Genomic DNA, 57,671 nt, shown 5'->3' with positions numbered 1-57,671 from the left:
CCACACTGGCTGACCTCCGACGAGCAGCGGGCCTGGCGGAGCTTCATCCGCATGCACCAGCGACTCACCGCCACGGTCATCCGCGACCTGCAGGCGCACGCCAAGCTGTCCGGCGCCGATTTCGAGATCCTGGTCGCCCTCACCGACGTGCCGGAGAGCAAGCTGCGGTTCCAGGATCTCGCCAAGGCCATCGACTGGGAGCAGAGCCGCCTCTCCCACCAGATCGCCCGCATGATCAAACGTGGCCTGGTCTGCCGCGAGGAGTGCTCCGAGGACGGGCGCGCCGCGTACGTCTGCCTCACCCCGGCCGGGCACGACGCCATCCGGACCGCGGCGCCGCACCACGTGCGTACGATCCGCAATCTGGTGATCGACGCCCTCGGCCCGGAGGATCTCGCCACCCTGGGCCGCATCTCCGGCCGCATCCTGGAGCAGCTGGACCGCACGGAGGGCTGACCCTCCCGGCAGCGCCGGTATGACCGCCGTGCGGCCGCGCCGCCGTCGCCGCTCTCCTCAAGTCTCCGGTCAGCCCTTCGACGCGCCGCCCGTGAGTCCCTTGACGAACTGCTTCTGCAGCAGCAGGAAGAAGATCAGGACGGGCAGCGTGGCGAGGAACATCAGGGCGAACACACTGCCGAAGTCGGCCTGGTACTGGCCGATGGACCGGTAGATGCCGGTCGTCACCGTGGTGCCCTGGCCCGGGCCGAGGATGACCAGCGGATCGAGGAAGTCGTTCCAGATCCACACCCCGAGGAAGATCAGCACGCTCGCGGTCGCCGGCCGCAGCAGCGGGAAGACGATCCGCCAGAAGATCTGGAACCGGTTGGCGCCGTCCATCGCGGCCGACTCCTCGAGCTCCACCGGCACCGAGCGGATGAACCCGGTGAACACGAACACCCCGAACGGGATGTAGTAGCCGACGTTGAACAGGATCAGCCCCTGCAACGTGGTCATCAACCCGGTCGCCTGCAGCACCCGGACCACCGGCATGAGGATCGCCTGCGCCGGGATCATCAGGCCGCAGAGCAGCAGCAGGGTGACGATCTGCACCCACCGGCCGTGGGAGCGGGCCAGGTAGTGGCCGAGCATCGCCGACAGCACGGTCAGCACCACGATCGACAGGCCGGTGACCACCACGCTGTTGGTGAGGCTCACCCAGTACAGCCGGTCCGGCCGGGTCAGCACCGCGATGATGTTGTGCAGGGTGGGCGGCCAGGGGAACGCCGCCGGCTCCTTGGTGATCAGGTCGCCGCGCTTGAAGACGTTGGCCAGCGCCACGTACAGCGGAAGGAAGAAGATCGCGGCGACGAAGGTCGCCATCAGCGCCCGGACCGGGCTGCCGTGCCGCCTCACAGCTCCACCTCCCGCCGGCGCAGCAGCCGCAGGGCGACCGCGGAGGCGGTCGCGATGATCGTCAGCATGATGACCGCCTGGGCGGAGGCGATGCCGCCGCGGTTCTCCTCGAACGCCGTGCGTAGTACGACGAAGGCGATCGTGGCGGTGGTGCCCTCGCCGGGCCCGCCGCGGGTGATGACCTGCACGTGGTCGAATATCTTGAAGGCCGAGATCATCAGAACCACCGTGTTGATGGTCAGCGCCGGGGCGAGCAGCGGCCAGGAGACGTGCCAGAACCGGCGGGCCGGCCCGGCGCCGTCCATCTCGGCCGCCTCCAACTGCTCGGTCGGTACGCCCTGCAGGCCGGCCAGCCAGACGACCACGCAGAAACCGAGCATCTGCCAGGACAGGATCGCGCCGAGCGAGTACAACGCGTAGTCCGGATCGGACAGCCAGCCCGGCGGATGGGCGACGCCCAGCGCCCGCAGCGCCTGGTTGATCGGGCCGTCGTTGTCGAGCAGCCTGGTCCAGATGACGCTGACCACCACCGAGCTGAGCACCATCGGCAGGAAGAAGACGCTGCGCAGCGCGTTGTAGAGCCACCCGCGCCGGTCGAGCAGGACGGCGATGGCCAGTCCCAGCACGTTCGGCGTGACCACCACGATCACGGTGAGGATCGTGGTGACCTTGAGCGAGGTCAGGAACGTCGGGTCGGTCAGCAGCATCCGGTAGTTGTGCAGGCCGACGTACTTGGTGGGCGGGTTGAACGGGTTGTAGTTGGTCAGGCTGTAGCCGAAGCTGATCAGGATCGGCGCGAGCACGAAGCAGGTGTAGACGGCGAGGCCGGGGCCGCCGAACCCGAGGAAGTGCCGGATCCGGGGCCAGGCCGGGCGGCGCCGCCGGGACGAGCTGCGCGCCCGCCCGGTGGCCACCGCCGTGCCGATCAGCCCTTCGCCCATTCGCTGTCCAGGAACGAGCAGACGGCGTCGGCGTTCTTCTTGCCGGTGATCAGGTCGACCACCGACGAGTCGATCTTGGCGCCCATGCCGGGCAGGGGCGCGTCGTCGCCGGCCTCGAAGTTGAACGCCGGGACGACGGTCTGGTCCTGGGCCGCCTTGGCGTACAGGTCGTAGCCCGCCTTGTAGGCCGGGCCCACGGTCGCGGGCGGGGTGTAGCCCTTGATCGCGGGGATCAGGCCGTCGGTGACGGCCGAGTTGTCCAGGTTGGTCTTGTCGAGCTGGAACGCCAGGGCGAACGTACGGGCCGCGTCGAGGTTCTTGGCCTTGGCGTTGACCAGCAGGCCGCCGCCGGTGAAGGCCGGCACGGTGCGGTTGTCGGCGTCGCCGGGCCAGTTGAACTGCCCGACCGCGAACTTCGGCTTGTCGGCGCCGTCGAGCGAGCCGGCCAGCCAGTTGCCCATCGCGTACATCGCGCCCTTGCCGTCCAGGAAGGCCTGCTGGGCGCCCGCGTAGTCGCGGGAGACCCCGGCCTTGTCGAGATAGCCCTTGGCCGCGAGGTCGGCGATCTTGCCGAGCGCCTTCTTCGGGTCGGGGTCGCAGAACTTGACCGTGCCGGCCCGGCGCTGGTGCATCCAGTCCGGGTTCTTCGCGTAGACGTCGGTGCCCCAGACCCCGGCCACCAGCGGCCCGATCGAGTCGTGCACGCCGCCGGTCACGAACGGCGTGATGTTCTTCGCCTTGAGCTTCGCGGCGTCGTCCATCATCTGCTGGTACGTGGCCGGGGGCGCGGTGATCCCGGCCTTGGTGAACAGATCCTTGTTGTAGTACGTGATCGGGATGGTCTGGGTGTTGGCCGGCAGCTGGTAGACCTTGCCGTTGACCGCGCCGTTGTGCGGGTACTGGAAGCTCGCCAGCTCCTGGTCGGTCCAGGCGTAGAGGTCGCCGGCCTCCGCGAAGCCGGCCGGCGACACGGCGATCATCACGTCCGGGAACTGGCCGGATTGGAGCAGTTGCTTCGCGTACGCCGTGCGATCCTGGGTCGGTGAGGTCAGCCGCTTGACCGAGATGTCCGGGTGCTGGTCGGTCACCCGCTTGATCGCGGCATCCCAGTACTGCGGGGTGAGGTTGGGGGTCTCGAACGTCAGGAAGGTGATCTGCTTGCCCGACGCCGAGCCGGTGGAGTCGTCTTTAACGGTACAGGCGCTGAGCGCGGCGGCCGTGGCAAGCGCCGCCGCACCGAGCACCGCGAACGTCCTTCTCATGGCGGCACCCTTCGTTGCCGAAATTAGAAGGAAAATTAATAGGATGTCTCGGCCGCTGTCAATGCCGTTCCGGCCTCGGTGCGGCGGAAAGTCCGATGATTCATCAGATGTATGGCCGGGCCGTCCGCCCTCTATCCTTGGCGTCATGGCGCTGACCGACGAGGCGATCAAACGCATCAAGGACATGATCGTCACGGGCGAGCTGCGCCCGGGCGACCGTCTGCCCAAGGAGGCCGACCTCGCCGACCGGCTGGGCCTGTCCCGCAGCTCGCTGCGCGAGGCGGTGCGGGCGTTGTCGCTGATCCGGGTGCTCGACGTGCGGCAGGGCGACGGCACGTACGTGACCAGCCTGCGGCCCGAGACCCTGCTCGACACGGTGGGCTTCGTCCTCGATTTCCACGGCGACGACAGCGTGCTGTACGTGCTCGAGGTGCGCCGCATCCTGGAGCCGGCGGCCACCGCGATGGCCGCCCGGATGATGAGCGACCGGGAGATCGAGTCGCTCGGCTCGCTGGTCTCGGTGACCGGCGACGTGTCCGCCTCCGGCGACATCGACGGCCTCAACGAGCTGCTCGCCGCCGACCTCGAGTTCCACCGGCGGATAGCGCTGGGCTCGGGCAACCCGGTCCTGGCCTCGCTGATCGACAGCCTCTCCGCCCCGACGCTGCGCAGCCGGGTCTGGCGCGGGCTGACCCAGGAGAACGCCGTCGCCCGCACGATCGAGCAGCACCAGGCGATCCACCAGGCGCTGATCGCCCGCGAGCCGGACGTGGCCCGGGCGTGGGCCACCGTGCACATCGCCGGCGTCGAGGAGTGGTTGCGCCGGTCCATCGGCACCGCGGGCGCCTGACATCCGATCTCAGCGCCCGTTTGCGGCGCCTTTGGGCTTGACCGATACCTCCGTACACGGTAATCATCTGATGTCTATCAGGAAACCTTGTTGATTGATCTCCCGTACGGAGGGAGCGACAACCATGACACCTGGACCGTACGGCCGGAGCACGCCCCGCTGGCGCCTGGCCTGCACCGCCCTCGCCGTCCTCGCCCTCGCCATGGCGGCGAGCATCGCCGCCACCCCCGCCCGCGCGGAGGTCCTCAACCCGCGGCAGCAGTGGATGCGCGACTCCACGGCCGGGCTGTTCCTGCACTGGGGCATGTTCACCGCGCCCGCCCACCTCGACTGCGCCCAGTGGGAGCACGACGTCACCGCCGGCGGCTGGACCCCCGACTACTGGGTCGACGAGGCCCGCAAGCTCGGCGCGTCCTACGTGGTGCTGACGACCTTCCACAGCCGGCTCGGCTATGCGCGGCCGTGGCCCTCCAAGATCCCCGGCAGCTGCGCCACCCAGCGTGACTTCCTGGGCGAACTGATCAAGGCAGGGCAGGCCAAGGGCGTACGGGTGCTGCTCTACATGACCGACGACCCGCAGTGGCACAACGAGATGGGCAAGGAGATGCTCGACTCGGCGGCCTACTCGGCGTACAAGGGCCAGCCGGTCGACCTCACCACCCGGCAGGGCTTCGGGATGTACAGCTACGACCTGTTCTTCGAGGTGATGAAGAACTACCCCGACCTGGCCGGGTTCTGGATCGACAACGACAACGAGTACTGGGAGAGCCACCACCTCTACGAGCAGATCCGCCAGATCCGGCCGTCCTGGCTGTTGAGCAACAACAACGAGGACACGCCGATCATGGACACGGTCAGCAACGAGCAGAAGGTCGGCATGACCCCGGCGTACGACTATCCGCAGGCCGCCTGGACGCCGATGCCGCGGCTGACCGAGGCCGACTACAAGCTGCCCACCACCGGCCAGTGGTGGTACGACGGCGCCGACCACGCGGTGGACTACCGGCTGAGCACCGGCCGGTACGTCGCCAACGCCGGCTCGTCGATGAAGTCGCTGATGGCCGAGACGGCGATGGTCAACGGCAAGTTCCCGCCGAGCCAGGAGCAGTTCAACAACTTCATGGCGCAGTGGCTGCCGCCGATCCGCTCGACGCTGCAGGGCACCGAGGGCGGCGGCTACATGTACGGCGGCATGCAACCCGGCTTCTGGAACGACGGCGCCCACGGGGTGATCACCGTCGAGCCCGGCGCCCGGACCCAGTACGTCCACGTGCTCACCCGGCCGACCAACGACATGATCCGGCTGCGCGACAACGGCTACCGGGTCACCTCGGTGACCGACGCCCGCACCGGCGAGCGGATGCGGTTCAACCAGTCCGGCGGCCGGTTGACGATCCTCGGCATCACCGCCTGGGACACGTACGACACGGTGTTCCGGGTACGCACCACCGGGCAGCTGTTCCGGTACGACCGCGGCGTGCTGAGCGCCTCGGACAGCTCCCTGGTGGACGGCGACTTCCAGACCTACTGGGACAACGGCGGCCAGCTTCCCGCCTCGGTCACGCTCGACCTGGGCCGGCGCCGCCCGGCGACCTACCTGGCGGTGAATCAGCGGGAGTGGTCCCCGACGTACGCCCGGGAATCGTTCGGCCGCCCGGAGGACTCGGCCCGCATCCGCGACTACCGCGTCTACGTCAGCAACGACGGCGTGCACTGGGGCGCCCCGGTACGCAGCGCCGCCCTGCCCAGCGCCCGCGGCGTCCAGTTCATCGACCTCGGCGAGCAGCGCGCCCGGTACATCAAACTCCAGGTCCTCAACACCTGGGCCGGCGCGCAGGCGCCGACCTTCTACCGCCAGCTCAAGATCGACGAGATCGGCGTCGGGTACGGCTACCCCGGCGGCGGCACGCCGATGCCCGGCGAGGCCGAGTCCCGGCAGAACGCCCGCACCGGGCACACCTACGTCGCGCCCTGCCCGGCCTGCTCCGGCGGGCTGCGGATCGCCGGCCTCGGCGGCGGCATCCGCAACGCGGTCGCCTTCCACGACGTCACCGTGCCGCAGGCCGGTGACTACCGGCTGCGGATCGACTACACCCCGGCCACCCGGGACGACTCCCTGTCGGTGAGCGTGAACGGCGCCCCGGCCGTCGAGATACCCGTCCCGGCCGGGAACCCGGACGTGCCGGCCACCGCGTCGCTCGCCGTGCCGCTGGCCGCCGGCGCCAACACGATCACGGTGTTCAGCACCTCGGCCCGCGGGCCCGGCCTGGACCGCATCTCGGTCGGTCCGTTGCCACCGGCCGGCTACGTACCCGCGACCACGATGACGGTGACGCCCAGCGGCGTGCAGTGGGTCGGCCCCGGCCAGCAGTCCCTGGCCGTGTCGGCCACGCTGCGCCTGGACGCCGACGACCCGGTCGACCACGTCACGCTGGCGCCGGTCGTACCCGCCGGCTGGACCATCGAGGGCCCGCCGGCACAGGCGTCCGCCATGCGCCTCGGCCAGGAACTGACCGGTTCCTGGACGATCACCTCGCCGGCCGGCCAGGACGCCGGCTCGGTCCGGATCCCGATCACGGCCTCCGGCCAGCTGCTCGGCCGACCGGTCCAGGTCACCAAGCAGTTGGAGGTACGCACGCGCCCGGCTGACCGGGTGTTCATGCGGGAGGCCGAGGACTCACGGAACGCGATCGGCAGCGCCGGCATCACCAGTTGCTCGGCCTGCTCGGGCGCCCAGAAGGTCCGCAACATCGGCGGCAGCCCGGACGCCCAGGTCCTCTTCCCGGACGTAACCGTCCCAGCGGCCGGCAACTACACCCTCTACATCGACTACACGGTCAACGGCGACCGCTCGTACTTCGTGTCCGTCAACGGCGGCCCACCGGCCGAGGTCAAGGTCAGCGGCGCCGGCAACGCCACGGTCCAGACCGCGACCCTACGCGTCCCCCTGCACGACGGCGCCAACACCATCCGCATCTACAACGACACGGAGTCCGCGCCCGACCTCGACCGGGTGTCCCTGGGCTCATAACCAGAGGTGGCAGGTTCCCGTCCTGCCCCGCCATTCAGATGAGGCCCTGACCAGCCGCAACGCCGGTCAGGGCCGCATCTACATCGACGAGCGTTGAATGAATAGTCCCCCAAACCACCCGCAAAACGCCGGACGGCCACACCCCCATGACCCTGGCGTTCGAACAGGCCGTCGAGGCGCAGGAACACGCGATCACCCCCCGCGAAGGCGCCACGTTCGTCCGGGCCTGCCCCGGCGCCGGGAAACCCACGTGATCGTCCCTCGGCACCTGCGCGGACCCGCTGTCACGGTCATAGCCGCGCGGTCCTCGGATGTCGCCCGGCTTCGCGGCGGCGAGGGCCGGAGCGCTCGATGATCGGCGGTGCCGCGCCGATCTATCCTGGACAGGACCTTGTCGATCGTCGACTCCTAGAGGTGCTCGGTCCATGCGCGGCACCAACTCCGGTGACATCCACAACGAGGCTTCGCACGTGTCGGCCTCGGTCTTCATCCAGGCCCGAGACATCTACGGCGACCTCGTCCTCGCCCCTCGGACGCTGCCGGCAGTGACGCCACAGCAGGTGCCACCGGGAGTGCCGAACTTCGTGGATCGGCGCCGTGAGCGGCGTTCGCTGGACGCTCTTCTCCGGGCTGACGCGGCCCGGGTGGCCCTTCTCACCGGGCCGGGCGGGGTCGGGAAGACCGCGCTCGCCATCGCCTGGGCGGCCCTGCGCCAGGACGCGTTCCCGGACGGTCAGTTGTACCTGAATCTGCGTGGCTTCGATCGGCACGCCCGGCCGCTCACGCCGAGTGACGCTCTGCTGACGCTGCTCAACGGCCTCGGTCTGCACGGCGACTCGATACCGCCGACATTGGAGAGCCGCATCGGCCTTTTCCGGACGCTCGTGTCGCATCGCGAGATCTTGATCGTGCTGGACAATCTTCGCGCAGCCGACCAGGTGCAGTCGCTCCTGCCCAGCGGGCCGGGCTGCCGAACGTTGCTCACCAGCCGGCACGGGCTGGTCGGGCTCGGCACGGCGGTCGCGATCCGGCGGGTCGACGTGCCGCCACTCGACCGCCGGAGCAGTCGATCGCTGCTGGCCAAGACGGTGGGCAAGCGGCTGCGGCCGGCGGACGAGCAAGCGGCTCAGGCGATCATCACGCACTGCGCGGGCCTGCCGTTGGCGGTGGCAATCATCGGGGCCCGGGCCAGGACGCAACCGGTGCTCGGCCTGCCCGGGCTGGCGTCGGAGATCGCGGATCGCGCGGCCGTGCTGCAGGCATTGGATCTCGGCGAGGCGGACCTCAGCGTCCGGGTGGTGTTCCAGACGTCGTACCGGGGGTTGACGCCCGAGGCGGCGCGGCTGTTCCGGCTCATCGGCCTCCATGTCGGTGCCGAGTTCAGCGCCGGGGCGGCCGGCGCGCTGGCCGGGCTCAGTCCGCACGCCGTGCGGCCGGTGCTGGCCGAACTGGTCGACGCCAGTCTGGTCGACAGCCCGCAGAGCGGCCGGTATCGGTGCCACGACCTGCTCCAGATCTTCGCGCTCGAACGGGCCGACGATGAGGAATCGGTGGCCGAACGGGCCGCGGCCACCGGCCGGATGCTCGACTTCTACCTCTTCATGGCGTTCCGGGCCGCATGCCTGCTCGATCCGCAACGGGAGCCGATCGACGTCGCCGTCCCGGCGGCTTCGTGGATCGCCGGCCTGCCGGCCTCCCCCGCCGAGGCGACGCGGTGGTTCGACGAGAATTGGAGCAGCGTGCTGACCTGCGTCACCTTGGCCGCCGATCGAAACCGCCTCGAGCACGTGTGGAAGCTCGCCTGGTCGCTCGCGGACTATCTGGACCGCGCCGGCCATGCGCAGCAATGGGTCTCCGTGCAGGAGGCCGCCTTGTCGGCTACCGAGAAGCTCGGTGACCTTTCAGCGCAAGCCGGCATCCACCGGCAGTTGGCCTGGGCATATCTATCAATCGCCGATTTCGCAGCGGCCGTCCGCCATGCCAGGCAGGCGGTCTCCATCAGCACTGCCCTCGCCGACCGGCGCGCGGAGGGGCACGGCAGGCACGTCCTAGGCTGGTCCCTGAGCGAGAGCGGCGAGTACGGCGAGGCGATGCGTGAGGGGCAGGCCGCGCTGGCGATCTACGAAGAGCTCGGCGTCGAGGCCGCCGGCGCCGACGCGCTGAACAATCTCGCCTGGTACCAGCTCCGGACCGGGGCCGTCGGACCGGCGGCCGAGAACGCGGAGCTTGCGTTGCGGCGGTATCTGGGGCTCGGCAACTCCTACGGCGAGGCCCTGGCCCTCGACACGCTGGCGGGCGCCGAGACCGCCGGTGCTCGGCTGGAGAGTGCGATCCGGCGGTACCAGCGGGCGTTGTCGATCCATCGGGACCGTGGCGATCACTACTACCAGGCGCGCGTCCTCACGCATCTGTCCGAGGCCTACCGGGCCGCGCTCATGTTCTCCGACCAGGTGGACTGCCTGCGGAAAGCCGCGGAGATCCTCCGCGAGCTGCGGCATCCCGAACTGGCGGATGTGGAATCGATGATCCGGGCGACGGTTGACGCCGAGTAGGGAGTGGTCATGACGGAGATCTTTCCGGTGCGGTCCGCCGAGGATTCGATCATCGACGTGGTGTTCCTGCACGGGCTGGACGGCGACGCACGCACGTCCTGGTCCGGCGGCGACGACCAATTGTTCTGGCCTCAGTGGCTGGCGGAGGACGTCGAGCACGCCGGTGTCTGGACCATCGATTATGACGCCTGGTCGAGCCGATTATTGTCGGGCCCGCCGGTTCAGCCTTCAACCGCCGCGCACGCCAGACGGGCGGCTCTTGTCCTCCGTGTTCGTCCGGCCCGCGATCCGAACCGAGGACCGGGGCCGGCGGCTGGGGATGCTGGATCCGTAACGGGTGTCGCTGCGGCGGCGATGGACGCGGTCGTCACGCGGCGCACCGAGGCCAGCGGCGGCCCCGGGTGCCGGGAGGGGGAGACGGGGCGGCCCGAGCCGGGCCGGCGGGGCTGTTGGGGCTTCACACCCGAAACAGTGCGGCCTACAAGGGTCTCTACGCGCTCTTGATGAAGCGTGGCGGCCGCGACTTCCGGACTAGCGAGACGATTGACGCGAAGGCATACACGGCCGACTCTATCGACATCCGCCACATCTTCCCGCAGAAGTGGTGCTCAACGAATGGCATCAACAGCGCGTTCGCCAACTGCATCGTCAACAAGACCGCGATCGATGGGCTGACCTGGGGATACATCGGTGCGAGCGCGCCGAGGAAGTACCTGGCCGCGGTCGAACCGGAGTTCCGGTAAGTGCGCAGGACCTAGACGCGATAGTCACGAGCCACGACATCGAGCCGGGTCTCGCCGCCTTCCTCGCCTTCTCGAGACCACTGTCGCATCCCGGTCAGGCGACCACGGCCATCACGGCGGTGGGCGTCGGCGGCGGACTGCTGATGGCAGCCACCACGTCGGCGATCGCCGGGCTCGGTCCGCGGCGTCTGGTGGGATCCGGAAGACTCGGCTGAGACCGCTGGCGGTGCGCTGCTGCGCTATGACCTCAACGCCGCAATCGGCCTCGCCGGCGTGTTCTGTGGTTGGTCGGATACCTGCTCACGTAGAGCGGGCCGACCGCGAGGTGGTCTCGCCAAGAGCCTGCGGAGCCTCAGCGGCCAGCAGCCGACGACGTCGCCCACGGCACCGGCCAGCCGGATATCGCCTTCCGCGTCGGTCGCGTCCCAGGGCAGCTGCCACGGCCCGACCATCGTTGGTATCCCGCGATCGCCGGCCCTGCCCCAGGTTTCGGCCGGGAAAGGTGGCGTCATCGCCGGAAACATTTCTGAAAACAGGTGCCCGAGTCCTCTCGAATGGCGCTTTTCGGGGGTCGGCTAAAGCGTCGGCGGTCGATCGTCCGTTCGGCCCATAGCCGGAGATCAACGCGGATTTCGTTTCGTGGCAAGGCTTTTCGACCGTGGCCTAGCTGCGAGTTTGCCGCTCAAGTACCGGCATGTCCCGGTTTGGTGTTGCGGGCGGGTTTCGGCTTCGAGAACGTTTCCGTGTGCATTGCAAAATTGCCGACTGTGGGCTTGAGGGGGCTTGGCGAACGGTGGTTAGTTTTGGCGAACGGCCGATCCCCGGGGAAGAGGTATACGACATTGGCTGCCGCCGTCATGATATTCGTCTCGGTGGTTCTCTCGGCATTCGCCGCGGTCACGCTGTGGTGGACCATGCACGCGTGGCGCACGCCCGAGACGCTGGCCGCCACGAGGTTCGCGCCGCCGGACGGGGAACAGCACCTGACCTTCTCGCTGCTGGTGCCGGCCCGGCACGAGCAGGCCGTGCTGGAGCACACCGTGCAGCGACTGCTCCGGTCCACCCACGAGGCCTTCGAGATCATCATCATCGTGGGCCACGACGACCCCGAGACGGCCGAGGTGGCCGGCCGGGTGGCCCGCACGGCGCCGGCGCGGATCCTGGTCGTCACCGACCACAACGAGGTGAAGAACAAGCCCCGGGCGCTCAACACCGCTCTGCCGTACGCGCGCGGCACCGTCGTCGGCGTGTTCGACGCCGAGGACCAGGTGCACCCCGAGCTGCTGGAGCACGTGGACCACGCGTTCCGCTCGACCGGCGCCGACGTGGTCCAGGGCGGCGTCCAGCTGATCAACTTCCACTCGAGCTGGTACAGCCTGCACAACTGCCTGGAGTACTTCTTCTGGTTCCGCAGCCGGCTGCATCTGCACGCCAAGAAGGGCTTCATCCCGCTCGGCGGCAACACGGTCTTCGTCCGTACCGACGTGTTGCGGCGGGCGAACGGCTGGGACGGCACCTGCCTGGCCGAGGATTGCGACCTGGGCGTACGCCTGTCCAGCCGGGGGGCCAAGGTGGTCGTGGCGTACGACTCGACGATCGTCACCCGGGAGGAGACGCCGGGCTCGCTGGCCGCGTTGCTCAAGCAGCGCACCCGGTGGAACCAGGGCTTCCTCCAGGTGCTGCGCAAGGGCGAGTGGCGGCGGCTGCCCGCGCTGCGCCAGCGCCTGCTGGCCCGGTACACGCTCACCGGCCCGTTCGTGCAGGCGTTCTCCGGTGTGGTCATCCCGGTCGGGGTGGCGGTCGCGCTCTGGGCGCGGCTGCCGGTGTTCGTCGCCCTGCTCACCTTCCTGCCGGTGCTGCCGATGGCGGCCACGCTCATGTTCCAGGTGGTGGGTCTGCGCGACTTCGGCAAGGAGTACGACCTGAGGATCAAGTGGCACCACTACGTGCGCCTGGTCGCCGGGGCCTTCCCGTACGCGGTGGTCCTGGCGGTGGCGGCGCTGCGAGCGGTGTGGCGCGAGTACACCGGCCGCCGCGACTGGGAGCTGACCGCGCACCTGGGCGCGCACCTCGAGGGGAGCCCGGCGTGACCGCGGTCGAGCTCGCCGAGCCGGTCTCCGTCGTCCCGGCCGCGGTCGACGACGTACGCCCGAGGAAGCTGACGAGAAACGCCGACCTGGTGATCGCCCTGGGTCTCACCGCGGTGATCGTCGCGCTGCTGGCCTGGAACATCGCCGGTTTCCCGTCGGCCAGCGACGACGAGGGCACCTACCTCGCGCAGGCCTGGGCGGTGCAGCACGGCCGCGGGCTGGCGCACTACACCTACTGGTACGACCACCCGCCGCTGGCCTGGATTCAGCTGGCCGGACTCTCCTGGCTCCCGGCGCTGCTCGCCCCCAAGCTGATCGCGGTGGCGGCCGGCCGGATCGCGATGCTGCCGGTCCAGGCGGCCGGCCTGCTGCTGGTCTACCTGGTGAGCCGGCGCATCGGCCTGCCGCGCTGGGCGGCCTCGCTCGCCCTGGTCACGTACGGCCTGTCGCCGCTCTACCTGACCATGGGCCGGCAGATCTATCTCGACTGGTTCGCCGTCGTCTGGATCCTCGGGGCTCTCGCCCTGGCCCTGTCGCCGCGCAAGCACCTGTGGCACTTCGCGGCCGCCGGCGCGGCCACCGCGGTGGCGATCCTGTCGAAGGAGACGATCGCGGTCATCCTGCCGGCCGTGCTCGTGGCCATGTGGCAGAGCTCGGCCCGCAGCTCGACCCGGCCGTGGGCGTTCGGCGCCTTCGTCAGCGGCCTCGTGCTGGTCGGCTGCTTCTACCCGCTCTACGCGGTGCTGCGCGGCGAGTTGTTCCCCGGCCCGGGGCACGTCTCGCTGATCGGCGCCTGGGAGTTCCAGCTCGGCTCCCGCGCGGGTTCGGGCAGCGTGTTCTCGTCCGGTTCGGGCGCGTCGTCGCTGCTGCACTCGTGGCTCTACTACGACGCGGTGATCCTGATCGCCGGGGCCGCGGCCTGCTTCGCCGGTCTCGCGCTGCGCCGGGTGCGGCCGGTCGCCCTGGCGGGCGCCATCCTCGTCGTGGTCGCGCTGCGACCGGGCGGCTACCTCCCGGCCATGTACGTGGTCCAGGTCCTGCCGTTCTTCGCGATGGCGATCGCCGGCATCGCCGCCTGGGCGGTGACCGTCCTGCGCCCGGGGCGCGTCTGGTGGCGGCGGGCGGTGCTCGGCACGGTGATCCTGCTGTGCGTCGGGGCGGTGGCCCCGCGCTGGTACGTGGGTGACCGCCGGGCGCTGACCGCGGACGACAACGCGCCGTATGCGCGGGCCGCCGACTACCTCCGCGGGCAGCTGCCGGGGCGGGAGGGCGCCACCGTCGTGGTCGACGACGTGCTCTGGCTCGACTGCGTGAACGCCGGCTACCCACCCGACAAGGTCATCTGGTTCTACAAGATCGACCTCGACTCGGCGGTCGCGAAGCGCCTGCCCGACGGCTGGCGGGACGTCGACTACGTCGTGTCGACGCCGGCCATGCGCCAGGACCCGAACAGCCTCCCCACCGTGCGGACGCTGCTCACGAATTCGACCGTGATCGCCTCGTTCGGCCCGCAAGGCGGCCAGATCGAGATCCGCCGGGTGGACAAGGAGACGAAATGACCACCATCACCACCGAACCGGAGACCCAACCAGCGAAGGTACGCGCGACGATGCGCGGGACCATCGGCGAACTGCCCGTGCGGACCGCGCTGCGGCAGACCGTCGTGGTGCCGACCTTCAACGAGCGGGACAACATCGTGACCCTGCTCGACCGGCTCGCCGCGGCCCTGCCCGCCGACGAGACCGAGATCGTCTTCGTGGACGACAGCACCGACGACACCCCCGAGGTCATCGCGGAGGCGGCGGGTAACTGCCCGATCGCGGTCACCGTGCACCACCGCGAGAACGGCGCCGGCGGCCTGGGCGGGGCGGTCGTCGAGGGCATGCGGCTGGCCCGCGGTGAGTGGATCGTCGTCATGGACGCGGACCTGCAGCATCCGCCCGAGATCGTGCCCGACCTGATCGGTGTGGGCACCCGCGACGGCGCCGATCTGGTCATCGGCAGCCGGTACGCGGGCGGCGGCAACCGCGACGGCCTGTCCGGCGGATACCGGCGGATGGTCTCCGGCGGCTCGACGCTGGTCACCAAGGTGCTGTTCCGGAACTCGCTGGTGCGGGTGAGCGACCCGATGAGCGGCCTGTTCGCGATCCGCACCAGCTCGCTCGAGGTCGAGGAACTGCGCCCGCTCGGCTACAAGATCCTGCTGGAGCTGGTGGTACGCAACCGGCCGGGCCGGATCGTCGAGGTGCCGTACTCGTTCCGCCCGCGGCACGCCGGCGAGTCGAAGTCGTCGATGGCCGAGGGCGTCCGCTTCCTGAAGCACCTCGGCCTGCTGCGCTTCGGCGACCAGCGGTCCCGGATGCTGCTGTTCGGGCTCATCGGCGTCTCCGGGCTGCTGCCCAACCAGGCCAGCCTCTGGGCGCTGAACCAGCTGGCCGGCCTGCACTACCTGCCGGCGGCCGTGCTCGCGAACCTGGTGGCGGTCGGGTGGAACTTCGCCCTCACCGACACGCTGCTCTACCGCTCGCGCCGGTCGAGCCGGAGCTTCCGGGGCCGGATCAGCCGGTTCTTCCTGCTCGGCAACGCCGACCTGCTGCTGCGCATCCCGCTGCTGGCGCTGCTCGTCGGCAGTGCGCACCTCGGGGTGCTCGGGGCGAACCTGCTGACGCTGGTGGTCTCCTTCGTGGCCCGGTTCCTCATCTCCGACAAGGTCATCTACCGGGCCCGGGGTCTGCGGCCGGTGACCGCGTGACGGGCGGCGGCTCGGCGCTCACGCCGTACGCAAGACCTTGGTTGAGTCGCACGGACCGCAAGCGCCTCGCCCAGGCCCTCATTCTCGCGCTGATCGCGGTGCTCGCCGCGGCCGTCCCGACAGGTGCGGCTCAGGCGAGCGCCAACCTGGTCGCCAACCCGGGCCTCGAGGGGCTGGATTCGACCGGGTTCCCGGTGTGCTGGGAGAGGTCCGGCTGGGGTGACCAGAGCTTCACCTTCGGCCTGACCAGCCCCGGCCACACCGGCGCCGAGGCCATGCAGATCACGCTCGCGACCTCGCCGAACGGCGACCGCAAGGCGATGATGCTGGAGAACCCGTCGTGCGCGCCGAATGTCACGCCGGGCCACCAGTACGACCTGTCGGCCTGGTACAAGACGACCACCGCGAACACGGTCATGACCATGTTCCGGCACGACGTCGCGCAGGGCTGGGTGTACTGGACCGATCTCGCCACGCTGCCGGTCACCTCGGCCTGGGCGCAGAAGACCGTCCGTACGCCGCAGGTGCCACCGAACACCGACCAGATCGTCTGGGGGGTCACCATCTACGGCGTCGGCACCCTGCAGACCGACGACTACGCCATGAACGACGTCACGGCGCCGGCGCCCGACGCGTCGTGCAGCGCCGGCGACGCCTGCACCAAGGGCGTCTGGCAGGTGCTGCCGTTCAACTCGCCGGTCCGCGGGATCCACACGGTCGTGCTCAAGAACGGCAACGTGCTGCTGGTCGCCGGGTCCGGCAACGACCCCAACGCGTTCGCGGCCGGGACGTTCACCACGGCCGTGTACCAGCCGGCGACCGGGACGTTCATCAACGTGCCGACGCCCGCCGACCTGTTCTGCTCCGGCCACGTCCAGCTGCCCGACGGCCGGGTGCTGATCATGGGTGGCAACAAGGCCTACCCGGCCGCCGACGGCAGCCACGGGTACGAGGGGTTGAAGAGCTCATACATCTTCGACCCGGCCACCAACTCGTACTCCCGGGTCAACGACATGTCCGCCGGGGCCTGGTACCCGTCGGCGACGGCTCTCGGCAACGGCGATGTGCTCTCGCTGGGCGGCCTCGGCGAGGACTCCTCCGGCACGGTGGCCACCCAGTACTTCAAGACCAGCCAGACGCGGTGGCTCGGCCTCAACGAGGCGAACCAGAGTTGGAGCTTCTGGGGCCTGTACCCGTCGATGATCCTCATGCAGGACGGGCGGTTGTTCTACACGGGCAGCCATGTCTTCGGCAACGGCCTGTCCGGCACCGGGTCGTCGATCTACAACTACACCGCGAACACGATCACGCCGGTCGCCGGCCTGCAGAACAAGGACCAGCGGGACCAGTCGATGAGCGTGCTGCTGCCGCCGGCACAGGACCAGAAGGTCATCACGCTCGGCGGCGGCAATATCGAGAGCAACCCCGACGCCAACCGGCTCACCGACCTCATCGACCTGAAGCAGGCCACCCCGGCCTACACCGCCGGGCCGCTGCTGCCGACCGGAACGCTGACCGGCGGCGTCGCGGAAACCACCACCCAGGGCAAGATGTACGTCTCGGCGGTCCTCCTGCCCGACGGCAAGGTCTTCGAGACCGGCGGCGGACTGCACAACCGCGCCGATCCGGTGTACGAGGCGTCCATGTACAACCCCGCCACCAACACGTTCACGGCGGGCATGGCCACCGACCCGGTGCCGCGCACGTACCACTCGTCGGCGTTCCTGCTGCCCGACGGCCGGGTCATGGCGGTCGGCAACAACCCGGGCGACGGATCCTTCGACATGCGCCTGTCGATCTACTCGCCGCCGTACCTCTTCCAGGGCGCCCGGCCGCAGGTCCTGAGCGTGGCTTCGAATCAATGGGCGTACGGATCCACCAACACGATCACGGTCGACGGCTCGATCCTCAAGGCCGAGCTGATCCGCCCCGAGGCCGTCACCCACTCCAGCGACCCGAACCAGCGGTACGTCGACCTGCCGATGTCGGTGAACGGCAACACGATCGGCCTCAACCTGACCAGCAACCCGAACATCGCGCCGACCGGCTGGTACATGCTCTTCGTGGTCGGCACGGACGGGGTCCCGTCGGTCGCGCAGTGGGTCCACGTCGGATGACGGTCCGGCGCGGATTGACCCTGGCCGCGGTGGCCGCCCTGGTGGCGGCCGCCGCGGCGGTCCTGGTGACGCTCGGCCGGGCCGGATTGGCGTCGGGCGGCACGCCGGCGCCGGCGGCCCTTCCGATCGTCACGCGTGCGACCTCGCCGCTTTCCCCGCCCGCATCGGTGCCGACTCCGATCTCGGCACCGGTCTCGACTCCGGTCTCGACTCCGATCTCGCCGGTGGGGGCCTCGCCGGGGGCGGAAACGGCGGACGTCGTGCCCGCCGCCTCGCCCGCGCCCTTCGTCCAGCACTTCGCCGACGGGCCCACCGCGAGCCCGCTGCCGAGGCAGCAGTCCCCGACGACCCCGCTCAAGATCTCGGCCTTCGTCGACGGATGCGACCACAACTACGGGACCCGCACCCAGTGCGTGCCGCTGGTCTTCCCCGACGGCATCACCGGTGTCGCGGGCAAATGCGCCTGGCTGGCGGCGCACGGCTTCACCCACCTGATGGTGGCCGGCAAGGACACCCAGGGTCTCGACGCCGACGGCGACCGTACGGCGTGCGATTGAGCCCATCGGCACCGCGGCCCGACCGGACCCGGTGCGTGCCTCTCCCGGCGGGAGAGGCACGCTCCCCCTGACCGCGGCTCAGGCGCCGCGGTAGGCCTGGTAGTTCCGGATGAACAGGTGGGTGTCGAGGATGTCGGACGAGGCGCTCTCGATCGAGCGGTAGATGCCCCACTTGGGCCGTACGTAGTCGCCCTGGTCGGGGATGTTCAGGCCGGACTTGGTCTTGTCGACGACGACCGCGGCGCCGGAACCGGTGCCGTTGCGGACCAGGAAGCGGCCGGTGCCGCTCGGCCCGATCTTGAAGGTCAGCTCGACGGTGATCCACTTTTCGCGCAGCGGGGACAGGTCGGTGGCGCCGACGACGGGGACGCCGCTGGTGCTGTCCGCCTGCAGCTGCAACGTCTCCTTGCTGCCGCTGCGGTGCAGCGAGACCGTCATCCACGGGCCGCCGTTCGTGGCCGGCGTCTTCAGCTGGAAGATGTGCGTGAACTTGCTGGTCCCGTGCAGCGTGGCCGGCATGAACATCTCGTACGTGATCCGCCAGGTCTCGCCGTTGTGCATCTTCAGCTTGCTGCCGCCGGACACCATGCCGCGGACCTCGGTGCGCTGGCGGTCGCCGCCGCCGGTGGTGTCCCGGTCGTCGCGGTAGATGTCGAAGCGGTAGTGGTCGCCCTCGACGTAGACGTACTTGCGGTTCGGGTGCGCGTGCACCCGGTCGGCCTCGACGCCCTCGAAGGCCTTGAGCCCGTCGGTGCCGGGGCTCGGGTGCCAGAGCAGCTTCGGCGCGGCCGCCGCGACCGCCGTCGGGGTCTCGCCGGCGAGCGCCCAGCGGGTGGCGGCCGCGAGGCTTCCGCCCACGGCGGCGAGGGTCACGGTGCCGAGCACGGCCCGGCGCCCGAGCCGGTGGGGATGCGGATCGGTGGACATGATGGTCTCCCTTCTCAGCGGCTGGGGGATGCCGCTGACAGGCATGACACACCATCGACGGGTATCAGTCAATAAAGTTAACTTAGAAATATTCATCTGATCTATCCGTAACATCTTTCATCGATTCGGACCGATGTGTACGCTCCCTGGGCAAGAAGGCTTCTTAATAGATCCGATCTATCGGCAAAGAGAGGTCAGCAATGCTCAGGAAGACAAGAGTCGGATGGCTGGCCGCCCTGGCGGCGCTGGCCACCGGCGCCGCGCTCGGGGTGGCGGCCGCGAGCGCCTCGGCGGCGGGCACGTTCAACATCCGCGACTACGGCGCTACCGGCAACGGCTCCAGCAACGACAGCGGCGCGATCCAGAAGGCGATCGACGCGGCGTCGGCGGCCGGGGGCGGCACGGTGCGGGTGCCGTCCGGCACGTATAAGTCCGCGAACACCATCCACCTGAAGAGCCACATCACCGTGCAGCTGGACTCGGGCGCCACGATCACCGGCGCCTCCGGGAGCGGCTACGACGCGCCGGAGTCCAACCCGAACGACAAGTACCAGGACTTCGGGCACAGCCACTTCCACGACGCGATGTTCTACGGCGACAAGCTGACCGACATCGGCTTCACCGGCTCTGGCACGATCGACGGCAGCGGTCACCTGATCACCGGCAACCCCGGCTCCGGCCAGGCCGACAAGATCCTGTCGCTGACCCGGTGCACCGGGCTCCGGCTCGACGGCATCCGGCTCCGCCGCGGCGGGCACTTCGCGATCCTGACCAACAACTGCAACAACATCACCTCCGACGGGCTGCGGATCGACACGTCGAGCGACCGCGACGGCTGGAACGTGATCAGCGCGTCGAACGTGACGATCACCAACGCCACCATCGCCGCCAACGACGACGCGCTGGTCTTCAAGAGCGACTACGCGCTGGGCGCGAAGCTGCCCAACGGGCATGTCACCGTCACCGGCTCGCGCCTGTCCGCGGTCTGCTGCAACGCGCTGATGTTCGGCTCGGAGACCTGCGGCGACTTCACCGACTACCAGTTCTCGGGCATCACCATCACCGGGGCGAACAAGTCCGGCCTGGGCATGGTGTCGATGGACGGCGCGAACATCTCCGACGTGCACTACCGGGACATCACGATGACCGGCGTCCGCTCGCCGATCATGCAGAAGATCGGCACCCGGAAACGCTGCGGCAACAGTCCGGGCGTCGGGCACATCAGCAACATCACGTACGACAACGTCACCGCCACCGGCGCGAGCCCGTCCTTCAGCCCGACCATGTGGGGCGAGTCCGGCGGCAACCGGATCAGCGACGTGCACTTCACCGGCGTCCACCTGACCGTGCCCGGCGGCAACGGGACCATGTCGACCGGCGTGCCCAGCAACACCGCGACCGACTACAACCCGAACAGCATCGGGACCCGGCCCGCGTACGGCTGGTATCTGCACAACGCCAACAACGTCACCTTCACCGACAGCTCGGTGGCCTTCGCCTCGAACGACGGCCGCCCGGCGGTCATCGCCAACAGCGGCAGCAACATCACCTTCGACCACTTCACCGCCCAGCGCGGCAGCAACAGCCCGTTCGACCTGGGCTTCCAGTCGATCAGCGGCTACTGCGTGACCAACAGCGGCAGCCCGCGGATCAGCGCCACCGGCTCCACCCAGTCCTGCGGCACCACTCCCCCGCCCGACACGGTGACCGTCACCGCCGAGGCGGAGAGCGGCACGGTCACCGCTCCGATGCAGGTCCAGGCCGACACCGCCGCCTCCGGCGGCCAGTACATCACCGTCGCGTCCGGCAACAACAGCAACGCCTCGGCGCCGTCGTACGGCTCGTCGGCGATCCCGTTCACGGTTCCGTCGGCCGGCACCTACAAGCTGTGGGGCCGGGTCATCGCACCGACCAACAAGGACGACTCGTTCTGGGTCCGCGTGGACGGCGGCCCCTGGGTCGACTGGAACGACATCACGCCGGGCGCCGCCTGGCACTGGGCCACCATCACCGACGACACCAAGAGCAACGCGCCGGTGCTGGCCGACCTGACCGCCGGGGCTCACACGATCACCGTCGCGTACCGCGAGGACGGCGCCAAGCTGGACCAGGTCCTGATCACGAACGACCTCACGGCCGTTCCGGCGGCAACCGGGAGCCGGCCATGAGACGAGCGGCGATCGCCGCGGTAGTGCTGCTGTCCGGGCTGGCCGTCCCGGTGCACGCCGCGGCGGCGGCCGGCTCGACGTACCAGGCGGAGGACGCCACGATCTTCCACGGCACCGTCGCCAACGACCACGCCGGCTTCACCGGGTCGGGGTTCGTCGACGGCGCCAACGAGACCGGCAGCTACGTCGAGTGGACCGTCAGCACGGCCAGCGCCGGGCCGGTCACGCTGGCCTTCCGGTACGCGAACGGCACCACCGCCGAACGGCCGGCCGCGGTGACCGTCGACGGCGCCGCCGCCGGCACCCCGATCTTCGCGCCGAGCGGCGGCTGGACCTCCTGGGGCACCGCCGCCGTCGACGTGACGCTCGCCGCCGGCACCCACCACATCCGGGTCACCAGCGCGAACACGGGCGGACCGCCGAACCTCGACGCGCTGACCGTGGCCGCGCCGACCGACTGGTCGACCGAGATGGTGCGCTCCACGATGGCCCGCTTCACGCCGTCGAGCATCGGCGGCTGGAGCTACCCGGTCGGGCTCTACCTGCTCGGGCAGTACCAGCTGTACAAGCGCACCGGCAATGCCGCCTACCTCACGTACATCAAGAATTGGGTCGATCGGTTCGTCGACAGCAGCGGGAGCATCGGCCAGAGCTTCAACAACCTCGACAGCATGCTCGCGGGGCGGTTGCTGCTCGTCATGTACGCCGAGACCGGCCAGGCGAAGTACAAGACGGCCGCCACGAAGATCCGCAACCGGTTCAACACCTACCCGCGGACCAGCGACGGCGGTTTCTGGCACTCCACCTCCGACAGCCGCGCGTGGCAGCTCTGGTCGGACGGCACGTTCATGGCGCTGCCGTTCCTCGCCGAGTACGGCAAGGTCGTCGGGGACAGCACGTACGCGTGGGACGAGGCGACCAAGCAACTGGTCGTCTACGCCAGCCACCTGCAGCAGCCGAACGGGCTGATGAAGCACGCGTACGACGAGAAGCGCGCCCAGAGCTGGGCCGACCCGACCACCGGGCTGGCGCCGGAGTACTGGTGCCGGGCGATCGGCTGGTTCGGCATGGCGGCCGAGCAGGTGCTCGACGTCATCCCGGCCAACCACCCGCGCCGGGCCGCCGTCATCGGGATCGTCCAGAACCTGGTGCGGGGCGAGGCGGCGTACCAGGACCCGCGCACCGGCCGGTGGTTCCAGGTGGTCGACAAGGGCAGCCGCTCGGACAACTGGACCGAGACGTCCTGCTCGAGCATGTTCACCTACACCATCGACGTCGCGGTCGCCCGGGGGTACGTGGCCGGCACCTACCAGGCCAACGCCGACCGGGGGTACCGGGGCGTCCTCGACGAGCTGTCGACGGGCGCGGACGGGCGGACCAACCTCGCGAACATCTCGATCGGCACGAACGTCGGCTCGTACAGCTACTACGTGGGCCGTACCCGGGCGACCAACGACTTCCACGGTCTCGGCGCCTTCCTCCTGATGAACGAGCAGCTCAGCTCCGCACCTCGAACACCACCGCCTGCGCCGGGTCCAGCAACGGAGCGGTGAGCCCGGCGCTCGCCAGCACCGCACCGGAGACCTGGACCGGCCGCGCCAGCCACGGCGCGCGCCGGTCCAGGCCCGGGCGGGGCAGCGCCAGCTCGGGGCAGGCCGTGACGGTGTAGACGGCGGCCGGGTCGAGACCGGGCAACCGCAGCCGCGGCGGCGCGCCGGCCACACTCACGCCCAGCTGCGCGAGGGCGAACACACCCTGCCGCCGGTCGGGCGCCACCACCCCGTGCAGCCAGGCCTGCGGATCGGGGTGGTCCGCGGTCACCCGGCGGCCGGTGTGCAGCAGCGGCCGGAGCCGCTTGTACAGCCCGATCCATGCGGCCAGCTCCCGCAGCTCGGCCGGGGAGCAGGTGGTGATGTCCCACTCGATCCCGGCGTGCGCGAACAGCGCGGTGGCCAGCCGGAACGGCAGGTCGGCCGAGCGGCCGGTGATGTGCGCGCGGGCCGCCCCGACGTGGCTGCCGATCAGCTCGGGCGGCAGCAGCAGCCCGGTCCAGCGCTGGATGGCCTGCCGCTGCAGCGGGTCGTTGGTGTCCGAGGCCCAGACCCGGTCGGTGCGCTCCAGGATGCCGTAGTCGATCCGGCCGCCCCCGCCCGCACACGACTCGATCTCCAGCCCCGGGTGCCGCGCCCGCAGCTCGTCCAGCAGCCGGTAGGTGGCCAGGGTCTGCTCGTGCACGCCGGCGCGCCCGTCGTGGATCGGCTCCAGCAGGTCCCGGTTGTGATCCCACTTGAGGTAGTCCAGGTCGTACTCGGCGACCAGCCGGTCCAGGTGGGCCAGCAGATACGCGTACGCCTCCGGGTTGGCCACGTCCAGCACCAGCTGGTTCCGCTCCAGCGCGGGCAGCCGGCCCGGGGCGGCCAGGATCCAGTCGGGGTGCTCGCGGGCCAGGTCGGAATCCGGGTTCACCATCTCCGGCTCGACCCACAGCCCCATCGCCATGCCGAGGCTACGGACCTGCTTGACCAGCGGGTGCAGGCCGTCCGGCCAGACCTCGCGGTCGACGGTCCAGTCGCCGAGGCCGCTGGTGTCGTCCCGCCGGCCGCGGAACCAGCCGTCGTCGAGGACGAACAGCTCGGCCCCGATCCCGGCGGCCCGCTCGGCGAGCCCGCTCAGCTTGGCGAGGTCGTGGTCGAAGTAGACGGCCTCCCAGGTGTTCAGGATGACCCGGCGCGGCGTCCGCGGGTGGCCGGCCCGGGCGCGCATCCGCTCGTGCAGGCGCGCGGCCAGCCCGTCGAGCCCCTCCCCCGACCAGGCGAAAAAGACCCAGGGGCTGCGGTACGCCGCACCCGGCGCCAGCTCGACCTCGCCCGGCCCGAGCAGCTCGCCACCGGCCAGGACCGGCGCCGCCTCGGGCAGGCTCTCCAGCCAGTGCGCGTGGTCGCCGCTCCAGCCGGTGTGCACCGCCCACACCTCGCCGCTCCGGAAGCCGAACCCCGCGCTGCCGGCGATGAGCAGCCCGGTCGCGTCGTGCCCGGTCTTGCCGCGGCGGGACTCGCGCAGCGTCAGGCCGTGGCGCAGCGGGCCGCGCTGCGGGCTGCGCTCGGCGGCCCAGCGGCCGGTGAAATCGAGCACCTCGGCGACCGGGCCGTCGACCGGCAGCTGGCAGGAGACGGCCTCCAGCGTGTACGCGCCCGGGCCGTCGTTGCGGACCTCCGTGGCCATCCGGACCACGCCGGACGGCTCCATCACGATCTCCAGGATCACCGCCACCCCGGCCGCCGCGTCGCGGGCCGTGATCCGCACGCCGCCCTCGGCCGGCGCCACCTCCTCGGTCTCCAGGCGCAGGTAGGGCCAGGCGCCGGCGCGGTGCCCGAGCACCGCCGGCCGCCCGTGCCAGCCCTCGGCCTGGGCCGGCAGGACGGTGCACCGGGCGCGCGCCTCGAGCGACGGGGCGACCGCCTCGGCCAGGCCGGTCAGCGGCCCCGGGTCGGCGCCCCAGTGCACGACGCGCGGCAGTCCCGGGCCGTCCGTGTCCAGGATCAGCGCGGTTCCCGCGGCGGACAGAGAGAGCATCGGCGAATCTCCTATCTTGCCGGCGGCGCGGTCGAGCGCCGGACGACCAGTTCGGTGGGCAGGCGGACGGGCGCCGGCGCGTGGCCGCCGTCGAGGCACTCGAGCAGCGCCTTGACCGCGCCGCCGCCCATCGCCTCGGTGTCCTGCCGGACGGTGGTCAGCGACGGCAGGGCGTAGGCGGCCAGGTCGATGTCGTCGAACCCGGTGACCGAGACGTCCTCCGGGACGCGCAGGCCGTGCTCGTGCAGCGCGCGGAGCACGCCGATGGCCATCATGTCGCTCTCCGCGACGACGGCGGTGAGGTCCGGCCGGGCGGCGAGCAGCTCGTTGGCCGCGTGGTACGCCCCCTCGGTGGACCAGTCCGACCGCCGGTACAGCCCCGGGTCCTCGGGGATCGCGGCGGCGGCGAGCGCGGCGCGGATGCCGCGGAGCCGCTCGCCGCCGGACGGGTCGGTCTCGGTGCCGGTGATCCGGGCGATCCGCCGGTGCCCGAGCTCGATCAGGTGCCGGGTCACCGCCTGGGCACCCTCCCGGTTCTCCGAGGCGACCCAGGTGGCGCACGGCCCGGTGGCGACCGCGTCGACGAACACCGACGGGAGCCCGGCCTCCAGCAACGCCTGGATCCGCCGGTCGCCGGGCGGGCAGGCGACCATGATCGTGCCGGCCACCCGGCGCGCCCGCAGGCCGCGCACATAGCTGCCGCTCGTCTCCGGATCGGGCGGCCGGGCCGGCAACAGCAGGTCGTAGCCCGCCGCGGCGGCGCCGGCCTCGATGCTGCGCAGCACGTTCAGGTAGAAGTAGTGCTTCGGCTTGGTCAGCTGGGAGAGTGCCCACGTGTCGTCGGCGAAGAAGCCGACCGCGATCGTGCGCGACGGGCCGCCGGAGAGTGACTGCGCGGCCACGTCGGGCACGTAGCCCAGGGTGGCCGCCGCCGCCTCGACCCGGCGCCGGGTCTCCGCGCTGACCCGCGCGTTGCCGGAGAGGGTGCGCGACACCGTGGCGCGGGAGACGCCGGCCAGGCGTGCGACCTCAGCGCTCGTTGCCACCTGCCGACCTCTCGTTGTGAACGCGCGTACAGGAATCATGGCGGTCGGCCCACCGGCGCGTCAAGCAGCGAATTTGTCCCAATAGAAAAGATAGTTGCCAATCTATTGACCCAGCTCCGAGCCCGGGAGTACGTTCGCCATCGCCTCCCATGAACACGCGTTCACGGCAAGGAGAAGGCCATGAAACGTCCACAATGGATCATCGCGGCGACGGCGGCACTCATGGTGGTCGCCGCCGCCCCGAGCCCCGCGACCGCCTCCGACAACGGGCTGTCGATCCGGCCGGCGATGGGCTGGAGCAGCTGGAGCTTCGTCCGGCGCTCCCCCACCGAGGCCGCCATCAAGGCGCAGGCCGACGCGCTGAAGAACAGCGGTCTCGCCGGCCACGGCTTCATGTATGTCAACCTCGACGACTTCTGGATGAAGTGCGACAGCAACGGCCCGGTCGTCGACGGCAACGGCCGCTGGGTGGTCGACACCGCCAAGTTCCCCAGCGGCATCAAGGCGCTCGCCGACTACGTGCACAACGACGGCCTGAAGTTCGGCTTCTACGTCACGCCCGGCATCGCGAAGAACGCGGTCACCAAGAACACGCCGATCGCGGGCACCTCGCACCACGCCGCCGACATCGCCGACACCTCGGTGACCGAGAAGAACTACAACTGCAAGCACATGTACGGGATCGACTACAGCAAGGCGGGCGCGCAGGAGTTCGTCAACTCGTGGGCCGCCCAGTTCGCCTCCTGGGGCGTCGACTACCTCAAGATCGACGGCGTCGGCACCCAGGACGTCCCGGACATCAAGGCCTGGGCGAGCGCGCTGCGCGCCACCGGCCGGCCGATCAACTTCGCGCTCTCCAACAACCTCAACATCTCCGGCGCGGCCACCTGGAAGCAGTACGCGAACAGTTGGCGCACCCAGGGCGACGTCGAGTGCTACTGCGGACCCGGGCCGAACGGCAGCGGCTACCCGATCACCGACTGGTCGCACGTCAGCGCGCGGTTCGGCACGGCCGCCTCGTGGCAGCAGTGGGCCGGCCCGGGCGGCTGGAACGATCTCGACTCCCTGGAGATCGGCAACGGCGACCAGATCGGGCTGACCGCCGACCAGCGCCGCAGCCACTTCACGCTGTGGTCGATGGCCGCCTCACCGCTGCTGCTCGGCACCGACCTGACCCACCTGAACAGCACCGACAAGGCGATGCTGACCAACGACCGGCTGATCGCCGTGGACCAGGACGGCGTGGCCGCCAAGCGGATCGTCAACAGCGGGAGCAAGCAGGTCTTCAGCAAGCGCGAGGCGAACGGCTCGTACGTGGTCGCGCTCTTCAACACCGCGACCAGCGGCTCGGCCACCGTCTCGGTGACCTGGTCGCAGGTCGGCTTCACCGGATCCGCCGACGTCACCGACCTGTGGTCCGGATCCGACCGCGGCACGATCAGCGACTCCTACAGCGCCACCCTGCGGCCCGGCGAGACCCGCCTGATCCGCGCCGTGCCGGCTTCCTGATCTTTGCGAAAGGGGTACCACCGTGTCCTTCCTCGAATTCCTCCCCCGCATCCGAAGGCGGCGCGCCGCCGCGCTGGCGGCGGTCCTCGCCCTGGTCGCGACCACGCTCGTGGCTTTCGGCGCCGACCGCCCGGCCCGCGCCGACCTGACCAATCCCCGGCAGGACTTCCTGCGCGCCGCAACGGCCGGCGTGTTCCTGCACTGGGGCATGCTCACCTCGCCCGGCTACACCAGCTGCTCGGCCTGGGAGAAGGCGATCACCGACGGCGGCTGGAGCGCGAACTACTGGGTCACCGAGGCGCAGAAGCTGCACGCCAGCTACCTCACCCTGGCCACCTTCCACAGCAAGCTCGGCTACGGCCGGGCCTGGCCGTCGAGCATCCCCGGCACGTGCAGCACCAAGCGCGACTTCCTCGGTGAGCTGATCACCGCGGCGCACGCGGCCGGGCTGCGGGTGATCCTCTACATGACCAACGACGCCCAGTGGCACGACTACAAGAACCACGAGTGGATGGACTCGTCGGCGTACTCGTCCTACAAGGGGCACACCGTCGACCTGGACAGCCAGGACGGCTTCGGCGAGTACAGCTACGACAACTTCTTCGACGTGATGAAGAGCCACCCCACGCTCGACGGGTTCTGGATCGACAACGACAACCAGTACTGGCTCGACCACAACCTCTACCAGCAGATCTACCAGCTGCACCCGAACATGACGATCAGCAACAACAACGAAGACACGCCGATCATGGACATGATCAGCAACGAGCAGAAGACCGGGATGACGCCGGCGTACGACATGCCGCAGGCCTACTACACGGCCCAGCCGCGGCTGACCGAGGCCGACTACAAGCTGCCCTCGTCCGGCGCGTGGTGGTACGACGGGTCCAACTCGTCCGTCGACTACGCCCTGAACATCGGCCGGTACATCGCCAACGCCGGCTCCTCGGTGAAATCGCTGATGGCCGAGACCGCCCAGGTCAACGGCAAGTTCCCGAGCAACCAGACCAAGTTCAACACGTTCATGGCGTCGTACCTCCCGCCGATCTGGGAGTCCATCGGCGGCGACGAGGGCGGCGGGTTCATGTACGGCGGCATGCCGGGCGGCAACTTCGGCAACGGCGCCTACGGATACACCACGATCAACAAGACCAACCCCGATTTGCAGTACGTGCATGTCGTCACCAAGCCCACGTCCGGCAGCTCGGTGAAGCTGCGCGACAGCGGCTACGTCGTCTCCTCGGTGACCGACCTCCGCACCGGCGCGGCGATCTCGTTCAGCCAGAGCAAGGGGTTCCTGACGATCAGCGGCGTCTCCGCCTGGGACCAGTACGACACCGTCTTCAAGGTGACCATGTCCGGGCGTACCGGCATCACCACCGGCGTGAAGGCGAGCGCCACCGCCTCGGCGAGCGGGCACGCGGCGGCCAACCTGGTCGACGGCTCGTACCTGAACTACTGGGACAGCAAGAAGACCACCCCGGTGTCGATCACCCTCGACCAGGGGTCGGCGCGCAACGCCGCCTACCTCGCCATCAACCAGCGCGAGGACACCATCACCCAGACCAGCGGCTCGTCGGCCCGGATCCACAACTACAAGATCCTGACGAGCAGCGACAACAGCACGTACACCACCGTCAAGTCGGGCACGCTGCCCAACGCGCGCGGCGCCCAGTTCATCGACATCGGCAAGTCGACGCGGTACATCCGGCTCGAGGTGGACAGCGTCTACGCGTCGTCGAAGCAGCTGCGCATCGACGAATTGTGGCTCGGCTCCAGCTACCCGTCCGGCTCGAGTGTGGCGGTGGCCCGATGAGCGCCCTGAAGCTCAGAGCCGCGCTCGCCGGCGCCACCGCGCTCGTGGTCGTCGCGCTCGGCGGCGCCGTCGCCCGGGCCGCGGCTGCCGACACGCTGCTGTCGCTGAACAAGCCGGCGACCGCGTCCTCGTCGGGCGGCTGCTGCGCGGCCGCGAACGTGGACGACGGCGACACCTCGACCCGGTGGGCCAGCGCCGCGAACATCGACCCGTCCTGGATCTACCTCGACCTGGGCGCGACCTACGCCGTGCACCGGGTCCAGCTGACCTGGGACGCGTCCTGCGCCACCGCCTACCAGGTGCAGACCTCGCCCGACCACGTCACCTGGACCACCATCTCGAGCACGACCACGGGCAAGGGCGGCGTGGAGAACCTCACCGGTCTCTCCGGCACCGGCCGGTACGTGCGGATGAACGGCACGAAGAGGTGCCGCTCGGACTCGTCGCACGGTTACTCGCTGCAGGAATTCGCCGTCTACGGCACCGGCGGGGACACCACACCGCCCGGCGTGCCCGGCACCCCGACGCTCGTCGGCGACACCTCGGCCAGCGTCACCATCGCCTGGACCGCGGCCACCGACAACGTGGGCGTGACCGGCTACGACATCTACCACGACGGTCAGCTGTGCGCGAGCGTCGGCGCGAGCACCCTCACCGCCACCTGCAGCGGCCTGAGTCCCAAGACGACGTACGGCTTCTACGTCAACGCCCGCGACGCCGCGGGCAACGTCTCCCAGCCGAGCGGCACGCTGTCGGTCACCACCCCGGGCTCCACCGACAACACGCCGCCCAGCGTGCCGGCCGACCTGCACACCACCAAGGTCACCAGCACCAGCATCGCGCTCGCCTGGACCGCGTCGACCGACGACACCGGCGTCACCGGGTACACCGTCTACGACGTGTCGTCCTCGCCGCGTACCAAGATCGGTGCGTCCAGTGGCAACACGCCCACCGCATCGCTCGGCGCGCTCACCCCCGGCCACAAGTACAAGCTGGTCGTCACCGCCTCGGACGCCAACAAGAACGAGAGCGACCCCAGCGCCGAACTGGACGTGACCACCCCGACCGGCGGCTGCACCCAGCCGATCTGCACGGTCACCCAGGTGGGCACGGACGACGACGTGGTGTGGGGCCTGGTGACGCTGCCCGACGGCACGATCCTGTTCAACGAGCGGGACTCGCACGCGATCGTCCACCTCGACCCCGCGACCGGGGCCAAGAAGACGATCGGCACGGTGCCGAACGTGCAGAGCACCGACGGCGAGGGCGGCCTGACCGGGCTGGAGATCAACCCGGCGAGCTACGCCAGCGACCACTGGCTCTACATCATGCACACCTCGCCGAGCGACAACCGGATCGTCCGGATCAAGTACGACCCGGCCGCCGACAAGCTCACCACCAGCACCGAGCAGGTGCTGCTGACCGGGATCGCGCGCAACAAGTACCACAACGGCGGCCGCCTGCGGTTCAGCCCCGACGGCAAGTACCTCTTCGCCGGTACGGGCGACGCGCAGAACGGCGACAACGCGCAGAACACCGCCAGCCTCAACGGCAAGGTGCTGCGGATCAACCCGGACGGCAGCATCCCGTCGGACAACCCGTTCCACAACGCGGTCTGGAGCTACGGGCACCGCAACGTGCAGGGCCTGGCGTTCGACTCCCAGGGCCGGCTGTGGGAGCAGGAGTTCGGCAACAGCATCATGGACGAGACCAACCTGATCGTGAAGGGCGGCAACTACGGCTGGCCGTCCTGCGAGGGCACCTCGGGGACCTGCGGGACCAGCGGCTTCCTCGCGCCCAAGCACACCTACCCGGTGGCGCAGGGCTCGTGCAGCGGCATCGCGATCATCCGGGACGTCCTCTACGTCGCGTGCCAGCGCGGCACCCGGCTCTACCGCGAGGTGATCAGCGGCAGCAGCCTGACCAACGTGCAGACCTTCTTCGACGGCACGTACGGCCGGCTGCGCACCCCCGAGCCGGCGCCGGACGGTGGCATGTGGCTGGCCACCTCCAACGACGGCGACAAGGACAGCACCCCGCACAACAGCAACAACGTCATCCTGCACGTGAGCCTGGGCTCGTAAATCCGGGTTCCTGAACCCGGGCTCGTGACCACCGCACCGGCCGGGAGCGTCCTGCCGCTCCCGGCCGGCCGGCGGTCGTCATTCGGTGCGTAGCGCCACCGCGGTTCTGGTGCGGGCGGCCCAGCCGGCCGGAAGCAGGGCGCCGGCCGCCGCGAGGACCAGGCCGGCCAGCGCGAGGACGGCGAGCAGGGCCGGGGCGTACACGTCAATTGTTGTTTGCGGAAGGCGAATGCCGGCGCCGTGGGCCATCGCGGGGAGGGCCCAGCGGTGCAGCAGGTATCCGGCCGGGACGCCCACCGCGCCGCCGATCAGGCCAGGCAGGCCGACCGACGCGACGACCATCGCCGCGGTCTGCTTCGGCGTCATCCCCACCGATTTGTGGACGCCGATGTCGTGCACCCGGTCGCGCGACTCGAGCACGACCGCGTTCAGCACGCCGAGCCCGGCCACCGACACCAGCAACCCGGTGAGCAGGGCGGTGAGCGAGTCGAGCACGAGCAGCGTCCCGTCCACGCCCTCGGTCCTGGTGGCCTCGGCGTACACATTCTTGCTTCGCAACGCCTCGATGTAGGCGGTACGGTCGGTCCCCGGCTGGAGCTTGACGTACCACTCGAGGAACGGTTGCGCCCCGGCGGCGGAGAGGCTCGCGACGTCGGTGTAGAGGTGGTTGTTGGCGCTGCCGTCGAACACCTCGCCGACCAGGGTGAGCGGCCGGTGGCCGGCGCCGGTGACCGTGTCGCCGAGGTGCATGCCGGTCGCGGTGAGGAAGCCGGTCGAGACGACCGCCTCGCCCGGCGCGGTGTACCAGCGGCCGGCGAGCATCGCGTATCCGGCCCAGCGCGCGTCCCCGGAGGTGACCGTGCCCTGGGCGGCATCGCGCAGCCCGGTGACGGTGATGTCGGCGGGTCCCCGGCCGTAGAACTGGCCGGTTCCCGGCGTGGCCGCGATGACGGCCCGGGGGTCGTCGGCGCCGGGCCGGTCGGGCGCGACGAGCACGTCGGCGGAGGTGTCGGGCGCGTCGTGGGCGGCCTGCACCTGGCGCAGCGAGAGGGTCAGGCCGATGGCGAAGGTCGCCGCCGCCGCGCCGAGCCCGATCGTGACCAGCATGGCCAGCAGCCGGGCCGGCCGGGTGAACGGCTGGGCCAGGCCGAGGCTGAGCGGCCTCGGCAGCCGGGTGCGGGCGGCGAGGCGGGCGGCGACCCGGCCCCGGCCGTTGTGCGGGGTACGGCCGACGGCGAGCGCGTCGACCGTGCGCAGCTTGGCCGCCCGGTACGCCGCCGGCGCCGCGGTCGCGCCGATGACCAGCACCGCGGCGACGATCGCGATGGCGTCCACCCAGGGCGTGACCGACAGCGGGACGGTGCCGAACAGGTCGGCGACGTCGGCGGTCAACGGCACCGCGAGCAGGTCGCCGACGACGATGCCGAGGACCGCGCCGATCAGGCCGGGGATCAGCGCCTGGGCCAGGCACGCCCGGACCACCTGCGACGGGGTCAGCCCGAGCGCCTTCAGCACGCCGATGCGGCGGGTGGCCGAGGCGATCGTGCCGGCCGTGACGTTGCCGATGACCAGGGCGGCCAGGGCGAGGCCGAGCAGCCCGAACGAGCTCAGCAGCGGCACGTACAGCTGGGTGCGGTGCGCGGCGTCGTTGCGGACGTCCAGCCAGGACTGCGCCTGCGCGGCCGGGCCGAGCGCGGTCCTGTGTGCGGTCATCGCGGTCGCGCTGCTCGCGTCGGCGTACCGGTAGAGCATCTGCCAGCCGGTCTGGCCGAGCGCGGCGGCCTCGTCGGGGGTCACCCAGCCCTGCGCGGTGCGGCTGATCGACCGGGCCTCGCCGACGACCTTGAGCGTGGAGCCGTTCGTCAGGTGCAGGACGATTCCGGGCGGGATCATCAGGTTGGTGCGGGCCACCACGATCTCGCCGGTGGTCCGCGCCCAGCGGCCGGCCAGCAGGGTGACCTTGTCGATCGGGTCGGCGCCCGGGTCCGCCCGGCCGACCACGGTCAGCGGCGGGATGGGCGGGTTCTCCGGGTCCTGCTTCGGGGTGGCGGTGGCCACCGGGAACGGACCAATGGACTCCTTGGCCTGCGCCGCGGTGGCCGCGGCCTGCGCCTTGGTGGTCTTCGCCGAGTCGAAGAGCGCGGTCAGGTGGGCGCCGTGCTGCCGGGCGAAGGCGTTGTCGAACGGCGCCGACGAGGCGGCCAGCAGCAGGCCGGCGAGCACGGTCGCGGTCACCGCCATCGTGGTCGCCGCGACGATCACGATCGTCGAGACGCGGCGCCGCTGCGCCCCGCGCACCACGGTCCGGATGGCACTCATGCTGTGCCCTCCTTTGGCATGCCCTTCTGGCCCTCGCCTGCGGCCTGGCCGCGCAACTCGCGGAAGTGTCGCTCGGTGCAGGCGGTCATGCCGTCACCTGTCCGTCCACCAGGCGTACGGTGCGGGTCGCGACGGTGGTTGCCAGGGCCTCGTCGTGGGTGACCAGGACGATGGTCTGGCCGTCGGCGTGCAGGTCGACCAGCAGCTTGCGGACCTCCGCGCCGGACGCGGTGTCGAGCGCGCCGGTCGGCTCGTCCGCCAGCAGCAGCGGCGGCCGGTTCATCAGCGCCCGCGCGACCGCGACCCGCTGCCGTTCGCCGCCGGAAAGCCGCCCGGGATAGGCGTCGGCGTGCCGGTCGATGCCGAGCGTCTCGAGCAGTTCGCGGGCGCGCTGCCGGGACCGGGCGGCGGGGGCGCCGGCGATCTGCGCGGGCAGCAGCACGTTGTCGGCGACGGTCAGGTCGTCGAGCAGGTTGAAGAACTGGAAGACCAGGCCGATCGTGGCCCGGCGGTAGCGGGCCGCGGCGGCCTCGCCCAGCCGGTCCACCCGGGTGCCGCCGACCGTGACGGTGCCCTCGGTCGGGCGGTCCAGGCCGGCGATCAGGTTGAGCAGCGTCGACTTGCCGCTGCCGGACGGGCCGAGCAGCGCCAGGCACTCCCCCTCGGCGACGTGCAGGCTCAGGTGGTCGAGGGCGGCCTGGTCGCCCTCGTAACGACGGCTCACATCTACGACATCAATCATGGTTGCGGACGCTAGGGACGCCCGGGCACCTCGGTCGTCGGCCGGAAGAGCGCATTCCCGGGCCGGGGTCATCCTTGCGGCGTAGTCGGGAGATGGATGCGTACGCTTCGGCCGCCCGGACACAATGGGCCGGTGACCGCCGATCCACCGCCCTCCCGGTGGCGCCGCTTCCGCGCGCTGCCGCCGGTCGCGTGGGCGCTGCGCCGCTCCGGCCCGCCGCCGCGGCCGACCCGCCGCAACTGGGCCTTCGACGCGCTGCTCGTCGCGGTGTTCGTCGTGGCGGCGCTCGGCGGCACCGGCCTCGCCGGGCACCTCTTCGAGACCACCACCAGCGACAGCACGGTGGTGCACGCGGTGCCGGTACCCGAGGTGGGCGGGCCCGACATCCCGCCGCTGCCCCGCCCCGCCCCGGAGCCGTATTACGGCGAGCCGCACGATTCGCAGGGCCCGGGCTGGGTCGCCATCGCCGCGATCCTCCCGCTGCTGGCGCGCCGCCGGTACCCCTTGGCGACCCTCATGGTGATCCTCGGGATCACCGTGTTGTCGCTGCACGGCAACTCGCCGGGCACCGACATCCTGCGCGTCTCGTTCTACGCCTGCGTGATCGCCGGCTACACCGCCGCCGCGTACAGTCCCTACCGGGTCCTCGCCCTGGCCGCGCTGCCGCTCGCGGCGCTGCTGTACAGCTCGTTCCACGACCTGGCCGTGCCGATCGTCCCGGTCGGCACGGTGCCGTTCCTGGTGCTGCTGCCGATCGGGCTGGCCGTCAACGGCATGCGCACCTGGCGCCAGCACGCCGACCGGCTGCGCCGCGAGCGGGCCGACGCGCTGCGCGAGGCCACCCGGCAGGAACGCGCCCGGATGGCCCGCGACCTGCACGACATCGTGACGCACAACGTGTCGATGATGGTCATCCAGGCCGGTGCCGCCCGCAAGGTGCTGCAGAGCGCGCCGGAGGCCGCCCGCGACGCGCTGCTCGCCGTCGAGCAGGGCGGCCGTGCGGCCCTGGGCGAGCTGCGCGGCGTCATGGGCCTGCTGGGGGCGGCGGACGACGAGGACACCCTCGCCCCGCAGCCCGGCCTGGCCCAGCTGCCGCCGCTGATCGACCGGGTTCGCGACGCCGGCATCGACGTCACCGTCACCACCAGCGGCGACCGGTACGCGTTGCCGGCCGGCCTCGAGCTCGCCGCGTACCGGGTCGTGCAGGAGGCGCTCACCAACACCGTCAAGCACGCCTCGGGCGCCCGCGCCACGGTCGACGTCACGTACGCGCCGGACGAACTGCGCATCACGGTCACCGACTCGGGCGGCCGGCCGGCCCCGGAGGCGGCCAATTCCACCGGACGCGGACTGGCCGGCCTGCGCGAGCGGCTCGCCGTCTACGGCGGCACCCTGCAGGCCGCCGCCCGGCTCACCGGCGGCTACCGGGTCCAGGCCCAGCTGCCCCTGGAGAGCCGATGACCCAGCCGCTGCGTGTCGTGATCGCCGACGACCAGGCGCTGGTCCGGGCCGGATTCCGGATGATCCTCATGGCGGACGGCATCGACGTGGTCGCCGAGGCGGAGACCGGCGCCGAGGCGGTCGAGGCGGTCCGGCGCACCGGGCCCGACGTGGTGCTGATGGACATCCGCATGCCGGCCATGGACGGGATCGAGGCGGCCCGCCGCATCCTGGCCGGCGAGGAACCGCCGCGCGTGATCATGCTGACCACCTTCGACCTGGACAACTACGTGTACGCGGCCCTCGGCCTGGGCGCCAGCGGCTTCCTGCTCAAGGACGTCACCCCCGAGTACCTGGTCGCCGCGGTCCGGATCGTCCGCGACGGCGACGCGCTGCTGGCGCCGAGCATCACCCGCCGCCTCGTCGAGCGCTTCACCACGCCCGAGCCGCCGGCGTCGCCGCTGCACCGCGACCTGGCCGCGCTGACGCCGCGCGAGCGTGAGGTCCTGACCCTGGTGGCGCAGGGGCTGAGCAACGTCGAGATCGCCGGCCGCCTCTTCCTGTCCGAGGCGACGGTCAAGACGCACGTCGCCCGGGTGCTGGCCAAGCTCGGGCTCCGCGACCGCGTGCAGGCCGTCGTCGTCGCGTACGAGACCCGCCTCATCACCCCTTCGTGAGCGCCGGTGTAACGGTGAGGGGGCGGGGCACGCTCTTCCCGTGCGGCTTCTCCGGCCGGACAGAAGGGACAACGGCATGTCGGATCACGTGTTGGGCGGGCGCTACCACCTCCAGCGGCCGCTGGGTCACGGCGCCACCGCGACCGTGTGGGAGGCATGCGACACCCGGCTGGAACGCAACGCGGCGGTGAAGATCCTCGACGCCCGGTCGCGGGCCGACCCGGCGGCCCTGGAACGGCTGCGGCGCGAGGCGCGGTCGGTGGCCCGGCTCGACCACGACAACATCGTCGGGATGTACGACGTGGACGTCGCCGACGACGCCGCGTACCTGGTCATGGAGCTGGTGGACGGCCGGAGCCTGGCCGAGATCATCGCCCGGCAGGGGCGGCTGCCGGTCGAGCGGGCGGTGTCGATCGCCGCCCAGGTCTGTGACGCGCTGGGCGCCGCGCACGCGGCCGGCGTCGTGCACCGGGACATCAAGCCGTCGAACATCCTGGTCGACGCGGCGGGCGTGGTGAAGGTCTGCGACTTCGGCGTCGCGCTGCTCGACCGGGCCGCCGGCGAGACGGCGCTGACCGGCGCCGACCTGGTGGTGGGGACCTGCCAGTACATGGCGCCCGAGCAGGCGGCCGGCGACCCGGTCGACGGCCGCGCCGACCTGTACGCGGTGGGCTGCGTGCTGTACGCGATGCTGGCCGGCGCCCCGCCGTTCGTCGCGAGCCACCCGATCGACGTGCTCGAGCTGCACCTGAGCGAACCGCCGGTGCCGCTGCGGGCCTTCCGCGCCGACCTGCCGCCCGACCTGCACCGGCTGGTGGACGAGCTGCTCGAGAAGCACGCCGCCGACCGGCCGGAGTCGGCCTGGGCCGCCCGGGACCGGTTGCGAGCGCTCGGCGCCCCGACGGCGTTCTCCGCGCCGTCCAGAGGACCAGGCGCCGGTAGCGGCACAGCCGCCGTGGTCTCGCCGACCAGGCCGCTTCCGGCGGTGACCGGCCGGCACCGGCGGTGGCCGCTCGACCGGACGACCGTGCTGGTGGCCGGGGGCGTCGTCGCCGCCGTACTCGCGACGGCCCTGGTATTCACCCTGGTCACGGGCCGCGGGACGCCGGCGCCGGCGGCATCGCCCCCGGATGCCGGGATCGCCGTCGCGGCGCCCCCGGCCGAGCCGTCGACCGAGCCGCCGTCCGACCCGGCGTCCGATCCGGCGGGAACCGGCTCGAGTGCCGCGCCGACCGCCGCGAGCCCGGCGCCGCGGCCCGGCACCGCGATGGACCGGCTCGCCGGCCTCGCCGCGATCCTCCAGCGCGAGGCCGACGCCGGCACCCTGCGGCCCAAGGTCGCCAAGGCGCTGCTGCACGACCTCGAGGGCGTCGCCCGGCAGCTCGACAACGGCAACACCGACCAGGCGGCCGAGCGGTTCGACGACTTCCGGGACCGGGTGAGCGAGCTGCGCGACGAGGACGAACTCGGCGGCGTCGCGTTGCCGGACCTCGACGCGATCGCGGGGGCGCTTCATGCCGGGTGAATCCGCGCTGGAAAGATTCTCGGCCGGAAGTCGCCGCCGGGTGTAACGGGATGCGGCGGCGGCACGCTCTCTTCCATGCGACGTGTACGCCGGAGCGAAGGGAAGCGACGACACCGCTGTGGCGGCGGCGAACGGCGACCTTCCCGACGATCTCCGGCGGCGCGCGCACCGCCTGTTCCCGGCGCTCCGACCCAGCGCCGGGAACGGGCGCCATCGGCACACCCGATCCCGCATGGCATGAACAGGTGATCGCCCCGTCCGGCCTGGAAGAGTACGGTTCGGCTCTTGTAGGGGTCTGAACCGCAGGTCCGGAACGCTCAGGAAACGGGGTCGCTGGCCGACGTGAGGTCCGTGGAGTCCGCCGTGTCACCCTCCGACGACCGGGAGGTCATCCGGTCGCGGCTGGAGGAGCTGGAGCAGCGGACCGCGGACGACTTCGAATCCGTCGAGGCGCCGGCCGCGCTGATCGAGCTGTACGCGCGGGAGCGGGACTGGCCGGATCTGGTGCGCAGGGCCGAGCTGATCGGCGCCGACGTGGCCGGCCGCCGGGGCGACGTCGCCACCCAGGGCCAGGTCGCCAAGCGGATCAACCAGTGGGCCGCCGAGCACGGTGACGCCTTCCTGCTCGCCCGCAGTCACCGGCTGCTGGCCATCTTCTTCCGCCGGATCGGCGACGCCGCGGAGGCGCTCGGCCACGCGGTCGCCGGCGTGCGGCACGCCGACGTGATGTCGCCGCCGCTGCGGTGCAGCCAGATCATCACCCTGGCGCTCCTGCTCGACCTCAACGGCCGCTTCGCCGAGGCCGAGCGGCGGTTCGCCGAGGCGCTGGACATCGCCGTCGCGATCGGCCACGCCGGCCTGACCCTGACGATCCTGAACAACATGGCCTTCACGGCGTACGAGAACGAGGAGTTCGAGAACGCCAACCGGCTCGCCGAGCAGATGCGCCGGACGGCGAGCGAGGCCGGCCTCCAGCTGGACGGCCTCTACCTCGACACGCTGGCGCGCATCTGCCTGGCGCAGGGCCGGCACGCCGAGGCCGAGCGCATCCTCGAGCCGGTCCTGCGCGACCCCGACGGTCCCCTGGTCAGCGAGGGGGACAGCCTGCCGGAGTGCCTGCTGACGCTCGCCGAGATCCAGGCCGCCACCGGCCGGGTCGACGAGGCGGGCGCCACCCTCGGCGAGGTCAGCCGCCTGTGCGGCGAGCGGGGGCTGGCCGCGGTGGCGGCCCGGGCCCGGCAGGCGCGGGCCGAGTGGCATGCGGCGGGCGGCCGATTCCGGGAGGCGTACGAGGAGTATCGGGCCTTCCACGAGGACAGCGAGGCGCTGCACTCGGCGCAGCGGGAGGCCCGGGCGTACGCGCTGCACGCGGTCTACGAGGCCGACGAGGCGCGCCGGGTGTCGGCAGGCCTGCGCGAGATCGCCCACCGGGACGCGCTCACCGGCCTGTTCAACCGCCGGCACATCGACGAGCGCCTGGCCGCGATGGTGGCGGACGCGCAGCGCACCGGCGAGCCGCTGTCCGTGGCCATCGTCGACCTCGACCACTTCAAGACGATCAACGACACGTTCTCGCACGCCGTCGGGGACATGGTGCTCCGCGAGCTGGGCAGCACGCTGGCCGGCGCGGTGAGCGGCGCCGAGTGCGCGGCGCGCCTGGGCGGCGAGGAGTTCGTGCTGCTGCTGCCCGGGACGGGGGCGGAGGCGGCGGCCGTACGCTGCGCCGACCTGTCGAGCCGGATCCGCGCGATGGATTGGGCCGAGCTGACCGGCGCCCACCGGGTGACGGCGAGCATCGGGGTGGCGACGGACGCCGACGGCCGGATGTCGGCCGGCGAGTTGCTGGCCGCCGCCGACGAAAACATGTACGCGGCGAAGCGAGCCGGCCGCGACCGGGTGGTGGCGGGTTTCGCCGACTGACGAGGACGCCGCCACCAGCGCACGGTCTGTCCGGCGGATGGTCGATCACCAGCGGCACGGTCTGTCCGGCGGATGGTCGATCACCAGCGGCACGGTCTGTCCGGCCGATGGTCGATCACCAGCCGCACGGTCTATCCGGCGGATGGTCGATCACCGGCGAGTGCGGCGGACGGCGAGGTGGCCGAGGCCGGGTGGGGCTCGGTGGTGGGCAGCAGGCGGGCCAGCCAGCCGGGGAGCCACCAGTTGGCTGGCCCGAGGATCTCCATCAGGGACGGGACGAGGACCAGGCGGACCACCGTGGCGTCCAGCAGGACGGCGGTGGCCAGGCCGAGGCCGAACTGCTTGACCGCGATGTCGCCGGCGAGCAGGACGGTCGCGAAGACCAGGACCATGATGGCGGCCGCCGCGGTGATGACCCGGGCGGTGTGGGACAGGCCGCGGGCCACCGCCTCGCGGGTGTCGGCGCCGGCGTCGTACTCCTCGCGGATGCGGGAGATGAGGAAGACCTCGTAGTCGGTGGAGAGGCCGAAGAGGATCGGGAAGATGAACAGCGGCACCCAGGTGGTGATCGGCATGGCCGCCGGGAAGCCGAGCAGGTGGCCGAGCCAGCCCCACTGGACGACGGCGGTGAGCACGCCGTACGCGGCGAGCGTGGAGAGCAGGGTCATCACGGCCGCCTTGACCGCGATCACGACCGAGCGGACCAGCGCGAGCAGGACGATCAGCGACAGGCCGACGACCACCGCGACGAGCCAGGGCAGGCGGCTCGCGACGGCGTCGGCGAAGTCGATGGTGCCCGCGTTGGGGCCGCCGATGTACACGCCGGCCGGGACCACGCTGTCCCGGAGATGGTGGACGAGGGCCGGGGTGGCCGCGTCCTGGGTGCCGGTCGCCGGGTAGGCCACGAACAGTTGCGCGGCGCCGTCGGGGCTGGTGCGCGGCGGGGTCACGGTCGCCACGCCGGGGGTGGCCCGTACCGCGTCGGCGACCTGCGCCAGGTTCGCCGTACCGGATGAGGAGACGAAGACCAGTGGCGCGTCGTAGCCGGCGCCGAAGCCGTCGGCCAGCATCTCGTGGGCCCGGTAGGCCATCGTGGAGTGCGGTGCGGTGCTGGAGTCCTCGAAGCTCAGCCGCATCGACAGCGCGGGCGCGGCCAGCGTGAGCATCACCGCGGCGCCGGCGACCAGCGCGACGACCGGGCGGCGCTGCATGACGCCGGCCCAGCGTTCGGCGAGTGGGCTGCGGGTGGCGGTGCGGCCCAGGTACGGCACGCGCAGCCGGTCGATGTTACGACCGGCGAAGCCGAGCAGCGCGGGCAGCAGCGTGATCGCCGTGATCATGGTCATCAGGACGGTGACCGAGGCGGCGACCGCGGTCGCGTTCAGCAGTTGCTGCCGCATGACGAGCAGGCCGAGCATCGCGATGACGACCGTGCTGCCGGCGAACAGCACCGACCGGCCGGCGGTGGCGAGCGCGGTGACCGTGGCCGCGTGCGGGTCCTCGCCGTCGTGCAGCGCCTCGCGGTACCGGGTGACGATGAACAGCGCGTAGTCGACGCCCACCCCGAGCCCGATGAGGGCGGAGACGATGGGCGTGAAGGACGGCGCCGGCAGCAGGTGGCCGAGCAGGTCGATGAGGGCGAGGCCGGTGCCGATCCCGATCAGCCCGGTGATCAGCGGCAGGCCCATGGCCAGCAACGACCCGAAGCTGACCAGCAGGACGACCATCGCGGCGAGCACGCCGAAGCCCTCGGTCGGCCCGCCGTACGGGACCTCGGCGGCGAGCACCGACCCGCCGTCGAACGCGAACGTGACGCCGTTGCCGCTCGCGGCGTGCGCGGCGTCGATCAGTCCCTGGGCGGTGGCCGTGGAGATCCGCGACTGGTCCGAGTTGATGCCGACGAAGCCGGTCCGCCCGTCGGGCGAGGCCTGCAGCCGGCCGGAGACGTGCAGGCCGGGGGTGGCGGCGACGCGGGCGAGCAGCGCGTCGAGGCCGGGGGCGTCGCGGACCCCGGCGTCCGCCCGGACCGCCAGGACGAGGGAGTCGCCGCGCTGGTCGGGGAAGTGCCGGTCGAGGATCCGCTGGGCCTGCCCGGAATCGCTCGAGCCGCCGGTGAAGTCGTTGTCGGCGGGCGCCGCGTACCGGAATCCGATCGTCATGACCAGGGCGGCGCCGACGATCCAGAGCACGACGACGAGGCGTCGCCGTCGGTGACAGAAGCTGGCAAGCTGTCTCATGGCGGTAGCGTCGCGCCCGGGGTGCGCCACCCGAGTCCGGCTGCGGAAGGCACTTGCGGCGGCGCCTACCGCGGGGGATGTCACTCCGCGGGAGTACCGGGGATCACCAGCCCGCTCTCGTACGCCAGCACGACCAACTGCGCCCGGTCACGCACCGCCAGCTTCGACATCATCCGGCTGACGTGGGTCTTCACGGTGAGCGGGCTGAGGTGCAGCAGGGCGGCGATCTCGTCGTTGGAGAGGCCGCCGGCGACCCGGGCCAGGACGTCGCGCTCCCGCTCGGTGAGGGCGGCCAGCGCCTGCGGCTTGGTGGTGTTCGGCCGGGGACGCCGGACCAGATCGGCGATCAGGCGGCGGGTGATGCCGGGCGAGAGCAGCGCGTCGCCGCGCGCGACGACCCGGATGGCGTGCACCAGGTCGCCGGGCTCGATGTCCTTCACCAGGAAGCCGCTCGCGCCGTACTGCAGGGCCTGGTAGACGTACTCGTCCGACTCGTACGTGGTCAGCACGAGCACCCGCACGCCGGCCAGATCCTCGTCCGCGCCGATGCGCCGGGTCGCCTCCAGGCCGTCCACGCCGGGCATCCGGATGTCCATCAGCACGACGTCGGCGCGGCTGTCCCGGGCGACCCGCACGGCCTGCGCCCCGTCGGCCGCCTCGCCGACCACCTCGATGCCGTCGACGCCGGTCAGCAGCACCCGGAAACCGGCCCGGATCAGCGCCTGGTCGTCGGCGAGCACCACCCGGATCATGAAACCGGCCCGTCGAGCGGGAGGGTCGCGTGGACGGCGAAGCCGCCCTGGGCGCCCGGTCCGGCGTGAAAGGTGCCGCCGATCGAGCCGGCGCGTTCCCGCATGCCGTTCAGCCCGTGCCCGGTCGGCCGGCCGGCCACCCCCACGCCGGTGTCGACCACGTCGATGACCAGGTGGCCGTCCTCGACCGCGAGTGTCACGGCCGCCGTGGCCGGCCCGGCGTGGCGCAGCACGTTGGTCAGGGACTCCTGGATGATCCGGTACGCCGCCACATCCACCGCCGCGGCTCGGGGCGGCGCCGGCACGGGCGCCGAGAGGGTAACCGGCACGCCCGCCCGCCGGACCGTGCCGACCAGCACGTCCAGGTCGTCGAGCCCGGGCGTCGGGTGGACCGGGTCCCGGTCGTCGGCCTGGCGCAGCACGTTGAGGATCGTGCGCAGCTCGCGCAGCCCGTCCTTGCTCGCGGTCCGGATCGCGGCGATCGCCTCGGCGGCCTCCCTGGGCGGGTCCGTCAGCACGTGCGCGGCCGCCGCGGCCTGCACGCTGATCGTCGCCATCGTGTGGGCCACCACGTCGTGCAGCTCGCGGGCGATGCGCAGCCGCTCCGCGTCGACCCGGCGGCGGGCCTCCTCCTCGCGGCCGCGCTCGGCCTCCCGGGCCCGGTCGTGCGCCTCGGCCAGGTACGCCTTGCGGTTCGCCGCCGCCAGCCCCAGCCCCACCGCGACGAGCAGCTCGAACGGCGCGACGGTCGCCGCGCCGCCGAACGACCGGTACGGCCCCAGGATGCCGCCGGCCAGGGTGAGCACGACGATCGTGACGACGGCCGGCAGCACCGCCCGGCGGAGGCCGCCCGCCACGACCACCGAATAGAGGGCGATCGTGGGCGCGATCAGCGCGGCGCCGTAGACAAAACCCAGCATGGAGTACGCCGAGGTCAGCGCGACCGTGAGCGCGAGCACCGCCGGCGGCCACCGCCGGCGCCAGGCCAGCGCTATCCCGGCCGCCGTGACCAGCAGGTAGGCGGGCCAGGGCGGTGGGTGGGCACCGGGCGGAAGGGCGTGCGACGGGTTGCCGGGGTAGGACTCGCCCAGCGAACCGAACAGGATCAGCAGCGTCGCCGTGGTGACCCCGAGCCAGTCCCACAACGGACCGGAGGGCCACCACTTCGGTGGCCCCGCTACCGGCCCGGCCACGCCGCTCATGCCGCCGAGCCTACGGCGTCGACGGCCGGTGCCGCGTACGCCGGAGGAAGGCGACCTCTTACTCCCGCTGGAGTACCACTCGCCGGCCGGCAGGACGATGAATCGATGGATCTGGCCGGCACGGGGTCGCTACGGGTGATCGTCCAACTGCTCGGCCAGCGCACGCGATGGCCGTCGACCCCCGGCGTGCACGCCGGGCCGTGCCTGCTCACCGTCACCGCGATCGAGAACTCGGCGAAGCGGTCGTTCTTCCTCTACGAGCACGGCGTGACCCCGGGCTCGTGCCGGGTCAACATCCAGGCGACGGCCGCCTCGCCGACGATGGTCCCGAACTGCTCTCCTCCTTGGCGGCGCGCGCCTTGAAAGCCGCACGGCGCCGTCCCGGGTATCGGGGTCGGCGCGTCCCGCCCGTCGAGCACGGCCAGGACGTTCGCCGCGGCGAGGTCGGCATGGTGGCACGGGTCGCCTCGGTGGACGTGGAGGCGGCGGCACGCCCCCTCGCGTGCCGCCGCCGTGTGGAGAGATGTCTTTACTTGTTGTCCGGCGGGCAGCCGAGGTGGTTGGGGACGGTGATGGCGATCGTCGAGCCGGGCGGCAGGTTGTAGGCGCCCGGTGTCGGGCTCTGCTTGATCACCACGTCCGCCGGGTCGTTGCAGTCCTTGGTCAGGTTCGCGTCGACGCGCGCGTTCAGGCCGAGGTCGCCGATCATGCTGAGCGCCGTCTGGGTGTCCTTGCCGACCAGGTTCGGCACGATCACCGGCGGCGGGAAGGCGTCGGCGCCGTTCTTCACCGTGGACCAGGCCACCGGCCACGTCCCGTTGACCGGCCACCGGGAGTTGACCACCCCGGCGACGGATCGGCCGCCGCTGGGCAGCGGGTCGGCGCCGCCGGCGCTCACCGAGAACACGTCGATGGTGCCGGGCGTACGGCAGACGACCGCGACCTGGCTGCCCGGGAACGACCGCTGGCCCAGCGGGAACCAGCCGTACCAGCCGCTCGAGACGTCCCAGAACGTGCTTTCCGCCTGGCCGTTCGCGCCGACCGTGAACAGGTCGATGTGGGTGGCGGAGCGGGCGACCGCGCTCACCTGCGAGCCGGGCGCGGCGAAGCCGCCCGACACCTGGAACCACGAGCCCGGCCAGCCGCCGCTGCTGTTCCACCAGGTGGACATGATCGCGCCGTTCGAGGCGACGGTGAACAGGTCCAGCTTGTCGGGGTCGCGGGCGATGACCGTGACGGCCGAATCGGGCCGGCAGACCGGGGTCCCGGGGACCTTGAACCAGCCGTACCAGCCGGTTGCTCCGTCCCAGAAGTTGCTCCAGACGACGTTGCCGTCCCCGACCACGAAGACATCGATGTGGTTGGCGGAGCGGGCGATCGCGGTCACCGTGGCGCCGGCGGCTGCGGTGCCGCCGGAGACCTGGAACCAGTAGCCGGGCCAGCCGCCGGCGGTGTTCCACCAGGTGGACATGATGGCGCCGTTCGCCGCGGTGGTGAACAGGTCGATCTTGTCGGGCGAGCGGGAGATGGCGGTGACCGTGGACCCAGGCCGGCAGATCAGCCCGCCGGGGACCTCGGACCACCCGGTCCAGGCCTGTCCCGCCTCGTTCGCGGAGGTGTAGACCCGGTCGCCGTCGCCGACCGTGAACACCTCGACCCGGGTACCGCCGGCGCGGTGCACCGAGGTGATCGGCGAACCCGGACCGCCGCCGTTGGCGAAGCCGCCGCCGATCTGCGACCAGCCGGCCCAGGCGCCCGTGCCGGCGCTCCACCAGTTCGCCATCGTCGCGCCGTCGTACCGGGCGGCGAACACATCGATCCGGTCGGCATTGCGGGCCACCGCCGTGATCGGCGTGGTGGTCCGGGCGCGCAGCGCGGGCGCGAACGCGAACGGTGCGGGCACCAGCAGTTGGGTGTTGCGGTCCTGCGGTGACCCCGGCCGGTCGACCACCCCGGTGCCGCGCTGTTGCAGGTCGTTCGCGGCGATCTCGCGGGACAGCGCGGCCAGCGTCGCCGGCGCGTTGAGGTCCAGGCCGCGCCAGTCCAGCGGGGCGTCGATGTCCACCATCGTGGTGAACACCGACAGCGTGCCGTCGCCCTCGGTGATCTCCAGGATCCGGCTCTGGTACGGCCAGTCGATGTGCGAGGCGGTGGTCACCTCCCAGAACCCGGTCTGCGCGACGAACCCGCTCAGGTGGGAGACGATCTTGTTCTTGTGGTTGTGCCCGTTCACCCACAGGACCACGTTCGGGAAGCGCAGCAGCAGGTTCGTCAGGTCGGTGCCGCTGTGCGCGTTGTTCTCCAGGTGCATGGCGAGCGGGTTGCCCATGGTGCCGGAGGTGTGGTGGGAGTAGATGACGAACAGCTTGTCCACGACGCCGGGCTGGGTGACGAGCGTGTGCTCGCCGTCCGAGGCGACATTGAGGTACCGCGAGCTGTTCGCCTTCAGCAACGACTCCAGCCAGCCGAACTGGCCGTCATCCAGCCAGCCGTTCGGGCCACCGCCGGTGTACGAGGTGTCCAGCACGATGTGGCGGACCTGGTCGTACTGCGCGTCCGGGATCACGTAGTAGGCCCGGTCGGTGCCGCGGCTGAAGCCGTGCCCGACCGGGAGGCCCGCGGTGGTGAAGTGCTCCTGGACGAACTGGCCCCGGCCGAGCAGGCGACGGTCCGGGTCCGCCGGCACCTGCAGCCCGCTCATGTCGTGGAAGATGCCCGCGGTGGCCAGGTCGTAGATGTCGCCGGCACTGGAGGTGAGCGTGTCCGGGATACCGAGAATCATGCTGGGCTTGAAGTTTCCGGTCGCGAGGTCCTCGACGTTGAGCCCGAACAGGTCGTAGCCGATCGGCAGGTTGCCCTGGACCAATGCGTCGTGGTTGCCATACGCCGCGTACCACGGCATGCCCAACCCGGTGGCCTGGAACGTCCGGCGCGCCTGGTACGGCAGGTTGAGCACATCCGGGAAACCGCCCTGGAAGTACAGATCCAGCCCCGGTCCCCGGGTGTTGGTGAGCTCGAACTGCCTCATCGAGGGGTGCCAGTAGTTGATGTCCATGGTGAAGCCGTCGCTGGTGACGCTGGTGTCGTACGCCCGGCTCAGGCCGGAGTTCGGGGTGATACTCACCCCGTCCAGCAGGTTGATGTACCAGCGGACCTCGTTGTACTGGCAGTTGTCCACCGCATCGCCGGTGACGATCGTGAAAGCCAGCGGCAGCAGGGTCTTCGGACCGTGGCCGGCCTTGCGGATGGCCCGGCACATCGCGTCGACCACCTGAGTCGACATCGACTCCTGCGGGCGGTACGACGCGGCGGTCGGGTACGTCGCGAAGTGCGGCGGCCCCGGGTTGGCGTACGCGTCGAGGAACTCCACCCGCAGCGGCGACTGGTCGTCCACGATGTGCAAGTCGGTCATCTGCGCGAACGCCGCCACCACGTTGGTCACCGGCGCGCTGGTCACGATGGTCAGGTCGGAGCGGACGACGAACTGCTCGCCCGGGCCGAGCTCGGTCTGGATCCTGCGGTAGTTGCCGTTGGCCGGGTCCGGCGCGCCCAGCACGACCGTGCCGTCCAGTGTGGTCAGCGCGGAGCCGGCCGCGGCCGCCGGCTCGGCCTCCGCCCACGCGACGTCCAGGACCGTTGCCGCCACGCTGGCCCCGGCCGCTACCAGGAACCCCCGACGGGAAATCGCCATGTCGCCTCTCATCCTGTGCGTATCGACGGACGCGACTGTGCCGGGACGACCACACGGGAACCTGTCGTGAATCTGTAAAGGCCTGGCGGGCGCCCGTACGCGCCGAGAAGACTCCGTGCCGGGAGGCCGCCGTGAGGGTTGAGTTCCGGGTGCTCGGCGACGTCGAGGTGCTCGTCGGGGGCCGTCGCGTGGACGTCGGCCACGCCCGGCAGCGAGACGTCCTGCTCGCGCTGCTGGTCGACGCCAACCACGTGGTCCCGGTCGACCGGCTGGTCGAGCGCGTCTGGGCGGACCGGCCGCCGCAGGGAGCGCGCGGCGCCCTGTACAACTACGTGTCGCGGCTGCGCCGGGTCCTGGCGGACGGGCCGGACAATACGGTCGTCCGGCGCTCGGGCGGATATCTGCTCGCCGTCGAGGCGCTGGCCGTGGACCTGGACCTGTTCGACGACCTGACCGCCCGGGCCCGCGCCACCGGCGACGCGGAGGTCGCGGCCGGCCTGTTCACCCAGGCTCTCGCGCTGTGGCGCGGGGAGGCCTTCGCCGGCCTGGACCTGCCCTGGCTGGAGGGCGTGCGCAGCGCGGCGACCGACCGGCGGATCGCCGCCGAGCTCGACCGCAACGACCTCGAGCTGCGCCGCGGCCGGCACCGCGACCTCGTGCCGGAGCTGTCCGCCCGGGCCGCCGCCCGCCCGCTGGACGAACGCCTCGCCGGCCAGCTCATGCTCGCCCTGTACCGCTCCGGCCGGCAGGCCGACGCGCTGGAGCACTACCGGCGGACCAGATCCCAGCTGGCCGAGGAGCTCGGCATCGACCCCGGGCCGGCGCTGCGCGACCTGCACCGGCAGATCCTCGCGGCCTCGCCGGCGCTGGGCCTCGCCGCGCCCGGCCAAACGCGGCGCGCCGCGCCCCCGCCCCGCCAGCTGCCGGCGCCGCCCCGGTCCTTCACCGGCCGGCAGGATCAGCTCGCCCAGCTCGACGCGGTCGCCCGGCCGGCGGAGGTGGATGTCGTCGCCATCTCCGGCGCCGCCGGGGTAGGCAAGACCGCGCTGGCCGTGCACTGGGCGCACCGGGTCGCGGCGGCCTTCCCGGACGGCCAGCTCTACGTGAACCTCCGCGGCTTCGACCCGGGCGGCGACGCGATGGACCCGGCCGCGGCGGTGCGGGGCTTCCTCCATGCGCTGGGCGTGAGCGACGACCGCGTGCCGCTGAGCCTCGACGCCCAGGCCGCCCTCTACCGCAGCCTGCTCGCCGGCAAGCGGGTCCTGATCGTGCTGGACAACGCCCGGGACAGCGAGCAGATCCGGCCGCTGCTGCCCGGCACGCCCGGCTGCGTCGCCGTGGTCACCAGCCGTACCCAGCTGGCCGGACTGTCCGTCACGCACCGGGCCCGGAGCCTCCTGCTCGGGCTGCTGTCGCCGGCCGACGCGCGGGATCTGCTGGTCCGGCGCCTGGCCGGCGATCGGGCCGCCCGCGAGCCGGCGGTCGTCACCCGGATCGTCGACCGGTGCGCCGGGCTGCCGCTGGCCCTGGTGATCGTCGCGGCCCGGGCCGCCTACCAGCCGCACCTGCCGCTGGCCGCGCTCGCCGCCGAACTCGACGACGCGCAGCCGCTGGACGCGCTGCAGACCGGCGATCCGGTCACCGACATCCGCGCCGTCTTCTCCTGGTCCTACCGGGCGCTGCCGCCGGAGTCGGCCCGGCTGTTCCGGCTGCTGGGCCTGCATCCCGGCCCCGATCTCGCGCTGCCGGCCGCGGCCAGCATCGCCGGCCTCCCGCCGACCCGGACCAGGACGCTGCTGGCCGAGTTGGTGCGCACGCATCTGATCCACGAGCACGCCGCCGGCCGCTTTGCGTTTCATGACCTTCTCCGGGCGTACGCCGGGGAATTGGCGAACGAGGCCGACGGCGAACCGGAAGCCGTCGCCGCCACCGGCCGCATGTTCGCCCACTACGTGCACACCGCCCACCGGGCGGCCCGGCTGCTCAACGCGGGCCGGGACCCGCTCGCCCTGCCCGTCCCACCGGCCGGAACGGTGCGGACGGAGCTGCACGACTCCGGCGAGGCGACCGAGTGGCTGGCGGCCGAATATCCGGTGCTGCTCGCCGCCGTCCAGCGGACCGTCACCACGCCCGGCCACCACGCCGACGCGTGGCCGCTGGCCTGGTCGCTGGTCGAGTTCCTGGACTTCCGGGGACGCTGGCCCGAACTGCTGCCCGCCCTCTCCGCCGCTGCCCGGGTCAGCGACCGCACGCTCCTGCCCCAGATCGAAACCACGATCGGCCGTTTCCACCTGCGGCTGGATCGCCTGTCGGTGGCGGGCGAGCACGCCCGGCGGGCCGCGGAGCTGGCCGCCCGGAACGGCGACCCGATCGAGCGGGCCCGCGCCGAACTCCAGTACGGGAACATCCTGGAGCGGCAGGGCCTCTACCGCGAGGCACTCGAGCATGCCCGGATCGCCCTCGGCCTGCACCAGGGCACGGACTCCCGGATGGAGGCGCACGCCCTCAACGCGGTCGGCTGGTACCACGCCCACCTCGGCGAGTTCGACGCGGCCCTGGCGCACTGCGAGCACGCGAACACGGTCTTCGTCACCATCGACGACGCGCCGGGGCAGGCCTCCACCTCGGACAGCCTCGGCTTCATCCACCGCGGACGCGGCGACCGTACGCGGGCGGTCGAGTGCTACCGGACCGCCCTGGCCATCTACCGCCGGCTCAGCGACCGCCTCTACCAGGCCTACACCCAGGCCAACCTGGCCGAGGCCCAGGCCGAGGACGGCGACCTCGACGCCGCCCGGGCCGGCCTGCGCGAGGCGCTGGCCATCCTCAGCGACCTCGGCCACGCGGACGCCGGCCGGGTCGCCGCCAAGCTCCGGGAGCTCGAAAGCCAGAGAGCCTAAGATCGCACCATGCAACCGGACACGGCCGTACGGGTCGACCATGGTGTGGTCTCGGGAACCTTCAGCCTCGACGGTCAGACGTACGACGTCGACAACAACATCTGGGTGGTCGGCGACGACACCGAGTGCGTGGTGATCGACGCGCCGCACGACGTCGACGCGATCATGGCGGTGGTCGGCGACCGGACCGTCCGGGCCATCGTCTGCACGCACGCCCACGACGACCACGTACGGGTGGCTCCTGCCCTGCGCGAACGCACCGGCGCGCCGATCCTGCTGCACCCCGACGACCGCCCGCTCTGGGAGCTGACCCACGGCGGCGATGTGGCCTGGGACACCGACCTCGCCGACGGCGACCGGATCGAGGTGGGCGGCACGGCGCTGACCGTCCTGCACACCCCCGGCCACGCGCCCGGGGCGGTCTGCCTCTACTCCGCCGGCCTGGGCTGTGTCTTCACCGGTGACACGCTGTTCCAGGGCGGGCCGGGCGCGACCGGCCGCTCGTACTCGGACGCCGGCGTGATCGTCGCCTCGATCCGCGCGAGGCTGCTCATGCTCCCCGCCGGCACCGTCGTGCACACCGGTCACGGCGACGACACCACCATCGGGGCGGAACGCGCCACCGTCGGCTGATCGCGGCGCCTCGCACCGCCTCGCTACGCTCGGGTGATGAGCGCTGACAACGATCCCGCACCGTCCGGCCCGGCCGCTGCCGACGCGCAAGGGCCGGCCGACGAGCTGGAGGACTGGCTGTCGGGCCTGCGCACCGACGAGTTCGCCGGTGGCCGCCCGGCACCTGGCGAAGTCGACGAGGAGCCCGGCGGCGACCGGCCGGCCGGCCCGGCGGTCGAGCAGCCCACCGCCGGTGGCCGGCACCGCGCCCCCGAGTGACGCCCGGCATAACTCGTTCAGGTGCGGCACGTGTCGTCCGATAGAGCGGGCATGCGTGATGCCGGGGCGATCGGGGTGCTCTCGCCGTTCGTCGGCGGCACCTATTACGGGAGCCTCGTGGCCGGCGTCGGTGCGGCCGCCCGGTCGCACGGGCGGCGGCTCATCGCGATCCAGACCCTGGACGCCGCGGCCGAGCTGACCGTGCACGGCGGCGACCCGGGCTTCGACGCGGCCGTCTCCTGGGACCACATCGCCGGGTTCGTCGCGCTCGCCGACGCCGTCCGCCCCGAGTACCTGGCCCGGCTGGCCCAGGCCGGCAAGCCGGTGGTCCTGGTCGGCCACACCATCGACCGGCTCGAGCTGCCGGCCGTGCTGCCGGACAACACCGCCGGCATGCGGGCCGTGGTCACCCACCTGATCCGCGATCACGGCTGCCGCCGGATCGCCTTCACCGGACACGTCGCCGCCACCGACATCCGGGAGCGCTACGAGGCGTACGCCGAGGTGCTCCGGGCGCACGGCCTGGAGCCCGGGGTCTTCCTGCCGGCGGTGAACAACGTCGAGAGCGGCGTCACCTGGGACGCCCGGGAGCTGCTGCGCTACGGACGGCCCGACGCGCTCGTGGCGGCGACCGACCGGAACGCGTTCACCGCCCTGCGGGTGCTCGCGGCGGCCGGCCTGCGCTGCCCGGACGACATCCTGGTGACCGGGTTCGACAACATCGACGAGGCCAGCCTGCACCGCCCCGAGCTGGCCACCGTCCGCCAGCCGCTGGAGGCGATGAGCCATCGCGCGGTCGACCTGCTGATCGGCCGGCTCGAGGGTACCGACCGGCCGGGCCGGTACCTGCTGCCCACCCGGTTCGTGCCGCGCAGCTCCTGCGGGTGCACGACGTTCGCGGAGCGGCTGCCGGACCTGGTCGAGCCGGACGGCGTACGGCGCCTCGGCCGGCGCCTGGCCGAGGTGTTGCCGGCCGCCGAGGCCGACGCCGCCGAGCGGGGCGTCCAGGCCGCCGAGCACGCGGCCACGGCCACCGCCGACGCCCTGCTGGCGGCGGCCGCCGGCGACCCCGCCGGCATCGGGGACGCGGCGAACGAGCTGCAGAACCTGCTGGCCGCCAGCCCGACCCTGGAGACGCTCCGGGTGATCTCCCGGGCGGTCCAGGAGTACGCGGACGACCTGCCCGCCGCCGAGGCCCCGGCGATCGCGCGGCTCGGCCACGGCGTCCAGGCGATCATGCTGGCCCTCGGGCGGTCGCACAGCCGCGTCCAGCTCGCCGACCACCTGCACCTGCGGTCGCTGATCAGCATCAACTACACGCTCAGCATGGCCATGCTGCACCGCCGCGACGTCGAGCCCCGGGACCCCTCGTGGCTCGGGCTGACCCCCGCGACGGCCGGCTCGATCGCGCTGCGCGGGCCGGACGGCGAGCTGGTCCGCACGCCCGGGTGGCGCCGGCATCCCGGGCCGCCGATCCCCGCCGGGCCGACCGCGATCGCCTCGTTCCCGCCGGTGGAGCTGCTCGACGCCGCCGCGCCCGGGGAGACCGTCTTCGTCGTACGCGCGAAGGTCGGCGACAGCGACCGCGGCTGGCTCGCCCTGGTCGACGTGGTGGAGAACCGGGTCGACGACGGGCGCGAGCTGGTCAACCAGTGCGCCGCGCTGCTGACCGTCGCCCTCGACCTGCGCGACCAGGAGGAGCGGCTGCGGCGCGAGGCCCGGTCGGACCGGCTCACCGGGCTGCCCAACCGGTCGGCCTTCCTCAGCACGCTGGAGAACCGGCTGGCGTACGACGGTCCGGCGGTCGTGCTCTTCCTCGACCTCGACGGGTTCAAGCACGTCAACGACACGCTCGGCCACCACACCGGCGACCACCTGCTGGTCGGCGTCGCGGACCGGCTGCGCGACTGCCTGCGCGCCGGCGACGTGGCCGCGCGGTACGGCGGCGACGAGTTCCTGGTGCTCCTCGACGACCTCGCGCCCGGCCCGGAGCTGGACGAGGCGGTCAGTCGGATCCACGACGCGATCTGCGCGCCGTACGTCCTCGGCGAGCGGGTGGTCCGGATCGGGGTGAGCATCGGCAGCGCCCCGTGCGTCCCCGGGAGCACCGCCCAGCATCTGCTGCAAGAGGCAGATCTTTCGATGTACGACGTGAAGGCCGCCCGGCGTACCGCGGCCTGAACCAGCTCCTTCATTCGTGCCACTCGCTCGGGACTCCCGGCCGCCGGCACCTCGCTTCGCGCAGAGTGGGCCCCGCCGAACGGCCCCTCCGCGAAGAATCCGACCGATGCGGAACCAGTCGGCTCGGCCCAAAGTCGTAGTGCCCGAAAAAGGTTGCCGACTTCCGGCCGATGCGTGAGCAACGGGCGATCGGGCAGATTGCCCCTTGCACACAGGCGTCATGCTACCGGTGGGTTTCCGGGGGAACGGGGAGAGATCGATGGAGCCGGGTAGGTCAACGGTGTTGGAGCGGACGCCGGGCGGCGCGAAGGACGAGGGTGAGACGGGCGTACGCCGGTGGACGCAGCCGCCGTCGACGCGCCGGGCGGTGGCCCGGCTGGTGCAGTTCGTCGGTCTGGTCGGCACCGTGTTCGCCGTGCTGCCCATGCGGCAACACCGGTTCTCGCTGCTGGCCGACATGGTGCCCACCGCGGGCATGGTCACCGCCCGCGCCGCCACCGCGGTCATCGGGGTCCTGCTGATCTACCTGGGCGCCGGGTTGCGCCGCGGCAAGCGCCGCGCCTGGCAGCTCGCGCTGGTGCTCTCCCTGGTCAGCGTCGGCCTGCACCTGGTCAAGGGCGGCCTGGCACCGTTGGTGTTTGCCGGCGTGCTTATCGCCCTGCTGGTGCTCAAGCGCGATCAGTTCACCGTCGAGACCGACCCGGGCAACCGGTGGCGGGCCGTGCGGGCCTGCGCGCTGTTCCTGGGCGCCGGCTTCGTCCTGGGCTTCGTCGAGATCGCGATCCGGGCCAACCGGCTCGACGGCCGGCCCGGCGTGCTGCGCTGGGCGGAGCATGCCGCCCTCGGCCTGATCGGCGTCACCGGGCCGGTCCAGTTCCAGTACCCGGTGGGCGGCCTGACGGTGACGCTCACGACCGGGGCGTTCGGCATGCTCGCGTTCGCCTCGGCCGGCCTTCTGCTGCTGCGCCCGAGCAGCGGCCTGAGCACGCGGGAGGCCGACGATCGGGAGCGGCTGCGGGCGCTGGTCGACAAGCACGGCGACGGCGACTCGCTCGGCTACTTCGCCCTGCGCGACGACAAGCAGGTGGTCTGGTCGCCGTCCGGCAAGGCCGCCGTGGCGTACAAGATCGTCAATGGGGTCAGCCTGGCCTCGGGCGACCCGCTGGGGCTGCCCTCGGAGTGGCCGCGGGCGATCGGGCAGTGGCTGAGCGACTGCGCCCGGCACGGGTGGACGCCGGCCGTGCTGGCCTGCGGCACCGCGGGCGGGCGCGCGTACCAGAAGGCCGGCCTCGACGTGATCGAGCTGGGCGACGAGGCCATTGTGGAGGTCGGCGGCTTCGCGCTGGAGGGCCGGGCGATGCGCGGGGTGCGCCAGGCGGTCGGGCGGATGCGGCGTTCCGGCTACTCGTGCCAGGTCATCCGGCAGCGCGACCTGCCCGCCGAGCAGTTCGCCGGGACCGTGGCCTGTGCGAACGAGCTGCGCGACGGCAAGGTCGAGCGGGGCTTCTCGATGGCGCTGTCCCGGCTGGGCGACCCGGCCGACGGCGACTGCCTGCTGGTCCTCTGCCACGACGAGGAGGGGAAGCTGCGCGGCCTGCTGCAGTTCGTGCCGTGGGGCCGCCGCGGGTTGTCGCTCGACCTGATGCGCGGCGACCGCACCGCGCCCAACGGGTTGACCGAGCTGATGGTGGTCTCCGCGATCGAGGCGGCGCCGGCCCTCGGCGTCGAGCGGATCTCGCTCAACTTCGCCGTGCTGCGCTCGGTGTTCGCCCGTGCCGAGGAGCTGGGCGCGGGCCCGGTGATCCGGCTCTGGTCGCGCATCCTGAAGGCGGCGTCCCGGCTGTGGCAGATCGAGTCGCTCTACCGGGCGAACGCGAAGTACCTGCCGAACTGGCAGCCGCGGTTCCTCTGCTTCCCCTCGGCCCGCGACCTGCCGCGGATCGCGATCGCCGCGCTCAGCGCCGAGGCCTTCCTGCCGGCCTCGCGGTCCCGCGGAGGCGTGGAGACCGGGGCGTGAGCCTGACCGGCCTGCCGCTGATCCTGCTGACCGGCGGTTTGGCGCTCGTCGCCGCGGCGGCCACCGTACGGGTCTGGCGGTGGGGTGGCCGCAAGCGGATACCGCTGCGCGTCGCCGGGCTGGTCGCGATCGAGCTGCTGCTGGTGGCGGAGATCGGGCTGGTGGTGAACCGGCAGCAGAACTTCTACCCGTCCTGGTCGGCGCTCGGCGGCTCGGAGGACGTCGTCGCCGCCCCGCCGGCGCCGCCCGGCCGGCTCGACGACGAGCTCGACGCCGGCGGCACGATCGCCTGGTCGCCGCCGGGGGCCGCGGCCTGGCGCCTGGCCGCGGCGCCGCTGCTGGTCACCGGCCCGGAGTACGGCAAGCACCGGGACCGTGCCTTCCCGGTCGTCCTGGCGCTGACCACCCCGGCCGGCCTGGCCGAGACCCGCCGGCGGGCCGCGTCGGCCACCGGCCTGCTGACCCTCATCCTCCAGCCGACCCGCGGGACCACCGCGGCGTCGCTGGCGGAGCTGCCCGGCCTGCTCCGCCGGGACGCCCGCACCGGCGACGGGCTGGTGCTGCTCACCGATCCGCAGTGGAGCTCGCTGGCCGCCGGCTGGCCCGGCCGTCCCCCGGTGGTCGCCGGGCACACCGCGACCGCCTTCGACTCGGCCGCCCGGCTGCTCCCGGCTCCTCTCGCCCCGCCGCAACAGCTCCCGACATGAGCATCGACGGGGTCGGCGCCCTGATCGCCGGTGGGTGCCTGGTGCTGGCGGCCACCGCCGCACTGGCGCTGCTCTGGGACCGCCTCCGCCGGCCCGGCCGCGGCGCGCTGATCGTGGCGGTCGTCCTCGGCGTGACGGCCACGGCGGCGCTCGAGGTCAACCGGCTGACCGAGACCTACCCCAGCTGGGCCGCGCTGGCCGGGGAGAAGGCCGCGCCGGACCCCACGCCCCGCCTGGTCGCCGATCATTCGCCGGCCCAGGGACGGCTCGTCACCTACACCGTGCCCGGACCGGCCAGCGGGATGACCATGCCGATGACCGTCTACCTGCCGGCGGCGTACTTCACGCCGGAGGGGCTGCGACTCGACTTCCCGGTGATCGAGGCGTTGCACGGCTACCCCGGCACCCCGGAGTCGTGGGTCCGGCGGCTGGACGTCGCCGGCCATCTCGACCGGGAGATCGCGGCCGGGCGGATGGCGCCCACGGTGGTCCTGCTGCCGTACCAGACACCCCAGCGGCTGCTCGACACCGAGTGCACCAACCTGGTCGGCGGGCCGCAGGCCGAGACGTACCTGACCGTGGACGTGCCCGCCTGGGCCCGCGGCCACCTGAGGGTCCGCACCGACCGCGCGTCCTGGGCGCTGACCGGCTACTCGGCCGGCGCGTTCTGCGCGCTGAACCTCGTCCTCAAGCACCCCGGCCAGTACGCGGCGGCGGCGAGCCTGTCCGGCTTTCCCGGGCCGGGGATCAAGGTGGGCGACCGGAGCGAGCGGACCACCAACAACGTCGCGTGGCGGCTCAGCCACCTGCCGCTGCCGCCGGTGGCACTGTGGATCGGCTGGGCGGACGACGACACCGGCGCCCGCGACGGCTCGCGGGCCATCGTCGCGCTGGCGAAGCCCCCGATCACCGTGGTGACCGCCGCGGTGCCGCGCGGCGGCCACAGCCACACGGTGTGGCGGCAGATGGAGGGCCCGGCGTTCGACTGGCTCTCCGAGCACCTGGCCCGACCGGGCCGGCCCTGGTGAGTAGTCACCGGAGTGCGCGTTCGGCCCGGCCGGGTTGTCAGCCGGGGCGGTAGATCCGGCCGCCGCCGGTG

Annotated in this window: 40 protein-coding genes (1 of these 40 only partly in view); 28 read left to right on the top strand and 12 right to left on the bottom strand. The window is 71.8% G+C overall.

Features of this window, described 5'->3' with window-relative positions:
- On the top strand, positions 1-456 hold the 3' portion of the coding sequence (locus IH26_RS0102535) for a MarR family winged helix-turn-helix transcriptional regulator (protein WP_030434451.1). The gene continues 15 nt to the left of window position 1, outside the view; 456 of the gene's 471 nt are visible here — the last part of the coding sequence; its start codon lies beyond the left edge, outside the window; it ends in the stop codon at positions 454-456.
- A gap of 69 nt (positions 457-525) precedes the next feature.
- Here IH26_RS0102535 and IH26_RS0102530 read toward each other — a convergent pair whose 3' ends face one another.
- From IH26_RS0102530 to IH26_RS0102520, 3 genes are read right to left on the bottom strand one after another with little or no spacing between them, the layout of a single operon-like run.
- Positions 526-1,353: a carbohydrate ABC transporter permease gene (locus IH26_RS0102530; RefSeq protein WP_245664882.1), complete on the bottom strand. Its 828-nt coding sequence runs from the start codon at positions 1,351-1,353 to the stop codon at positions 526-528.
- A complete protein-coding gene (locus IH26_RS0102525) occupies positions 1,350-2,294 on the bottom strand; it encodes a carbohydrate ABC transporter permease (RefSeq protein WP_051807306.1) in 945 nt (314 codons plus the stop codon). Before IH26_RS0102525 ends, IH26_RS0102530 begins: the two co-directional genes overlap by 4 nt.
- The gene (locus IH26_RS0102520) at positions 2,279-3,556 is read right to left on the bottom strand and encodes an ABC transporter substrate-binding protein (protein ID WP_030434448.1); all 1,278 of its coding nucleotides are present in this window, start codon (positions 3,554-3,556) and stop codon (positions 2,279-2,281) included. Before IH26_RS0102520 ends, IH26_RS0102525 begins: the two co-directional genes overlap by 16 nt.
- A gap of 145 nt (positions 3,557-3,701) precedes the next feature.
- On the opposite strand from IH26_RS0102520, the gene IH26_RS0102515 reads away from it, so the two are divergent.
- The 10 genes from IH26_RS0102515 to IH26_RS52980 all read left to right on the top strand — a co-directional run bounded on the left by IH26_RS0102515 (position 3,702) and on the right by IH26_RS52980 (position 18,248).
- Positions 3,702-4,406: a FadR/GntR family transcriptional regulator gene (locus tag IH26_RS0102515; protein ID WP_030434447.1), complete on the top strand. Its 705-nt coding sequence runs from the start codon at positions 3,702-3,704 to the stop codon at positions 4,404-4,406.
- A 124-nt stretch (positions 4,407-4,530) separates the two neighbouring features.
- Positions 4,531-7,437 (top strand): alpha-L-fucosidase, encoded by a 2,907-nt coding sequence (locus IH26_RS0102510; RefSeq protein WP_084598571.1) that lies wholly within the window; start codon positions 4,531-4,533, stop codon positions 7,435-7,437.
- 425 nt (positions 7,438-7,862) lie between these two features.
- On the top strand, positions 7,863-9,989 hold the full coding sequence (locus IH26_RS0102500; protein WP_030434445.1) for a tetratricopeptide repeat protein: 2,127 nt from the start codon (positions 7,863-7,865) through the stop codon (positions 9,987-9,989).
- A gap of 9 nt (positions 9,990-9,998) precedes the next feature.
- On the top strand, positions 9,999-10,493 hold the full coding sequence (locus IH26_RS61110) for a hypothetical protein (RefSeq protein ID WP_169789702.1): 495 nt from the start codon (positions 9,999-10,001) through the stop codon (positions 10,491-10,493).
- Positions 10,493-10,732 (top strand): hypothetical protein, encoded by a 240-nt coding sequence (locus IH26_RS0102490; protein ID WP_030434443.1) that lies wholly within the window; start codon positions 10,493-10,495, stop codon positions 10,730-10,732. Before IH26_RS61110 ends, IH26_RS0102490 begins: the two co-directional genes overlap by 1 nt.
- Positions 10,733-11,604: 872 nt before the next feature.
- A complete protein-coding gene (locus tag IH26_RS0102485; protein ID WP_245664881.1) occupies positions 11,605-12,822 on the top strand; it encodes a glycosyltransferase in 1,218 nt (405 codons plus the stop codon).
- Positions 12,819-14,381 (top strand): ArnT family glycosyltransferase, encoded by a 1,563-nt coding sequence (locus IH26_RS0102480; protein ID WP_030434441.1) that lies wholly within the window; start codon positions 12,819-12,821, stop codon positions 14,379-14,381. Before IH26_RS0102485 ends, IH26_RS0102480 begins: the two co-directional genes overlap by 4 nt.
- A complete protein-coding gene (locus IH26_RS0102475; RefSeq protein ID WP_030434440.1) occupies positions 14,378-15,574 on the top strand; it encodes a glycosyltransferase in 1,197 nt (398 codons plus the stop codon). Before IH26_RS0102480 ends, IH26_RS0102475 begins: the two co-directional genes overlap by 4 nt.
- A gap of 41 nt (positions 15,575-15,615) precedes the next feature.
- Positions 15,616-17,691 (top strand): galactose oxidase early set domain-containing protein, encoded by a 2,076-nt coding sequence (locus IH26_RS52985; RefSeq protein WP_245664880.1) that lies wholly within the window; start codon positions 15,616-15,618, stop codon positions 17,689-17,691.
- A complete protein-coding gene (locus IH26_RS52980) occupies positions 17,688-18,248 on the top strand; it encodes a hypothetical protein (protein WP_034213383.1) in 561 nt (186 codons plus the stop codon). Before IH26_RS52985 ends, IH26_RS52980 begins: the two co-directional genes overlap by 4 nt.
- 78 nt (positions 18,249-18,326) lie before the next feature.
- Here IH26_RS52980 and IH26_RS0102465 read toward each other — a convergent pair whose 3' ends face one another.
- A complete protein-coding gene (locus tag IH26_RS0102465) occupies positions 18,327-19,175 on the bottom strand; it encodes a hypothetical protein (protein ID WP_034213381.1) in 849 nt (282 codons plus the stop codon).
- 200 nt (positions 19,176-19,375) lie between these two features.
- Between IH26_RS0102465 and IH26_RS0102460 the strand changes: the two genes are divergently transcribed.
- A complete protein-coding gene (locus IH26_RS0102460) occupies positions 19,376-21,343 on the top strand; it encodes a glycosyl hydrolase family 28 protein (protein ID WP_084598569.1) in 1,968 nt (655 codons plus the stop codon).
- Positions 21,340-22,896 (top strand): glycoside hydrolase family 88 protein, encoded by a 1,557-nt coding sequence (locus IH26_RS52975; RefSeq protein ID WP_084598568.1) that lies wholly within the window; start codon positions 21,340-21,342, stop codon positions 22,894-22,896. Before IH26_RS0102460 ends, IH26_RS52975 begins: the two co-directional genes overlap by 4 nt.
- Here IH26_RS52975 and IH26_RS0102450 read toward each other — a convergent pair.
- Positions 22,841-24,916, bottom strand: a complete 2,076-nt coding sequence (locus tag IH26_RS0102450; RefSeq protein WP_030434436.1) for an alpha-galactosidase — start codon at positions 24,914-24,916, stop codon at positions 22,841-22,843. The genes IH26_RS52975 and IH26_RS0102450 overlap by 56 nt on opposite strands.
- Positions 24,917-24,927: 11 nt before the next feature.
- Positions 24,928-25,962: a LacI family DNA-binding transcriptional regulator gene (locus tag IH26_RS0102445; RefSeq protein ID WP_030434435.1), complete on the bottom strand. Its 1,035-nt coding sequence runs from the start codon at positions 25,960-25,962 to the stop codon at positions 24,928-24,930.
- Positions 25,963-26,142: 180 nt separating this feature from the next.
- Here IH26_RS0102445 and IH26_RS0102440 point away from each other — a divergent pair, with 180 nt between their 5' ends.
- From IH26_RS0102440 to IH26_RS0102430, 3 genes are read left to right on the top strand one after another with little or no spacing between them, the layout of a single operon-like run.
- Positions 26,143-27,471 (top strand): glycoside hydrolase family 27 protein, encoded by a 1,329-nt coding sequence (locus tag IH26_RS0102440; protein ID WP_030434434.1) that lies wholly within the window; start codon positions 26,143-26,145, stop codon positions 27,469-27,471.
- Positions 27,472-27,493: 22 nt separating this feature from the next.
- Positions 27,494-29,287: a discoidin domain-containing protein gene (locus IH26_RS0102435; RefSeq protein WP_211268551.1), complete on the top strand. Its 1,794-nt coding sequence runs from the start codon at positions 27,494-27,496 to the stop codon at positions 29,285-29,287.
- Positions 29,284-31,371 (top strand): PQQ-dependent sugar dehydrogenase, encoded by a 2,088-nt coding sequence (locus IH26_RS0102430; protein WP_030434432.1) that lies wholly within the window; start codon positions 29,284-29,286, stop codon positions 31,369-31,371. The genes IH26_RS0102435 and IH26_RS0102430 overlap by 4 nt, the downstream gene beginning before the upstream one ends.
- A gap of 78 nt (positions 31,372-31,449) precedes the next feature.
- Here the strand turns inward: IH26_RS0102430 and IH26_RS0102425 are convergent, their stop codons facing one another.
- Positions 31,450-33,690: an ABC transporter permease gene (locus tag IH26_RS0102425; RefSeq protein WP_030434431.1), complete on the bottom strand. Its 2,241-nt coding sequence runs from the start codon at positions 33,688-33,690 to the stop codon at positions 31,450-31,452.
- 85 nt (positions 33,691-33,775) lie between these two features.
- On the bottom strand, positions 33,776-34,432 hold the full coding sequence (locus IH26_RS0102420) for an ABC transporter ATP-binding protein (RefSeq protein ID WP_030434430.1): 657 nt from the start codon (positions 34,430-34,432) through the stop codon (positions 33,776-33,778).
- Positions 34,433-34,564: 132 nt separating this feature from the next.
- On the opposite strand from IH26_RS0102420, the gene IH26_RS0102415 reads away from it, so the two are divergent.
- From IH26_RS0102415 to IH26_RS0102400, 4 genes are all read left to right on the top strand, one after another.
- Complete coding sequence (locus IH26_RS0102415; RefSeq protein ID WP_245664879.1) at positions 34,565-35,893, top strand: sensor histidine kinase; 1,329 nt, start codon at positions 34,565-34,567, stop codon at positions 35,891-35,893.
- The gene (locus IH26_RS0102410) at positions 35,890-36,549 is read left to right on the top strand and encodes a response regulator (RefSeq protein WP_030434428.1); all 660 of its coding nucleotides are present in this window, start codon (positions 35,890-35,892) and stop codon (positions 36,547-36,549) included. The genes IH26_RS0102415 and IH26_RS0102410 overlap by 4 nt, the downstream gene beginning before the upstream one ends.
- Positions 36,550-36,625: 76 nt before the next feature.
- Complete coding sequence (locus IH26_RS55365) at positions 36,626-38,074, top strand: serine/threonine-protein kinase (RefSeq protein ID WP_051807302.1); 1,449 nt, start codon at positions 36,626-36,628, stop codon at positions 38,072-38,074.
- A gap of 363 nt (positions 38,075-38,437) precedes the next feature.
- Positions 38,438-39,994, top strand: a complete 1,557-nt coding sequence (locus tag IH26_RS0102400) for a GGDEF domain-containing protein (protein WP_030434426.1) — start codon at positions 38,438-38,440, stop codon at positions 39,992-39,994.
- Between the two features lie 131 nt (positions 39,995-40,125).
- Here IH26_RS0102400 and IH26_RS0102395 read toward each other — a convergent pair whose 3' ends face one another.
- The 3 genes from IH26_RS0102395 to IH26_RS0102385 form a co-directional block, all read right to left on the bottom strand.
- On the bottom strand, positions 40,126-42,231 hold the full coding sequence (locus IH26_RS0102395) for an MMPL family transporter (protein ID WP_034213378.1): 2,106 nt from the start codon (positions 42,229-42,231) through the stop codon (positions 40,126-40,128).
- 80 nt (positions 42,232-42,311) lie between these two features.
- The gene (locus IH26_RS0102390) at positions 42,312-42,983 is read right to left on the bottom strand and encodes a response regulator (protein WP_030434424.1); all 672 of its coding nucleotides are present in this window, start codon (positions 42,981-42,983) and stop codon (positions 42,312-42,314) included.
- Positions 42,980-44,185 (bottom strand): sensor histidine kinase, encoded by a 1,206-nt coding sequence (locus IH26_RS0102385; RefSeq protein WP_157436996.1) that lies wholly within the window; start codon positions 44,183-44,185, stop codon positions 42,980-42,982. Before IH26_RS0102385 ends, IH26_RS0102390 begins: the two co-directional genes overlap by 4 nt.
- A gap of 105 nt (positions 44,186-44,290) precedes the next feature.
- Between IH26_RS0102385 and IH26_RS61950 the strand changes: the two genes are divergently transcribed.
- A complete protein-coding gene (locus IH26_RS61950; RefSeq protein WP_030434422.1) occupies positions 44,291-44,548 on the top strand; it encodes a hypothetical protein in 258 nt (85 codons plus the stop codon).
- Positions 44,549-44,714: 166 nt separating this feature from the next.
- On the opposite strand, the gene IH26_RS55360 is transcribed toward IH26_RS61950, so the two are convergent.
- Positions 44,715-47,876 (bottom strand): TIGR03767 family metallophosphoesterase, encoded by a 3,162-nt coding sequence (locus IH26_RS55360; RefSeq protein WP_051807300.1) that lies wholly within the window; start codon positions 47,874-47,876, stop codon positions 44,715-44,717.
- A 131-nt stretch (positions 47,877-48,007) separates the two neighbouring features.
- Between IH26_RS55360 and IH26_RS59400 the strand changes: the two genes are divergently transcribed.
- From IH26_RS59400 to IH26_RS0102335, 7 genes are all read left to right on the top strand, one after another.
- Complete coding sequence (locus IH26_RS59400) at positions 48,008-50,776, top strand: AfsR/SARP family transcriptional regulator (RefSeq protein ID WP_030434421.1); 2,769 nt, start codon at positions 48,008-48,010, stop codon at positions 50,774-50,776.
- Between the two features lie 9 nt (positions 50,777-50,785).
- Positions 50,786-51,409 carry an MBL fold metallo-hydrolase gene (locus IH26_RS0102360; protein ID WP_030434420.1) on the top strand — a complete coding sequence of 208 codons (624 nt, stop codon included), beginning with the start codon at positions 50,786-50,788 and terminating at the stop codon, positions 51,407-51,409.
- Between the two features lie 36 nt (positions 51,410-51,445).
- The gene (locus IH26_RS0102355) at positions 51,446-51,667 is read left to right on the top strand and encodes a hypothetical protein (protein WP_030434419.1); all 222 of its coding nucleotides are present in this window, start codon (positions 51,446-51,448) and stop codon (positions 51,665-51,667) included.
- A 51-nt stretch (positions 51,668-51,718) separates the two neighbouring features.
- Positions 51,719-53,848, top strand: a complete 2,130-nt coding sequence (locus IH26_RS63765; RefSeq protein ID WP_030434418.1) for a substrate-binding and GGDEF domain-containing protein — start codon at positions 51,719-51,721, stop codon at positions 53,846-53,848.
- Positions 53,849-54,107: 259 nt separating this feature from the next.
- Positions 54,108-55,865, top strand: coding sequence for a phosphatidylglycerol lysyltransferase domain-containing protein (locus IH26_RS0102345; RefSeq protein ID WP_084598562.1), 1,758 nt, complete (start codon positions 54,108-54,110; stop codon positions 55,863-55,865).
- Positions 55,862-56,572, top strand: a complete 711-nt coding sequence (locus IH26_RS0102340) for a hypothetical protein (RefSeq protein WP_051807297.1) — start codon at positions 55,862-55,864, stop codon at positions 56,570-56,572. Before IH26_RS0102345 ends, IH26_RS0102340 begins: the two co-directional genes overlap by 4 nt.
- Positions 56,569-57,600, top strand: a complete 1,032-nt coding sequence (locus IH26_RS0102335) for an alpha/beta hydrolase (RefSeq protein WP_030434415.1) — start codon at positions 56,569-56,571, stop codon at positions 57,598-57,600. The genes IH26_RS0102340 and IH26_RS0102335 overlap by 4 nt, the downstream gene beginning before the upstream one ends.
- The last annotated feature ends 71 nt before the right edge of the window (positions 57,601-57,671 follow it).

Source organism: Actinoplanes subtropicus (genome assembly GCF_000721705.1).
Taxonomy (GTDB): domain Bacteria; phylum Actinomycetota; class Actinomycetes; order Mycobacteriales; family Micromonosporaceae; genus Actinoplanes; species Actinoplanes subtropicus.
The sequence above is the reverse complement of the archived record's forward strand: the minus strand, read 5'-3'. Positions and strand labels throughout refer to the sequence as shown.

Excerpts from the sequence above, each read along its gene's own strand:
- IH26_RS0102525 (WP_051807306.1), bottom strand. The coding sequence starts at position 2,294 with ATGGGCGAAGGGCTGATCGGCACGGCGGTGGCCACCGGGCGGGCGCGC.
- IH26_RS0102520 (WP_030434448.1), bottom strand. The coding sequence starts at position 3,556 with ATGAGAAGGACGTTCGCGGTGCTCGGTGCGGCGGCGCTTGCCACGGCC.
- IH26_RS0102515 (WP_030434447.1), top strand. The coding sequence starts at position 3,702 with ATGGCGCTGACCGACGAGGCGATCAAACGCATCAAGGACATGATCGTC.
- IH26_RS0102510 (WP_084598571.1), top strand. The coding sequence starts at position 4,531 with ATGACACCTGGACCGTACGGCCGGAGCACGCCCCGCTGGCGCCTGGCC.
- IH26_RS0102500 (WP_030434445.1), top strand. The coding sequence starts at position 7,863 with ATGCGCGGCACCAACTCCGGTGACATCCACAACGAGGCTTCGCACGTG.
- IH26_RS61110 (WP_169789702.1), top strand. The coding sequence starts at position 9,999 with ATGACGGAGATCTTTCCGGTGCGGTCCGCCGAGGATTCGATCATCGAC.
- IH26_RS0102490 (WP_030434443.1), top strand. The coding sequence starts at position 10,493 with ATGAAGCGTGGCGGCCGCGACTTCCGGACTAGCGAGACGATTGACGCG.
- IH26_RS0102475 (WP_030434440.1), top strand. The coding sequence starts at position 14,378 with ATGACCACCATCACCACCGAACCGGAGACCCAACCAGCGAAGGTACGC.
- IH26_RS52980 (WP_034213383.1), top strand. The coding sequence starts at position 17,688 with ATGACGGTCCGGCGCGGATTGACCCTGGCCGCGGTGGCCGCCCTGGTG.
- IH26_RS0102465 (WP_034213381.1), bottom strand. The coding sequence starts at position 19,175 with ATGTCCACCGATCCGCATCCCCACCGGCTCGGGCGCCGGGCCGTGCTC.
- IH26_RS0102460 (WP_084598569.1), top strand. The coding sequence starts at position 19,376 with ATGCTCAGGAAGACAAGAGTCGGATGGCTGGCCGCCCTGGCGGCGCTG.
- IH26_RS52975 (WP_084598568.1), top strand. The coding sequence starts at position 21,340 with ATGAGACGAGCGGCGATCGCCGCGGTAGTGCTGCTGTCCGGGCTGGCC.
- IH26_RS0102450 (WP_030434436.1), bottom strand. The coding sequence starts at position 24,916 with ATGCTCTCTCTGTCCGCCGCGGGAACCGCGCTGATCCTGGACACGGAC.
- IH26_RS0102440 (WP_030434434.1), top strand. The coding sequence starts at position 26,143 with ATGAAACGTCCACAATGGATCATCGCGGCGACGGCGGCACTCATGGTG.
- IH26_RS0102430 (WP_030434432.1), top strand. The coding sequence starts at position 29,284 with ATGAGCGCCCTGAAGCTCAGAGCCGCGCTCGCCGGCGCCACCGCGCTC.
- IH26_RS0102425 (WP_030434431.1), bottom strand. The coding sequence starts at position 33,690 with ATGAGTGCCATCCGGACCGTGGTGCGCGGGGCGCAGCGGCGCCGCGTC.
- IH26_RS0102420 (WP_030434430.1), bottom strand. The coding sequence starts at position 34,432 with ATGATTGATGTCGTAGATGTGAGCCGTCGTTACGAGGGCGACCAGGCC.
- IH26_RS0102410 (WP_030434428.1), top strand. The coding sequence starts at position 35,890 with ATGACCCAGCCGCTGCGTGTCGTGATCGCCGACGACCAGGCGCTGGTC.
- IH26_RS55365 (WP_051807302.1), top strand. The coding sequence starts at position 36,626 with ATGTCGGATCACGTGTTGGGCGGGCGCTACCACCTCCAGCGGCCGCTG.
- IH26_RS0102395 (WP_034213378.1), bottom strand. The coding sequence starts at position 42,231 with ATGAGACAGCTTGCCAGCTTCTGTCACCGACGGCGACGCCTCGTCGTC.
- IH26_RS0102390 (WP_030434424.1), bottom strand. The coding sequence starts at position 42,983 with ATGATCCGGGTGGTGCTCGCCGACGACCAGGCGCTGATCCGGGCCGGT.
- IH26_RS0102385 (WP_157436996.1), bottom strand. The coding sequence starts at position 44,185 with ATGAGCGGCGTGGCCGGGCCGGTAGCGGGGCCACCGAAGTGGTGGCCC.
- IH26_RS61950 (WP_030434422.1), top strand. The coding sequence starts at position 44,291 with ATGGATCTGGCCGGCACGGGGTCGCTACGGGTGATCGTCCAACTGCTC.
- IH26_RS55360 (WP_051807300.1), bottom strand. The coding sequence starts at position 47,876 with ATGGCGATTTCCCGTCGGGGGTTCCTGGTAGCGGCCGGGGCCAGCGTG.
- IH26_RS0102360 (WP_030434420.1), top strand. The coding sequence starts at position 50,786 with ATGCAACCGGACACGGCCGTACGGGTCGACCATGGTGTGGTCTCGGGA.
- IH26_RS0102355 (WP_030434419.1), top strand. The coding sequence starts at position 51,446 with ATGAGCGCTGACAACGATCCCGCACCGTCCGGCCCGGCCGCTGCCGAC.
- IH26_RS63765 (WP_030434418.1), top strand. The coding sequence starts at position 51,719 with ATGCGTGATGCCGGGGCGATCGGGGTGCTCTCGCCGTTCGTCGGCGGC.
- IH26_RS0102345 (WP_084598562.1), top strand. The coding sequence starts at position 54,108 with ATGGAGCCGGGTAGGTCAACGGTGTTGGAGCGGACGCCGGGCGGCGCG.
- IH26_RS0102335 (WP_030434415.1), top strand. The coding sequence starts at position 56,569 with ATGAGCATCGACGGGGTCGGCGCCCTGATCGCCGGTGGGTGCCTGGTG.